Source organism: Cronobacter sp. 153480017-3, from assembly GCF_053627815.1.
In genome coordinates this window covers 283,464-339,421 of record NZ_JBSEYN010000001.1, presented here as the reverse complement: position 1 = coordinate 339,421, position 55,958 = coordinate 283,464, and the positions used below count along the sequence as shown (strand labels likewise).

The window sequence follows — 55,958 nt, the reverse complement described above, 5'->3', positions numbered from 1 at the left end:
ACGATGAAGAGGGAAATGAATTTGATGAGTTTTAACTTATGGCGACCTATCCGAACGTTAACGACGCGAATCGCTACGCGCGGGATGTTGTCGCTGGGAAGATTCTCGCCTGCCGTTATGTAAAGCTCGCGTGTCAGCGCCATCTTAATGACCTTGAGCGGGCCAAAGATCAGCGCTGGCCATACAGGTTCGACAGAGATAAAGCCGAGCGTTTTTGTCGCTTCTCGCAAAAAATGCCCCACACGTCCGGCGAATGGGCCCGTAAAAAGCTCCGGTTGACGCTGGAGGACTGGCAAAAGTTTTGTTTCTGCGTTTCGTTTGGCTGGGTTCGCAAATCAGATGGACTTCGCCGCTTCCAGGAAATTTACATCGAGGTTCCCCGTAAGAACGGGAAATCACTCATCGCTGCCAGCGTGGGCATTTATATGTTCTGCGCGGACGACGAGCACGGCGCTGAAGTTTACTGCGGAGCCACGACAGAAAAGCAGGCGTTTAAAGTCTTTGAACCTGCGCGCCAAATGGTGCAGAAACTCCCGGCGCTGCGTAAGCGCTTCTCAATAAAGCCGTGGGCAAAAAAAATGACCCGGCCAGATGGCTCGGTGTTTGCGCCGATTGTCGGCGATCCTGGTGATGGTGACTCGCCGAGCTGTGCGATTATCGACGAGTATCACGAACACGCCACAGATGCGCTTTACACGACAATGACGACCGGGCAAGGGGCGCGTGAACAGCCCCTGACGCTCATCATCACGACAGCGGGCTACGATATTGCCTCGCCCTGTTATGACAAGCGCTCACAGGTGGTAGAAATTCTTGAAGGCATTCGCTCTGACGGTGCAAATGAGACGATTTTCGGCATCATTTACACCCTTGATAAGGATGACGACTGGACCTCTGAGGAAGCCATTCGGAAAGCGAACCCTAACCTTGGCGTTTCGCTCAAGCCTGAATTTCTGCGCGCCAAGCAGGAGCTTGCAAAAACCACCCCGAGCCAGACTAACAAGATCCTCACAAAGCACTTTAATTTGTGGGTATCAAGTAAAGCCGCGTTTTACAACATGCAGCGCTGGCAGGAGGCCGCCGACCCGTCGCTGAAGCTGGCGGATTTTGAGGGGGAACCTTGTTACCTCGGAATAGACCTGGCTTCAAAGCTCGACCTCAACGCCGTGGTGCCTGTGTTCATGCGGGAAATCGACGGGCTTAAACACTTTTACTGCGTCGGCGCTCAGTTCTGGGTGCCAGAGGATACGGTCTACTCAACAGATCCGCAGCTAAAACGCACCGCCGAGCGCTATCAGTCGTTTGTAAATCAAGGTGTGCTGATCCCGACCGATGGCGCAGAGGTCGATTATCGGGTGATTTTCGAGTCGATTCTCAGGCTCCGTGACAAGGTGAAAATCGAGATATGCCCCATCGACCCTTACGGCGCGACGTCACTGGCGCATATGCTCAACGATGAAGGGCTAAATCCTGTCACCATTACGCAGAACTTTACGAACATGTCCGACCCGATGCGAGAAATCGAGGCCGCGCTCGCGGCTGGCCGTTTCCATCATGACGGGAATCCGATCCTGACCTGGTGCATCCAGAATGTTGTCGGCAAGTATTACGCAGGCTCTGACGACGTTGTCCGACCGACCAAAGAGGGCAACGAGAACAAAATCGACGGCGCAGTAGCAATGATGATGGGGGTTGGCCGGGCCATGCTCAACGAGCCAGGTGATTTCCTTTCAAATCTTGATGATGAGGATATTTTAACGCTATGAAATTACACGACGTTTTCGGCGTTGTGGGCTTCTGCCTGCTTATCTCCGCTTGTTATTTGCGGTGGGGAACGGCTCCGGCGATGGCTGTCGCGGGCGGTGGCCTGCTTTTAAACGGTCTCGCGATGGCCCGCAAAAGGGGGCGCTGATGTTCCTTGACGCGTTTTTCCGTTCAGACCCTAACGCGGAGCCGGGTAATCCAGAAAATCCTGCCACACCGCTGACAGGCGAGAACATCGCGACAACCTCCGGCATGATTTCTGACGTTTTTGTCTCTCCTGAGACGGCGATGAAACTGGCGGCGGTCTATTCCTGCATTTATGTGCTCTCGTCGAACCTGGCACAAATGCCGCTACACGTTTTGCGGCGCGAGGGGAAAACCGTTCGGCAGGCAACAGAACACCCGGTTTTCTATCTCGTTCATGACGAGCCTAACCCGTGGGAAACCTCGTATAAATGGCGCGAGCTGATGCAACGCCACGTTTTAGGGTGGGGCAATGCTTACACGGAGATTAAACGCAACCGGCGCGGCGAGGTTATCGAGCTGGCGCACCGGATGCCGTGGGAATCGTGCCTGATTAAATTTGATGGCCGCTGGCGTTACGGTATTTACACCGAGGAAGGAAGCTGGTCGGTTCACCCCGACGATATGGTTCACATTAAGGCGATTGGTAACTGCGACAAATGGGGACTCTCACCGATTATGCAGCACGCGCAAACCATCGGCCTGGGGCTCTCAGGGCAGAAGTACACAGAGAGCTTTTTTAACGGCAACGCGCGCCCGGCGGGGATAGTGTCCGTCAAGCAGGAGTTGAACGATAAATCGTGGGATCGGCTTAAAAAAATCTGGCAGAAAGCCGCTGCCGCGCTCCGTTCGCAGGAAAACAAAACGCTCTTGCTCCCTGCCGAACTGGATTACAAAGCCCTGACCATATCGCCGGTAGACGCGCAGCTCGTCGAAATGATGAAGCTAAACCGCAGCATGATAGCGGGGATTTTCAATGTGCCGGCGCACATGATTAACGACCTCGAAAAAGCGACGTTTTCCAACATTTCCGAGCAGTCGATTCAGTTCGTGCGATTCACGATTATGCCGTGGGTTGTTAACTGGGAGCAGGAGCTAAACCGCCGCCTTTTTACCCGGCAGGAGCTGGCCGCCGGTCATTACGTCAAATTCAATCTGGCCGGGTTGTTGCGTGGTACGCCGAAAGAGCGAGCCGAGTTCTACCACTACGCGATCACCGACGGCTGGTTAAGCCGTAACGAAGTGCGAGCGCTGGAAGATAAAAATCCGGTTCCGGGGCTTGATGAAATGCTCGTTTCGGTTAATGCCGCGCAGACAAGCGGAAGTAAAGACAAAACCCCGGAGGGAAACCCTGACAATGAGTGATATTGAAAAGCGCTGTTACGTTGGTGAAGTCCGCGCCGCTGAGGTTGAGGGCGAACCAACCAAAATTATTGGCTATGCGTCTGTATTTAACAGCCGTTCAGAGCTGATTTTCGGCTCGTTCCGCGAAGTGATTAAGCCGGGAGCGTTTGACGATGTCCTCGGCGACGATGTTCGCGCCCTGTTTAACCATGACCCGAATTTTATTTTAGGACGCAGCTCGGCGGGGACGTTGTCCCTCTCTGTCGACGACAGAGGCTTGCGTTACGAAATCACAGCGCCACAAACGCAGACAATCCGCGATCTGGTTCTCGCGCCGATGCAGCGCGGAGACATTTCACAAAGCTCCTTTGCGTTCCGTGTCGCCCGCGATGGCGAACGCTGGTATCAGGATGAAGACGGCGTCGTCGTTCGCGAAATTACTCGCTTTTCCCGCTTGCTGGACGTTTCGCCTGTCACCTATCCGGCTTATCAGGAGGCCGACAGCGCCGTCCGTTCGCTGGAGCAGTGGCGCAGCCAACAGGCAGAGCAGGATCAGCGCAGCGCTGAGGCGCGGCAAAAGCAGACGACAGAGAAAGCCGCTCGCGAGCGAGTTCTTGACCTGTTAGCGCGACCGTAACTAACCCTTTAATTAAACAACCTCGCTTCGGCGGGGTTTTTTTATATCTAAAAAAGAGTGATTGACCTTATGAAATTGCACGAAATGCAGCAAAAACGCGCCACTATCGCCGCTGAAATGCGCGCCCTGAACGAAAAAATCGGCGATGCATCTTGGACTGAGGAGCAGCGCAGCCAGTGGGACAATGCAAAACACGAATACGACAAGCTCGACGCGGCGATTAAGCGCGAGGAAGAACTCCGCGCGATGGATAATATCCTCGCAGCCGAAAACGAACCCGAACACCGCAACAACCCGGAGGGCTCCGAAGATGAACGTCGCGCCGCTGTTTTCGACAAGTTTGTCCGCCACGGCTTAGGGGAACTGTCAACGGAAGAAAAGCGCACTCTAAAAGAGTTTCGCGCCCAGGGTATCGACGACGGTGAGGGCGGCGGTTCTAAAGGCGGTTTCACCGTGCCGAAACAGTTCCGAAACCGTGTCGTTGAGGCAATGAAAGCCTACGGCGGGATCGCGGGTGTTTGCCAGATTCTGAGCACATCGAATGGTCAGGATATCGACTGGACTTATAGTGACGGCACCGCCGATATGGGCGTGATGCTCGGAGAGAACGAGGAAGCGAGCGAAGGCGATGTCACTTTCGAGCCGATCACTATCGGTGCCAAAAAAATGACGTCGAAAATTATCCGCGTTTCTAACGAGCTGTTACTCGATAGCGGCATCGACATTAACGGCTATCTGGCCGCACGTATCGCGCAGCGCCTGGGCCGTGGCGAAGCGGCGCAAATCGTTAACGGTGACGGCACCGGTAAAAACGTTAAAGGACTGGCTAAGTGGGTGACGAAAACCACATCCGCCGCAGCCGCTGACGCGTTTACTTGGGAGGAGTTGCTCGCGCTGAAACACAGCGTCGATCCGGCCTATCGCAATTCGCCGAAATTCCGCTTTGCATTTAACGACAATACCCTGCTGAAAATCTCCTCTATGAAAGATGCGCAGGGCCGTCCGCTCTGGCTCCCGGATGTGGTTGGTATGGCACCGGCGACCGTACTCAACGTGCCTTACGTTATCGATCAGGCGATTGCCGATATTGGGGCGGGTAAACAGTTCGTGTATTGCGGTGACTTTGACCGCTTCATCTTACGCCGTGTGGCGTACATGACCCTGATGCGACTCACTGAGCGTTACGCGGAATATGATCAGGTTGGTTTCCTGGCCTTCCATCGCTTCGACTGCGCTCTCGAAGATGCCGCAGCGGTTAAAGCGCTGGTCGGTAAAGACGAGGCAAAGTAACCGGGGTGACACTTGATCCGACCGCGCTTTCTGTCGCGGTCGGGGCGACCTCGCCAATTAAAGCAAGTGTTACCCCTGAAAACGCCACAAACAAGGCGCTTAACTGGACGTCAGGAGACGAAGCCATCGCAACCGTTGACGCCTCCGGCGTTGTGACTGGCGTCGCTGAGGGCGGCCCGGTAGACGTTACCGCGACAGCGGCGGACGGCTCCGGCGTTTCTGCTTCCTGCGCCGTCACTGTCGCAGCGGAAAAGCGAACTAAATCTAAATAACGCCCTCCGGGGCGTTTTTTATTGAGGCCGAGCCGTGATTCTTTCCCTTTCAGAAATTAAAGCGCAGTTGCGTATTGAGGAGGATTTCACCGAGGAGGACGCACTTTTAACCCTCCTCGGCGGGGCCGCTGAGGCCCGCACCTCGAATTACCTCAACCGCAGGTTATACGCGACGGAAGTCCCCGACACTGACGAGGACGGACTCGTCGTCTCTGACGATATCCGCCAGGCAATGCTGATGCTCTGTAGTCATTTTTATGAAAACCGATCATCAACGTCTGATGTGGAAATGACAGAGATGCCGCAGTCGTTTAAATGGCTTGTCGATGCATACAGGTTTATCCCGCTATGAAAAGAAGCCCGTCACAGACAGCGACGCGCTATTCGTTTCCCGATCCCGGAGAGCTTAACCGACGCGTTCAGTTCAGAAAGCGCGTTGATTCACCGGCGGCTGATTTCGGCACGGAAAGCGAGGAGATCGACACGTTCCGGGCGTGGGCGAGAGTCCAGCAAACCGGCGCAACGACTTATCAGTCGTCTGTTCAGACCGGCGAAGCCGTGACGCACCTCATCACGATCCGCTACCGGTCTGGCATGTCGAGCGAGTGGCAAATCGTGTTACCCGGAGGTGAGGTTTTACGCGTCCGGCGAATCCGCGATCTCAATTCCGAGCGCCGGTTCCTGCTTCTGGAGTGCGAGAGCCTCGGCGACGCGGATCACTACAGCGGGGCGGTGTATGGCTGATTCTCCTCTCTTTCACGTCGATTATGACGTCCCGGAGCAGATGGAATTTAAACGCCCCGTCATGCGCCGCGCGTTCGTCAAAATCGGTCAGGTTCACATGCGGGACGCCCGTCGGCTGGTAATGAAACGGGGGACGTCGAAACCCGGCGAAAACCCCGGATACAAAACCGGCAGGCTGGCGCGCTCAATCGGCTATTACGTTCCGCGCGCCTCGAAAAACCGTTCCGGGATGATGGTGCGAATCGCACCGAACCAGAAACGGGGAGAGGGAAACCACCGTATTGAGGGTGACTTTTACCCGGCTTTCCTGTTCTACGGCGTTCGCCGTGGCGCGAAGCGGCAGCGCTCGCACCACAAAGGCAAATCCGGCGGCTCCGGGTGGAAGGTGGCCCCACGTAATAACTACATGACCGAAGTGTTAGCGCGTCGCAAAGCCTGGACGCGCTACACACTGCAACGCGCGTTACGAAAAGCCTTGCGGCCGCCGAAGGTCAGGAGGGTAAGGGCATGAAATTATCGTTAATTATCGAGGCGTTGAGATCGCGGGCTCCGTCTTTTAAATCCCGAGTCGCGGGCGCGGCTGAGTTTCAGGCGCTGGAGTCTAATGCAAAGATGATGCTCCCCGCCGCTTACGTCATTCCGACCGGCGATACCGTCTCCCGCCAGGAGTCGCAAACCGACTACTACCAGGTTGTGAATGAGGGTTTTGCCGTGGTTGTCGTGCTTGATAACAGGCGGGATTTGCGCGGCCAAACCGCCGCGTTTGATGCCGTCGATTCAATCCGGGCGGAGATATTCGGCGCGATTCTTGGATGGGAGCCGGACGATTGCACACACCAGATCACCTATGACGGCGGGCAGGTCGTCGAAATGAACCGCGCCGCGCTTTATTACCAGTTCGATTTCACCGCTGAACGGGAAATAACCGACATAGACACGCGCCATCGCCGCGATCTGGACGAGCTTGTCCCGCTCGAAACGGTGGCTGTCGATGTGGACTTTATCGACCCCGGCAACGGGCCGGACGGCGACATCGAGCATCACGACGAAATCCACTTCACGGAGTAACTCTCATGTTTGTCATTCCAGTTAAAGGGCGGAAAGTCCCCGATCCGCTCCGGGGCGACGTTTTGCCCGAAAAGGGGAGAAATGTCGAAAAAAACTCCTACTGGCTCCGCCGTCTCCGGGACGGTGACGTAAAAGAAACCTCTCAAAAAAGGCGATTAAATGTCTGTTAGTTTTGATTCCATCCCCTCAAATATCCGCGTTCCGCTGTTTTATGCGGAAATGGATAACAGTAAGGCCAACACCGCGCAGACCTCCGCGCCCGCGCTTCTGATTGGGCAGGCGCTTGAAGATGCAGCCATCGAGCGTAATAAGCTGGTTCTGATGCCGACCGCCGATCAGGCGCGCAAGTTATGCGGACAGGGATCACCGCTGGCGCGCATGGTGGACGCCTATCGCAAAACCGATCCGTTTGGCGAGCTGTATGTTATCGCCGTTTCTGACCCGAAAGGGGCTCCGGCGGTTGGTGAGGTGACGTTCTCCGGCAGCGCTAACGCGTCGGGCGCGGTCTCGCTGTATATCGGAGCCAAACGTATCGCGGGCGCGGTAACGTCCGGCGATTCAGCGCTGGATGCGGCGCAATCCCTGGCCGATGCCATCAATGCCGATCCCGATCTGCCTGTTCTGGCGTCCGCGACTGCTGTTACCAGTGACGTAAAAATCACCGGGCTGACGGTCGCCCCGACGCTGACCATAAAAACCGGCGAAAGCGCAGGCATCGACGTGACCATCGTTCCCGACAATGCCACCAATAAAACCCTCTCCTGGGAATCCGACGACACCGCGATCGCCACGGTTGACGATGACGGCACCATTACCGGTGTTGCCGAAGGTGCCGCCAACGTTACCGCGACGACGACCGACGGTTCGGGGCTTTCTGGCGTGTGCGAAGTTACTGTCGAGAAAAACGAAACACGGTTAGCCAAACGAAGCCTCAAAAAAGCGACCTCCGCCCGCGCTGGCGATGAAGTTGTCGGGGCAAAAGTCACGCTGACTGCAAAATACAGCGGCGAGGCGGGCAATCAGATCCCGCTGATGCTGAACTATTACGGCGCGATCAGCGGCGAAGAAATCCCGGATGGCCTGACGGTTTCCCTGTCCGCGATGCAGGACGGCGCGGGCGTGGTCAGTCTCGACAATGTGATCGCCGCGATGGGTGACGAGCCGTTCGATTTTATTGGTCTGCCGTATAACGACGCGGCGACGTTAAAGCAGATGGGCGAGGAGATGAATGATTCCTCGGGCCGCTGGAGCTGGTCACGACAGCTCTACGGGCATGTTTACACCGCCAAAATTGGCCCACTGACGGAGCTTGTCGCGTTCGGTGAAGCGCTTAACGACCCGCACCTCACCATTGCGGGTTATGAGCCAAAAACGCAGACCGCGCCGGAGGAGCTTCTGGCGTCCCGCCTGGGCCGTCAGGCGGTGTTTATTCGCAATGATCCGGCCCGACCGACGCAGACCGGCGAGATCACCGGCGCGTTACCGGCTCCGGTCGGTGAGCGTTTCTCCATGACCGAGCGCCAGTCCCTGCTGACTCACGGGATCGCCAGCTCGACAGTTAACAGCGGGACGCTTCTTATCGAGCGTGATATCACGACCTATCAGAAGAACAAATTCGGCGTGGCGGATAACAGCTATCTCGACAGTGAAACCCTTCACACCTCCGCTTATGTTCTGCGCAAGCTGAAATCGGTCATCACGACCAAATATCCGCGACACAAGCTCGCGAATGACGGGACTCGCTTCGGGCCTGGTCAGGCGATTGTCACTCCGTCCGTGTTACGCGGCGAAATCTGCGCCGCTTATCGCGAAATGGAGCTTGCCGGTATCGTCGAGAATTTCGACGTGTTCAAAAAATACCTGATTGTTGAGCGTAACGCTGACGACCCGAACCGCGTTGATGTGCTGTTCCCGCCTGATTACGTGAATCAGCTCCGCGTGTTCGCGCTTAAAAATCAGTTCCGCCTCCAGTATTCGAATGAGGAAATGGCAAATGGGTAAGATTGCAGGCACCTGTTACATCAAAGTTGACGGACTCCAGCTCTCCGCAACCGGCGGCGTGGAGGTTCCCATGAACACGCGTCTTAAAGAGGACGTGATCGCTCTTGATGGCTCTGTCGACTACAAGGAAACGCACCGTGCGCCCTATACCAAACTCACCGCGAAAGTTCCGAAGGGGTTCCCGCGCGATAAGCTTATCAGCTCGGAAAATATGACGGTAACGAGCGAGCTTGCCAACGGGGACGTGTATGTCCTTTCTAACGCGTGGGTGAATGGCGAAATGAACCATAACCCCGAGGACGGCACGGTCGACATTGAGTTTCACGGTCAGGAGGGTTTTTACCAGTGATTAAAGAAATTACACTTTCACAGCCAGTCATGGCGCATGGCGAGAAACTTCATGTGCTGGAACTCCGCCCCCCGCGCTTCGATGAGGTCGAGGCGCTCGGCTTCCCATTCAATGTGGGCGCGGATGGTGCGATGAAAATCGACAGCGCCGTCGCCCTGAAATACATCCCCGCGCTGGCGGGGATTCCCCGCAGTTCCGCTGAAAAACTGGCGCTCCGTGATGTGTTCATGATCTCCATGCATATCATGGGTTTTTTTACGTCCTCGGAAACGGAAGCGGACTCCGCCGGCGACTCTACAACGTCGCGCATTTCTGGCGAGTAAACCCTTTAGAGCTGAAACGCGCCTCCATCACGGATTTCGCCGAGATGGAGGCCGAAGCCGTTCGCATTAATGAGGAGTTAAAAGGCAATGGCTGATTCATTCGAGCTGAAGGCGATTATCACCGCCGTTGATCGCCTTTCCGCTCCGCTAAAGGGGATGCAACGCCAGCTAAAGGGATTTCAGAAAGAGTTCTCGGGGCTAACAGTCGGTGCAGGCGTGGCAGGGAGCGCCATTCTCGGAGCAATAGCGGGAGCCTCAAAAGAGGCGATGGGCCTCGAAAACAACATGGCCGACGCCCGCAAGGCAATAGAGGAGCTTCACGACCCGAAAGCATTCCAGAAAATGACAAACGATATCGTCGATATGTCGACGCGGCTCCCGATGGCCGCCGAGGGTATCGCCGAGATCGTCGCTGAGGCGGGGAACGCAGGCATCCCGTTTAACGAGCTGACGCGCTTCGCCGAGGATGCCACAAAAGCCGCCGTCGGGTTTGGTATGACGGCAGCGGATGCCGGACATCAGTTAGCGGTGTGGAGGACGTCGTTTAAGCTGACGCAAGAGGAGGTCATGACACTGTCGGATCAGATGAACTACCTCGCCATGACCGGCCCGACGACCGAGAAAAAAATCGGCGCGGTGGTGACGTCTGTCGGCAACCTGGCGACGACGGCGGGCGTTTCAACGCGTGACCTTGCGGCGATTGCTGCAACGATTACCGGCGTTGGGGTGGATGCTGACGTCGCGGGAACCGGGGTTCAGAATTTCATGCTCGCACTGACCAATGCGAACACCGGTAATGCGAAAGCCGTGCTTAAAGCTATCGGCCTGACTTCTGAGGAAGTGGCCAAAGGGATGCAGAAAGACAGCCGGGGGATGATGCTCCGTGTTCTTGAAGGACTGAGCCATGTCTCTAAGGATAAGCAGGCCAAAGGGCTGGAATGGCTTTTCGGCAGGGAGTCAATCAAGGCGATAGCGCCGCTTCTGACTAACCTCGATCTTTTGCGGAAAAACTTTAATGCTGTCTCTGATGCGTCCAAATATGCCGGAGCCACACAACGGGAATACGACTCGCGCGTTCACACCACAGAGAAACAACTCCAGATCCTGAAAAACCAGTTTACGGCGATGGCGATTACTGTCGGGAATGAGTTTTTGCCGATGATAGTTAAGGCTGTTGATGCGCTTAAGCCGTTTATGAAGCAGGGACTTGAGTTTATCCGCCAGAATCCTGAAACAGTGAAATCTGTCGCTAAATTAGGGGCGGCTTTGCTGGGCGTTGCTGCGGCAACCGGTGCAGTGAGTCGGGCAATTAAAATAATGAATTTCGCCATGAACATGAGTCCCGCTAAAGCGGCGATAGGGCTTCTCGTTTTTGGCGCATACGAGATTATCGAACACTGGGACGAGGTCGGGCCGGTCATTAAAAAGGTATGGCAGGAAATCGACAACATTGTTCAAAAAATGGGGGGATGGGAGACAGCTATCAAGTCCATGGCCGCGCTTGCCGCGCTTTATATCGGCGTGAGATTTATCGCGAATATCAGGACGGCTATCGGGATGCAGGACGGTTTGACGGCGGCTGTCGGGCGAACAGCAACCGCTATGAAGGGCATCGGTACTATCAGCCTGATAGCGGGCCTGATAGAGCTTGGACAATACGCTCAAAAGCTCGAAAAAGAACACCCCTGGCTGATTAAAAATTTTGCGGCTGATTCGTTAAATAGCGGCTTTGGTCTGAATGACAAAATGGATAAATGGGGTAAACAGTTTCACGATTTTGTTTACGACAAAACAGGGTGGCAAATGCCGCGAGCTGATGGTTATTTCTCCGGGCAAGGATATTCGCCGTCCGTACCGTTAGATCGTCCGGTCGGAGGCCGCTCACAAAGCGAGTTAACCGTCACGTTTGAAAATGCACCGCCAGGGATGCGGGTTATCGACCCGAAATCCGGCGATCCGTTTATGTCGGTGAAAACCGATGTCGCATATTCCCCTTTCAGAAACCCACGTTAAACCCGCTCCGGCGGGTTTTTTTATGAGGGCCGATCATGGCATTTGAAACCGGCTGGCGCGCGCGTCTGCAAAGCGCCTCCTTTCGCGGCGTTCCCTTTGAGGTTGAAAGCGATGAGGGCATTTTTGGCCGCCGCGTTCAGGTTCACGAATATCCCAACCGCGACAAGCCGTTTACCGAGGATTTGGGGCGGGCCGCGCGACGTATAACCATCAATGCATACCTCATCGGCGACGATTACCCCGAGAAGCGCGACCGGCTTATTGCCGCCATCGAGACAGAGGGCGCGGCGACGCTGGTTCATCCGTATTACGGCGAAATGAAAGGGAATGTCGACGGTCAGGTACGCGTGACCCACAGCAATCAGGAGGGGCGAATGTGTCGCGTGTCGTTTCAGTTCGTTGAGTCCGGCGAGCTGACATTCCCGACATCCGGCACGGCAACCGACGCGAGCCTCGACAGCTCGGCGGGTTCTCTGGCCGATGCTATCTCCGGCGCTTTCTCGGCGTTCTCTCTGGACGGGTTAAGCGATTTTGTTCAGAGCGGCGTTCTGGCTGACGCGGCGGAGATGTTCGACGTTATCGCCGACGCGTTCACAATGGTGGATTCCGGTATCTCCGCCGCCATGCGACTTGTGCAGGGCGATTTGTCAGTGATCCTGATGCCGCCGAGTTCCGCTAATGATTTTGTTCGTAACCTGCAAAAAGCCTGGCGGGCCGGGACACGTCTTACCGGCGATGCCTCGGATCTGGTCACGATGGTTAAGACCATCAGTGGCGTAACGGTTGATTCCGGGTTAGCACCTCGCGGCGTCTGGAGTTCTGACAGCGGGACAACCGCCTCACGCAAGGCTCAAACGAACCTTGTCGCCTCGACGATGCGCGTCGTCTCGATATCTGAAGCAGCGCGCGCGGTCGCGCAAATCCCGTCGCCGCCGGGTAACAGCGCATTGCAGGGCGGCGCGAACTCTGTATCGGATATCGTCAATATCAGTCATCCCGCGCTGGATTCACAGTCCGCCACCACGGCGCGCGCCACTCCGGCAACCTGGGACGACTTAACGGATATCCGCACCGCGCTGAATGCGGCGATAGACAGCGAGCAGGCCCGCACAACGGACGATGCCGTTTTTATGGCGCTGACGAGGCTCCGGGCCGATCTCAACAAAGATATCTCGTCGCGTCTGGCGCAGGTTGAGAAAACGGTGTCCCGGATACCGTCCGAATCGCTCCCGGCGGTTGTGCTGGCGGCGCAGTGGTTCGACGACGCCAGTCGGGAAACTGACATCCTCTATCGCAATAACATAGCGCACCCCGGCTTTGTGCCGGTGGTGCCGCTGAGGGTTCCCGTCCGATGAATAACACCGTTTTTTTACGCGTGAACGGTCGCGAGTGGGGCGGGTGGACATCCGTTCGCATTTCCGCAGGTGTAGACCGCGCCGCGCGAGATTTTAACGTCGAAATCACCCGACAATGGCCCGGCGCGACAGAGTCCACGCCGCAGATAAAGAACGGCGACGCGGTCGAGGTCAGAATCGGTGACGACCTTGTTCTCACAGGCTGGATCGAGGCGACCCCCGTCCGCTACGACGCGCGGTCGTTAAGTATGGCGATTGTCGGGCGCAGCAAAACCGGCGATCTGATTGATTGCACCGCCACGCCCGCGCAGCACTCCGGGGCGACGCTTGCGGAGATTGCCGCCTCGCTGGCCGCGCCGTTTAAAGTGAATGTCATCGACGCAGGCGCGCCGACGACCGCGCTTATTGATGCGCAGCCGCAGCACGGCGAAACGGTCATTGACTGCCTTTACCGGCTTCTTGGTCAGGTTCAGGCGCTGGTTTATGACAACGAAAAGGGCGAACTCGTCCTCGGTGTCGTCGGTTCGGCGAAAGCCGCGACGGCGCTCGTTCTCGGTGAAAATATCCTGTCGTGTGATACCGAGCGAAGCATCAAAGACCGTTTCTCTGAGTATCTCGTTACCGGGCAGCGACCGGGAACGGACGACGATTTCGGCGAGGCAACCATCGCCGCTATTAAACAAAAAAGCGGTGACAGCGCGATCACCCGTTACCGTCCCTACACAATCCAGCAAAGCGGCGCGGCGACATCGGCGACCTGTAAAGCCCGGTGTGAGTTTGAGCAGGCGCAGCGCGCCGCGAAAACGCGCGAAACGACTTACACCGTTCAGGGTTGGCGCCAGGGTAACGGCGCGTTATGGGCACCAAATATGAAAGTTATCGTCTACGACCCGTTTTGCGGCTTCGATAACGAGGAGTTGATTATCGGTGAGGTGACATTCATTAAAGGCGATCAGGGAACGACGACGGAGCTTCGCGTCGCGCCCGCTGATGCGTATCTCCCGGAGCCCGCCGCAGCAAAAACCAAAAAGGTGAAAAAGGAGATCGTGTTCTGATGGGTATTAAGCAGGCGATTTCTAATCTCGCAGCGCGTGCCGTTCTGGCGGCGCTGGACTCCTCCAGAAAATGCCAGGCCGCAGGGTTAAAACTGATTGCCGGGGATACGAAAGAGAACGTCGAATACATCGAGCCTTACGGCTTTACGTCAACCGCACACGCAGGCGCGGAGGCGGTTGTCCTGTTCCCGTCGGGTGACCGTTCTCACGGCGTTGTTATCTCTGTTTCTGACCGGCGTTACCGGCTGAAAGGGCTCAAGTCTGGCGAGGTGGCCGTCTACACGGACGAGGGAGATTCGATTGTTCTCAAACGCGGGCGCGTCACCGAGATAACGACATCCGAGCTTGTGATTAATGCTGAGTCGAAAATTTCGCTCAACGCCCCGCAGCTCGTCGTTAATGCATCCTCCGGCGTCTCATTCACGACGCCGACCATCACAACAAGTGGGGACTTTTCAGCGGCGGGCGAGGTATCCGACGGCGTCGGCACCTTGTCGGCAATCCGCACCACATATAACGGACACAAGCACACCGCCCAGGGTGAAACCGCAGAAACGACCGGCCCTTCTGCTTCAATGGGGTAACGCATGATCATCTTTGTAAATGGCTTACTGAAAGAGTCGACCGACTATTTCGACGACCTTACCCGCTCCGTGATCATTTCGCTTTTTTCCTGGCGACGCGCGGAGGCGGACGACGATACCGAAATACCTTTCGGATGGTGGGGCGACACTTTCCCGAGTGTCGGGAACGACCGGATCGGCTCCCGCCTGTACCTGCTGCAACGAAGCAAACTGACCAACGCAACCGCGACGCGCGCGAAGGATTACGCACGCCAGGCGCTCGCCTGGATGGAGGAGGACGGCGTCGCCGCGCGCGTCGACGTGGCAGCCACCCGAACCGGGATTAACTCGCTTCAACTGGAGGTCACTATCTGGCAGCAGGACGGCAGCAAACACGCAATTATTTTCGATGACATATGGCAAGAGGTGTTAAATGGCTGACTCCGGTTTCTCGCGTCCAGATTTGCCCAATCTGATCGCCACAATCAGAAGTGATTTACTCACGCGATTTGAGACGGACGTCGTTCTCCGTCGCCTTGATGCGGAAGTCTATTCACGCGTGATGGCCGCTGCCGTTCACACGCTTTATGGTTATCTCGACTATCTGGCGCGAAACATGCTTCCTGACCTTGCGGATGAGGAGTGGCTTTCGCGACACGGGAACCTGAAACAAGTCCCGCGCAAACAACCAACCACGGCGGGCGGCTATGCGCGATGGGAGAGCGTGTCGTCGGGGATCACGCTGCCCGCCGGGACAGAAATGCAGACTGACGAGCAAAAGCAGTATGTAACGACCGCAGACGCGACCGTTAACGATGAGGGAGTTCTTCGCGCACCGATTGAAGCGGTTGACGCTGGCACGGGCGGGAACCTTGATGACAAAACGCCGCTTCGCCTGATGACTCCAGTCGCGGGACTCTCTTCAACATGCTATGCGGAGTCGGTTGAAGGTGGAACGGATTTAGAAACGCTGGAGGACTGGCGTTCACGAATCATGGCGCGCTGGTACTACACACCGCAGGGCGGGGCGGATGCCGATTACCGGATATGGGCGACCGACGTCGCGGGGATCACCCGCGCCTGGGTGTTCCGCCATCATGCCGGACGCGGCACGGTTGGCGTGATGCCTGCTAACAGCGACTTAGATAATCCGGTGCCGGATGAGACGTTAATTGACGCGGTTAAACAGTACATTCTTCCGCTTGCGCCGGTGGCCGGTTCAGGCTTGTTTGTGTTCCCGCCGACGCTGAGAAAAATCGACTTCGAAATCGCGCTTGCGAAAGATACTCCGGCAATCAGGGCAGCGGTAACGAAAGAGATTAAATCGGCGCTGTTCAGGGACGGCGAGCCATCGGGGAAGATTTATCTTTCGCGTATCAGTGAGGCGATCAGCCTGGCGACTGACCAGTTCGCGCACCGCCTGATTTCGCCAGCGAAAGACGTAGAGCTCGGCACCTATGAATTACCGGTTATCGGGGAGATAACGTGGTCGAACTACAACGAATCTGACGTTGAAATAGATGTCGCCCTGAGTTCGTTCTCACCGAACCCCGTCACGCTGCCGGACAGCCCGGACGCATTAGCGACCGCCACCTTCACGCCTGAGAATCTGCCGTCGCTGGATGGGGTTAACATCACCTGGGACTTTGTCCCGGCAGGCGAGGGCGAGCCTGACCCGTCGACCCTTTGCGTCATTACCCCGAGTGCAGATAACAGCGGCGTGAAAGCAACCGGCCTTGCTCCGGGGACAGTTCATGTCCGGGTTACTGTCGAGTACAAAGGCAAGACCGCGACGGATAACTCCTATCTCGATATTGAGGAGGTTACGTGGCTGTAGAGGACGAATATACCCGCCTGTTAAAACGGCTTTTACCGCCTGGCCCCGCCTGGGAGGGGAATAATCCCCTCCTCGAAGGGCTCGCGCCGTCTCTGGCGCGGGTACATGCGCAGTCGTCGGCATTAATGCGCGAGATTGATCCGGGGGCAGCGGTGCAGCTCCTCGACCGTTACGAGGCGTTATGCGGGCTGCCTGATGAATGCACCATTGAAGAGACGCAAACCCTCTCGCAGCGACAGCGGCGACTGGCGGCAAAGGTCAACGGTTACGGCGGCATTAACGAGGCGTTTTACCGGCGACAGCTCGATGCGCTCGGCTATCGGTCTGTTTCAATCACACAGTATCAAAACGAGGCGGAGAATCCTCGCCCGGATATCGCCACGGACGACGACTACCGCTATTTGTGGCAGGTGAATATTCCCACGCTCGCGACGATTGACGTCATGACATGCGCATCAAGTTGCGTGGACAGCCTCCGCACCTGGGGCGATACGGTCATTGAATGCGTGATTAACAAGGTCGCCCCCTCTCATACCGAAGTCGTGTTCGCGTACATGGAATAAAGCGCTTCTTTTCCAGTTAACCCCGCTTCGGCGGGGTTTTTTATGAGGTAATTACTTTGCATCGTATAGACACCCCCACTGCACAGCAGGGCAAATTCGGCGCAGGCAAAAACGGCTTTACGGCGGGCGACCCGACGCTCGGCGTTCCGGCGACGCAGCTCGACGAGGCCTTTTTCGATTCGGTTCAGGAGGAGATTTGCGCCGTTATCGAGGGAGCTGGGATTCAGCTTAAAAAAAGCGACCGCGCGCAGCTCTCCGCCGCCATCGACAAAATGATTCAGGCAAAGCATGAGCTGGCGCTCCTGATTAAGAACAATCTTTCAGACGTCGACGACGTTGAGCAGGCGCGGAAAAACCTCGGACTCGGCAGACTGGCGCTAAAAGACAGCGTAACAGCCATTGACGTTAGCGCCATTCCTAATGGTGGGCAGTTGGGAACTACCCACCTGAACACGCTGACTGGCTCAAAATACGGGCGCTATTATCAGCAGTACACGGCAAACGCGACGGCAGCGAATGGTTATCCGACAAACGTTGCCGGAGCGCTTGACGTTATTCAGAATGGCGCTGGCAGTTCCGAAGGGTGTACACAGGAATACCGTCCTTACACCTCGAATGTCTGTTATCGACGGTATTACAGAGGAGACAGCAAAGCTTGGTCGTCGTGGGAATATGACCTTACGAGCGCGGGCGGCGTCATCAACGGGTTCGTAGAAATTACCGGAGATGCGCGATCAGTGACTATTAAGCCTAAAACGGCTAACAACGGTTACTATTTCTTTGGTCGTAAGTCAGACAACACCAATCATTTCTATCTCGGGCAGGGTTCCAATAATTCCAACAACGTAACTTGGGGTAACTATCTTACCAATTCCTCTATTTCTCTTGTTGCTGGTGGTGTGGCTGTCTCGGGAACAATAACCCCCTCTAACTGGAGTAACTTTGACGCTCGTTATCAGGCTAAAAACACTGCAAACAGGGCTTCTAGTGGCTGGTTTAAGGATGGTTCGACAGGGCTGATCTTTCAGTGGGGAGTTGCTCGTCGTTCTGGAGATTCTACAAAGATTGCTTTTCCTATAGCTTTCCCTAACGCGTGTCTTAACGTTCAGCTTACTCTTGCATGGGCGGGAAGTTTCCATGATCAGAATATATACGCGCAGCTAATCGACCGCACCGCCTTTAACTATATTGCTGGTGGTGGCGAGACTACGGCTTACTTCTTCGCAGTGGGTTATTAATCATTAGCGCATATTTTTATGGGCTTAATGCTTTTTACGGTAGCGCTGGAGATTTATTATCGAGCTTCCGGTGCACTGTCCAATGATGCCCCCATAAGGGACGATCTTTATAACTCTTTAAATGAATGGCAGGCAGACGGGAGAATCATTATTTCGTATGAAACGGGACAACCTAAGTTGATTCAACCGACAATCGACTGGCGGGCACAAGCTGAAACACGGCGTCAGATGCTGCTATCACAAGCTCATAGCGTAACTTCGGACTGGGTATTGAGTTGATGCTTGGTGCACTTCCTGATGCAGACAAGGCCAGCCTGTCACGGTGGATGGAGTACATTCGCAAAGTGAAGGCGTTGAGCTTTATCTGCGTTAGTGATGAGCAAAGTTTTAAGGCAATCACTTGGCCTGTAAAGCCTGTCTAACCCGTTGGGGCTAAAGCTGAGTTGCGCACCGCCTTCGGGCGGTGTCTTCTTGTACTGGTCTCGCATCATATTGATCGGTGAAAGCGATCAATATTGTCTTATTGATCTACAGTACCAATTTCAAAAGTTGCCGCCATGCTGGTAGTGTGCCCACAAAAACTAAGTGGGTATTTTTATGTTTCCCAGGCTTACTGCCGGCGCAAAATTATTCTTAATTATTCTGTTTGGCGGCGGATTTATGCTTATTGCATTGATCGCGTACATGCTTACACCATCGGCTTCCAGCACACAGCATTTCAGAAGGGCTTTACCAGTCAAACTCAACTGTGATCAGCACGATTTCATTTTTGAAGGAAATGGAGAAGAGGCGAAAGAGCGCATTCAGCAACTCCGGACACAGCGTTACGATCACTACTGTCTGAAGCGGGTTGGGGAGCGTCAATGGGACGTTTACGCGAAGTAGCAGTCTTACTGGTCGTATGACGATAACGTGCTTTAAGCACTTGTATGGCATCATTTAATGTCCGCTTTTAGCGAAAAATGGGCATTGAGCCATTTAAATAATCTGTGCAAGCATTTGTCGTTGAGGATGACACTTACGAATAGATCCATTTCCCGCCTGTACTCTTAATTTCATCCTGCTGAATTTTCCCTACGGGATTATAAAAACCCGCCGAAGCGGGTTTAGTAATTTGGATTTTTTCTCAGGCGGCCATCTTTCGGCATTGTTCGGCGCAGTGATGACAAGCTCTGGAGCATTCCTGGCAATGGTCATGTTCATGCTTTCCACACTCATCGCCGCACTTCTGACAAACATCAGCGCAAAGACGGCAGAGCGCCTGAGCTGAATCGCTATTTAGCGCCATGAACTGAGCTGCAAGACGGCAGATATTTGCACACTGCATATCCAGTTTTATGCACTCGCGCATCATCTCCAGGTTCTCTTCTTCGAGACACGAAGCAGCACAGTTATCACATGCAGTTGCGCATAGATAACAGGCTTCGATGCATTTTTTGTATTCGTCTAACATAATTTCTCCTCAGTTAAAGTTACGTATTAAGCATGGAAGAGATAACTGATTATGCAATATTGGAATTAGTTAATAACCTTTTCAATATTTCACCTCTATGATTTTAAATGCAAAAGTTCCAATGTCCGCTCCTGGCACAAAGCTGACAACAGGATTAGGCACATGTAATAGCTTTGTACCACTTGCTATAGCCGAGAATGATAGGTCAAACCGTGGGGCATATATGGGACACATGAGTATCATAAATGTCCCAAATATGAACATAAAACGAACCGGTTAAGCGCTTAACAAGGCCCATTCAGCACAGAAAATACGGTAAATTTCCGAAACTCCGCCCCATCCCTCCCTTATCGCCGACAATCATCGCTACCAGCCGGGCAGCGGGGCGATTAATTTTCACAGCGCGTTCGATCAACTGCGCACTGACGGCTATGACGGCTATATCGTCTATGAATGCCGCATCCGGGCCGACGACCCGGCGCAGGCCTACCGGCAGTCGCTTGACTTCCTGCGTCAGTGTTAAGAGGTGGCGTGCGAAATGAGTGCTCATCAAACCTCGCCGCTGAAGGTGGCCATTATTGGTGCCGGTCAGGTGGCGGATAACGTTCATGCCTCGTTTTACCGCACGCGTGAAGAGGTGCAACTGGTGGCTGTCTGCGACAGCCGCCCTGAACAGGCGCAGGCGTTCGCAGAACGCCACGCCATCAGGCACGTTTTCACGGATGTCGCCACGCTGCTGGCAGAGGTGCGCCCGGATGTGGTCAGCGTCTGCTCGCCGAACCGTTTTCATCATGAACATGTGATGCAGGCGCTGGCGGCGGGGTGTCACGTCATGTGTGAAAAGCCGCCCGCCATGACGGCCGAGCAGGCGGACGAGATGCGCCAGGCCGCCCGGCGGTCCGGTAAAGTGCTGGCTTACGATTTCCACCATCGCTTCGCCCGCGACACGCAACTGCTGCGCGAACAGGTAGCGCGCGGCACCCTCGGTGATGTGTACGTCACCAACGCGCGGGCGCTGCGGCGCTGCGGCGTGCCGGGCTGGGGCGTGTTTACCAACAAAGCGCTACAGGGCGGCGGGCCGCTTATCGACATCGGCATTCATATGCTGGATGCGGCGCTGTTTGTGCTCGGCTTTCCGCGGGTAGCGTGCGTGACCGCGCATACGTTCCAGAAGCTTGGCACGACCAAAAGCAGCGGTCAGTTTGGCCGCTGGGATCCGCAACAATACACGGTAGAAGACGCGCTGTTCGCCACAGTGGAGTTTGCCAGCGGCAACATCCTGCGGCTCGAAACCTCGTTTGCGCTCAACATCGCCCCGCAGTCGCAGATGAACGTTGAGTTTTGCGGCGACAAAGCGGGGGCGATGCTCTTTCCGGCGCACATTTATCAGGACTGCGACGGCGAGCTGCTGACGTTAATGCAGCGCGAAAAGGCAGACGATCGACGTCACCAGCGCAGCATGGAAGCGTTTCTTGACTGTGTGCAGGGAAAACCTGCACCAATTGCCGACGGCGAGCAGGGCTGGCAGATCCAGCGGCTGGTGGCGGCCATCTATCAGGCGGCAGAAACAGGGAAATGTGTTGAGCTATGAATTCAATAACCACGCTGGTCGAAGCGCGCTTCGATCCGCATTACCACAATAAATACGCCACGCTGATGGCCGCCGGCAACGGCGCGCTGGGCGTGCGCGCCACCCATGAAGAAGCCTATACCACCCAGACGCGCGGTATGTTTTTAGCCGGGCTTTACCACCGGGCAGGCGAGGGCGAAACCACAGAGCTGGTCAATCTGCCGGATCTGGTGGGTATGGAGATTGAACTTAACGGCGACATTTTTAGCCTGCTCAGCGGCGAAATACTGAGCTATCGCCGCGAGCTCTGCTTTGCAAGCGGGGAACTGACACGCACCGTCGAGTGGCGTTCACCACGCGGGCAGCGTTTTACGCTCAAAAGCGAGCGCTTTGTCTCCGCCACGCGGCTTGGGCTGTTCTGCCTGCGGCTTGTCATTACGCCTGTTGATAGCGCGGCCACCGTGCGCGTGGCGACGGGCATCGACGCCACGCAGACCAATAGCGGGCGTCAGCACCTGGCAGAGCGTGAACTGCGCGTTTTTGAAAACAGCTACCTTCAGGCGCGCTACCGCACGCTCGATAACGTCTCGGATGTGACGCTGGGCTGCGTCTGTCGTGTGAATGCTCAGGCGCAGGTGAGTTTTTCGGCGAAAAACCGCCGGCTGTTGCAGCACAGTCAGCAGACGCTCGCTGCGGGCGAAAGCTTCACGCTTGAGAAATGCGCCTGGGTCAGCGCGTCGCTTGACGCGCCGGATGATAGCGCGGCAACGGCGGCGCTGGCAGCGCTGCGTGAATGCGCCACAATGGGTTATGACGCACTGCTGGCGGAATCCTCCGCGGCCCGTCGCGTCTGGTGGCAACAGGCGCGCGTCGAGGTTGACAGTGAATGCAGTCAGGATCAACAAGCGCTCGATTTCGCGCTTTATCACCTGCATGCCATGACGCCGCGCCACGACGAGCGCAGTAGCATCGCCGCCAAAGGTCTGACCGGCGAAGGCTATAAAGGGCACGTCTTCTGGGATACGGAAGTGTTTTTGCTGCCGTTTCACCTGCATACCGCACCCGTAGTCGCGCGCCAGCTTCTGCGCTATCGCTGGCTGAACCTGGCCGGTGCGAAGCGTAAGGCCGCACGCGGCGGCTGGCAGGGAGCGCTCTTCCCGTGGGAGAGTGCGCGCACCGGCGAGGAAGAGACGCCCGAATTCGCGGCGATTAACATCCGCACCGGCCTGCGCCAGAAGGTGGCCTCTGCGCTTGCCGAGCATCATCTGGTGGCCGATATCGCCTGGGCGGTGGCGGCGTACTGGCAGGCGACGGGTGACGATGTGTTTATGGCGCACGAAGGCCGCGAACTGCTTGAAGAGACCGCGCGCTTCTGGCTGAGTCGCGCACAGACGGTGAACGGGCGGCTGGAGCTGCACGATGTCATCGGCCCCGATGAATACACCGAGCACATTAACAACAACGCTTACACCAGCTATCTGGCACACCACAATGTCGCGCTGGCGCGGGATATCCGCCGCCGGTTCGGTATACCGGACGACGCGTTGACGGCGCAGTGCGACGATTTTCTCGCGCGGCTGTATCTGCCTGTGGCGCGCAAAGATGGCGTTATTCCGCAGGACGATACGTTCTTTGGTAAACCCACTATCGATCTTACGCGCTACCGTGCGAATGCGGGCAGCCAGTCGGTGCTGCTTGATTATTCGCGGGCGGAAGTCAACGAGATGCAGATCCTCAAGCAGGCGGATGTGGTGATGCTGCTCTATATGCTGCCGTGGCGGTTTGATAGCGCGACGGTGGCGGCGAATCTCGACTACTACGAGCCGCGTACCATTCATGATTCTTCACTCAGCAAAGCCATTCACGGCATCGTCGCGGCCCGCTGCGGGCGGCGCGATGAGGCGTATGGCTTCTGGCGCGCCGGCTGTGAGATCGATCTCGGCGGTGCGCCGCACAGCAGCGATGACGGTATTCATGCGGCCGCGACCGGTGCCATCTGGCTTGGCGCAGTCGTGGGGTTCGCAGGCGTCAGCGTCAAAGAGGGGGAACTTTTCGTGACGCCGTCACTTCCGGCGCAGTGGCGTCGTCTGGCGTTTCCCTTCTGCTGGCAGGGGCAGCAGCTTCATTTTGAGATAACGCAGGCGTCTCTGACGGTCAGAAGTGCTCACGCCGTCAGGATGTTCATTAATGATACGGAGCAGGAAATTCACGGCGAGCGTGTTTTCCCTCTGCCGGACAGCGCGCGCAGGGAGGCGAAATGAAACCGGACGCCGTGATTTTCGATCTTGATGGCGTGATTACCGACACCGCCCACCTGCACTTTGTCGCCTGGCGGCAGGTGGCGGCAGACGTAGGGATCGCTATCGACGAGCAGTTTAACCAGCAGCTCAAAGGCATCAGCCGGATGGGCTCGCTGGAGCGTATTCTCGCCTGGGGCGGGAAAGCGAACGTGTTCAGCGAGGCGGAAAAAGCGTCACTCGCCAGCCGTAAAAACGCGCTTTACGTTGAATCGTTACGCACGCTGACGCCGCAGGCGGTGCTGCCCGGCATTGCGTCACTGCTGGCGGCGCTGCGTCAGGAGGGTATCGGTATCGGGCTCGCCTCGGTGTCGCTCAACGCGCCCGCGATTTTGCAGGCGCTCGGCCTTGCCGCACAGTTTGACTTCTGCGCCGACGCCGCAAGGCTTATGCACTCCAAGCCCGACCCGGAGATTTTTCTCGCCGCCTGCGCCGGGCTTGGCGTGGCGGCGGCGCGTTGTATCGGCGTGGAGGATGCGCAGGCAGGCATCGATGCTATCAACGCCTGTGGCATGACGTCCGTAGGCATCGGCGCAGAGCTGCGCGGCGCGCAGCTGCGGCTGGATAACACCGCAGAGCTCACCTGGCCGCGACTGCACGCGCTCTGGAATCAACAACGGTGCGCCACGGCGCGCTGATAACAAGGACAGATTATGGCTCAACTCTCTCTACAACATATTCAGAAGATTTATGACAACCAGGTTCACGTCGTTAAAGACTTCAATCTGGAGATTGCCGATAAAGAGTTTATCGTTTTTGTCGGGCCGTCAGGCTGCGGGAAATCCACCACGCTGCGCATGATCGCAGGGCTTGAGGCCATCAGCGGTGGCGATCTGCTGATTGATGGCGTGCGGATGAACGACGTGCCCGCCAAAGCGCGTAATATTGCGATGGTATTCCAGAACTACGCGCTGTACCCGCATATGACGGTCTATGACAACATGGCGTTCGGCCTGAAAATGCAGAAGGTGGCGCCTGCGATTATTGAAGAGCGCGTCGCCTGGGCGGCGCAAATTCTCGGGCTGAAAGAGTACCTGAAGCGCAAACCGGGTGCGCTTTCCGGCGGCCAGCGCCAGCGCGTGGCGCTGGGGCGCGCGATTGTTCGCGAGGCGGGCGTCTTTCTGATGGATGAACCGCTCTCGAATCTCGACGCCAAACTGCGTGTCCAGATGCGTGCAGAGATAACCCGGCTGCACCAGAAGCTCAACACCACCATGATCTATGTGACCCACGATCAGACCGAAGCGATGACGATGGCCACAAGAATTGTCATCATGAAAGACGGTATCGTGCAGCAGGTCGGCGCGCCGAAAGAAGTTTATAACCATCCGGCGAATCTGTTTGTGGCCGGTTTTATTGGCTCGCCCGCCATGAATTTTATTCGCGGGGCGATCGACGGCGACTATTTCGTGACGGAAACGCTGAAGCTGCCGCTGCCGGTAAATAAACTTGCGCGGCTCAATGACAGCGGTTATCAGCGTAAAGCCGTTATATTAGGGATTCGCCCGGAAGATATTTTCCCCGGCGCGACCAGCGATGATGCAGTTGAAGCGAAAATTACCGTTGCAGAATTAACCGGCGCGGAATTTATGCTTTATGCGACCGTCGGCGGGCATGAAATGGTGGTGCGCGCAAACGCGGATAAAGATTATCAGGCCGACCAGCGTATTAATATCGCCTTTGATATGAATAAATGCCACGTCTTCGACAGCGAGACGGAAATCGCAATCGCCTGAGTCTCATACCGACGAAAAATAAGCTCCGATTCAGGCGGAGCTTATTTTTTCAGATAATCGTTGTAGGAATTAACGTACGGGCCGGAACAGGCTCACCGGCGATACGGGAGAAAAGTAGCGCGCTGCTGACGTCGCCTAACTGACGGATGGGAACATTAATTCCGCCGGGCGGTGGGGCGAGCAGGAAAGAGAGCGTTTCGTTGCTGTAACCGACCACCGTCAGCGCATCCGGGATGGAGATGCCGCGCTCGGCGGCGGCGCGATAGACGCTCATCAGTTTCAGGCTGTCGGTGGCGAAGATGGCGTCAGGCGGTTCAGGGAGTGTTAGCAGGCGGTGCGCCGCATCCAGCGCGCTTTGCTGGGTGTAGCCGCCATCAACGATAAGCGTGCTGTCATCAGGCCGCTGATGCCTGGCGAGGCTTGCGCGAAACCCGGCCAGGCGGTCAACAGAGACATGATAATCCAGCGGCGCGTGCAGGCAGGCGATACGCTGACAACCTCTCGCGACAAGCGTATCGGTCAGCGCAATGCTGTCGTGATAATTATCGGTATCGACGGAGGCGATATGCTGATAATTCCCCGCGACTTTACCGATGACCACCACCGGAACGGCGCATTCATCGAGCTTTTCGTAAAAGGTTTCATCTGCTGGCGCGCTCAGCATAATAATGCCTTTAATCATTTTCTGGCGAATGCGTGTCAGGCATTTCTGTAAGTCATCGTCGCTATTGCGGGACGTTTGCAGAATAACGTCAAAGCCGGTTTCTTCCGCGCGAGCCATTATCGCGTGCAGCACTTCAGAGAAAAAAGGATTACCGGCCGTCGTTTTAGTGGAGCGCGCGGAAATCACCATAATCGCATCAAACCCGGAGGAGGTGAGCGCGCGCGCCATTTTATTCGGCTGATAATGTAATTCTTCAATCGCTTTTAATACCCGCTCGCGCGCGGCGTCGGAAATATTAGTCTGATTATTCAGAACGCGCGACACCGTTGATTTAGACACGTTTGCCACGCGGGCAATATCGTAAATGGTCGGGGACATTCGTCCGTGCTCCATCACATCGCATAAACAAAATTATCTTACTGAAGCCACAGAGCAGTGTCCATTCGCCACGGTTTTGTAAATCGGCGTCAGCGGGGCTTGAATCGCCGCGCCTTAGCCTTACTGTTATGATCAGAGGAAATAAACGCATCGGGCAGGGATATGATTAAACAACTTCAGAGTGAAATGCAGGCGCTGATGAACCGCAGCGTCGACAGACATTTACGCCTGGCGGTCACGGGGCTTAGCCGCAGCGGGAAAACCGCGTTTATCACCGCGCTGGTGAATCAATTGCTGTCTGTCAACAGCGGGGCGCGGCTGCCGCTCTTTTCGCCGGTACGCGAGGAGCGACTGCTCGGTGTGCGCCGGGTGCCGCAGCAGGATATGGGCGTCGCGCGCTTTACCTATGACGAAGGGCTGGCGCAACTTTTTGGTACGCCGCCCGCGTGGCCGACGCCGACGCGCGGCGTGAGCGAAATACGGCTCGCGCTGCGCTATCGTTCGCGTGAATCGCTGCTGCGCCATTTCAAAGATACCTCCACGCTCTATCTCGATATCGTCGATTACCCCGGTGAATGGTTGCTCGACCTGCCCATGCTGGCGCAGGACTATCTCACCTGGTCGCGCCAGATGACGGGCCTGCTGCAGGGCGACAGGGCTGTCTGGGCGCAGCGCTGGCGCAGGCTGTGCGAAGGGCTCGATCCGCTGGCGCCGGGCGATGAAAAGCGTCTGGCGGAGATAGCGGAAGCCTGGACTGAGTACCTGATGCAGTGCAAACGCGAAGGGCTGCACTTTATCCAGCCGGGGCGTTTTGTGTTGCCGGGCGATCTGGCGGGCGCGCCGGTGTTGCAGTTCTTCCCGTGGCCAGGTGTGGATGAGGTTGGCGAGACAAAACTGGCGCAGGCGGGCAAACATACCAACATTGGCATGCTGCGCGAGCGCTACCACTACTACTGCGAAAAGGTGGTTAAAGGTTTTTACCGGGAGCACTTTGTGCGTTTCGACCGCCAGATAGTGCTGGTGGATTGTCTTCAGCCGCTCAACAGCGGGCCGCAGGCATTTAATGATATGCGCCTGGCGCTGACGCAACTCATGCAAAGCTTTCATTACGGCCAGCGCACGCTGTTCCGGCGTCTCTTTTCGCCGGTGATCGACAAACTGCTTTTCGCCGCCACCAAAGCGGATCACGTCACGCACGATCAGCATGCGAATCTGGTATCGCTGCTCTCGCAACTGGTGCAGGAAGCGTGGCAGAACGCCGCGTTTGAAGGTATCGAAATGGACTGCATGGGCATCGCCTCGATACAGGCAACGGAAAGCGGCATGGTGGAGAGCCACGGCGAAAGCGTGCCGGCGCTGCGTGGCAACCGCTTAAGCGACGGCGCGCCGCTGACCATTTACCCAGGCGATGTGCCCGCGCGGCTGCCGGGCAGCGCGTTCTGGCAGCAGCAGGGTTTTCAGTTCGAAGCCTTTCGCCCGCGCGTGATGGACGTTGACCGGCCGCTGCCGCATATCCGCCTGGACGCGGTGCTGGAATTTTTAACAGGAGATAAGCTGCGATGAGCGAGATTAAACCGCGCCGTGAGTTTGACGAGCCGCTGCGCCCGGAAGAAGGGCCGACGCTTCGCGCCACTCAGGCGTTTGACGAGGCGCAGGCGTTTGTACCGGCCGTTGAGGATGAGACGCTTGCCGCAGACGCGCCCGAGCGCGTGGTAGAAAACGCGCTCAAACCCCGGCGCAGCCTGTGGCGGCGCATGGTGGTGGCCGGGCTTGGCCTGTTTGGCGTAAGCGTCGTGGCGCAGGGCGTCCAGTGGGCGGCAAATGCGTGGTACACGCGCGACTGGATAGCGCTCGGCGGCTGCGTCGCAGGCGGGCTGATTGTGGCGGCAAGCGTCGGCGCGCTCGCGAGCGAATGGCGGCGGCTGTATCGCCTGCGCGAACGCGCAGAGGAGCGCGATGAGGCGCGCGAGCTGCTGGCGAGCCACGGCAGCGGCAAGGCGCGCGCGTTTTGCGAAAAGCTGGCGAGCCAGGCGGGACTGACGCAGGGGCATCCGGCGCTGGCGCGCTGGCATGCCGCAATACATGAAACCCACAGCGATCGCGAAGTGGTGACGCTTTACGCGCATATCGTCCAGCCGGTGCTGGACAGCCAGGCCCGCAGCGCCATCAGCCGCTCGGCGGCGGAATCGACACTGCTGATTGCGGTGAGCCCGCTGGCGCTGGTGGATATGGCGTTTATCGCCTGGCGCAACCTGCGCCTGGTGAATCGTATCGCGACCATTTACGGCATCGAGCTTGGCTATTACAGCCGCATTCGTCTGTTTCGTCTGGTGCTGCTGAATATGGCTTTCGCGGGCGCGAGTGAGATGGTGCGCGAAGTCGGGCTTGACTGGATGTCACAGGATCTTGCCGCGCGCGTCTCCGCCCGCGTGGCGCAGGGGCTGGGAGCCGGGCTGCTCACCGCGCGTCTCGGCGTGAAGGCGATGGAGCTGTGCCGCCCGCTGCCCTGGACGGAAGATGACAAGCCGCGCCTCGGCGATTTCCGCCGCCAGCTGTTAAGTGAAGTTAAAGTCACGCTTCTGAAACAAAAGCGCGAAGAGTAACCCCAACGGCGTCCTGCCTGTTCAGGTTTACAGCATGACGCCGCATTTTTCCGCACTCTGTCAATTTTTGTTGACAGAGCACTCCCCCGGTAGCGGCAACTGAAGTATTATCTCGCCATTCGTTGGATCAATGCGTGAAGGTGCTGCCATGCGTCTTGAAGTGTTTTGTGAGGACCGCCTCGGTCTGACCCGTGAGTTGCTCGATCTCCTGGTGCTGCGCAGTATCGATTTACGCGGCATCGAAATTGACCCTGTCGGGCGAATTTATCTCAATTTTTCCACGCTGGAATTTAACGCCTTCAGCAGCCTGATGGCGGAGATCCGCCGTATTCCCGGCGTTACCGATGTGCGTACCGTGCCGTGGATGCCCTCCGAGCGCGAGCACCGCTCGCTGAGCGCGTTGCTGGAGGCGCTGCCGGAACCGGTGTTTTCGGTGGATATGAAATGCAAAATCGAGCTGGCGAACCCGGCGAGCTGCGCGCTGTTCGGCCAGAACGAGGCGCGCCTGCGCAACCATAACGCTGCGAGCCTTATCAGCGGTTTTAACTTTCAGCGCTGGCTGGAGAGCAGCCCGGTGGAATCACACACCGAACACGTGGTGATTAACGGCCAGGATTTTGTACTGGAAATCACACCGGTACATCTGGAAGAAGAGAGCGGCACCAGCGTGCTGACTGGCGCGGTCGCGATGCTGCGCTCAACCGTGCGTATGGGCCGCCAGTTGCAGAATCTGACCAGCCTCGATCTCCATGCGTTCAGCCATATCATCGCGGTCAGTCCGCGCATGAAACAGGTAGTGGATCAGGCGCGCAAACTGGCGATGCTGAACGCGCCTCTGCTTATCACCGGCGACACCGGCACCGGTAAAGATTTGCTGGCGCATGCCTGCCATCTGGCAAGCCCGCGCGCCGATAAGCCTTATCTGGCGCTGAACTGCGCGTCTATACCGGAAGATGTGGTGGAGAGCGAGCTGTTCGGTCACGCGCCGGGCGCTTACGCCAATGCCCATGAAGGGAAAAAAGGCTTCTTCGAACAGGCCAACGGCGGCTCGGTGCTGCTCGATGAAATCGGCGAGATGTCGCCGCGTATGCAGGCCAAGCTGCTGCGCTTTCTCAATGACGGCACGTTCCGTCGGGTGGGCGAAGAGCACGAAGTGCATGTGGATGTGCGCGTGATCTGCGCGACGCAAAAAAATCTCGTGGAGCTGGTGCAAAAAGGGGCGTTTCGCGAAGATCTTTACTATCGCCTCAACGTGCTGACGCTGAATCTGCCGCCGCTGCGCGACCGCCCTCAGGACATCATGCCGCTCACGGAGATGTTCGTGGCGCGCTTCGCCGATGAACAGGGCGTGCCGCGCCCGAAACTGGCAGGCGATCTCGGCCAGGTGCTGACCCGCTACGGCTGGCCGGGCAACGTGCGCCAGTTGAAAAACGCGATCTACCGCGCGCTCACGCAGCTTGAAGGCTATGAACTGCGCCCGCAGGATATCCTGCTGCCGGATTTCGACGCTGCCGCGCTGCCGGTAGGCGAAGAGGCGATGGAAGGCTCGCTTGACGACATCACCCGTCGTTTCGAGCGCTCGGTACTGACGCAGCTTTATCGCAGCTATCCGAGTACCCGTAAGCTCGCGAAACGGCTTGGCGTCTCGCATACGGCAATTGCGAATAAGCTTCGCGAATATGGCTTAAGCCAGCGTAAGGGCGAAGAGTAACGCCGCCAACAAAAAAGCCTCCGCATGCGGAGGCTTTTTTTATCGGGCAATTTACGCTTTCAGTGCGTTAAGCGCCGCGTCGTAGTTCGGCTCGTGGGTGATTTCATTCACCAGCTCGCTAAATACGATTTCATCGTTCTCATTCAGGACCAGCACCGCGCGAGCGGTCAGGCCTTTCAGCGCGCCTTCTTCAATGCCCACGCCATATTCTTTGGCAAATTCCGGGTTACGCAGCGTAGAGAGCGTGATGACATTGCTCAGGCCTTCCGCGCCGCAGAAGCGGGACTGCGCAAACGGCAGGTCGGCGGAAACGCACAGTACAACGGTGTTTTCCATGCCGGTTGCCAGCTGGTTAAATTTGCGCACGGACGCGGCGCAAACGCCGGTGTCGATGCTCGGGAAAATGTTCAGTACTTTACGCTTACCGGCAAACTGGCTCAGTGAAACGTCAGACAGATCTTTTGCCACCAGGCTGAACGGCGCCGCTTTGCTGCCTGCCTGCGGGATCTGACCCACTACGGAAACCGGATTGCCCTGGAAATAGACGATTTGTGACATAGTTATCTTCCTGTTTACATATAGTTAACGTCGCCGCTAGTGTATGTGATCCCGCGGGGGATGAATATAAAAAACTGTCCCAGCAGGCTAACTTTCCAGTCGCTATACTGAGGCAAAGCCCGTTGCGAGGAAAATAATGAGAAGCGTAAAAGTGTATCAGGAAGCCTGGCCGCTCCATTCGCCGTTTGTGATTGCCCGCGGCAGCCGCAACGAAGCGGTGGTGGTTGTGGTGGAGCTGGAAGAGGACGGCGTGAGGGCGGTGGGCGAATGTACGCCGTATCCGCGCTACGGCGAGAGCGCAGCCTCGGTGATGGCGCAAATCATGACTGTGGTGCCGCAGCTCGAAGCGGGGCTGGATCGGGCCGGGCTACAGAAATTACTGCCCGCGGGTGCCGCGCGCAACGCTGTCGACTGCGCGCTCTGGGATCTCGACGCGCGCCGCGCGGGCGACACGCTGGAAGCGTATTTACAGGTCACGCTGCCGGAGCAGCACACCACCGCCCAGACGGTGGTGCTGGGCGCGCCGGAACAGATGGCGAGCAACGCCGCGCTGCTGTGGGAGAAGGGCGCGCGGCTTTTGAAAATCAAACTCGACGACACCTTTATTACCGAGCGGATGGTCGCCATTCGCGGCGCGGTGCCGGAGGCGACGCTGATTGTCGATGCCAACGAATCCTGGCATGCGGAAGGGCTGGCGGCGCGCTGTCAGCTGCTGGCGGATCTCGGCGTGCAGATGCTGGAGCAGCCGCTACCGGCGTCCGATGACCGCGCGCTGGAAAACTTTATTCATCCGCTGCCCATCTGTGCCGATGAAAGCTGCCACACGCGCAGCAGCCTGAAGACGCTCGCCGGGCGCTACGAGATGATCAACATTAAGCTCGATAAAACCGGCGGTCTGACGGAGGCGCTGGCGCTCGCGCGTCAGGCGACGGAGGAAGGATTCGGGCTGATGCTCGGCTGTATGCTCTGCACCTCGCGTGCCATCGGTGCCGCGCTGCCGCTGATCCCACAAATGCGCTTTACCGATCTCGACGGCCCGACCTGGCTTGCGGTGGATGTCGAGCCTCCCTTACGCTTTACGCCCGGTCAGCTCTATCTACATTCTGACGTCGGGCCTCAGCTTTCATCGTCGTAGTGCAGCAATGCGGTCATCGCCGCCAGATAACGCTCGGTGGCGTCGTCGGCGGAGATGGCCGGAAACTCGGCGGTGATACAGGTTAAGCCCAGATCCGCGCACCAGCTGCCAAACGAACCCGGCGTTTCATAACCGACGCTGGTGACGTGCGGCAGGCCAAACGCGTCTGCGAGCCAGTGGCCCAGCGGCGTCTGCTGAGGATCTTCTATACAGCCTAACGGGTCGTGAAACGACACCACCCAGGCGGGCTTTAATTGATGAATTAACTGGCACAGCGCGGCGGTTTCCGGCTCCGAGCCCGGCTTTTCGCCGGTGGAAAGGGTCACGTCGCGCGCCTCGGCCGCACTGTTCCAGCGATAAACCGTTTCGCCCGGCTGCCAGTTGGCCGCCGGAAAATTGCGGTTGAGATCGACCCCGCGGGCATTGGCGCGCAGGCCGAGCTGACAGCCGTCCGGATTGACCGCCAGCACCACGTGATGCCGCCGGTGCGCGGGCTCCAGCGTGCGCAGCGCGCAGGAGAGCGTCACCAGCGCCGCGTTTTCATCACCGTGCGTGCCGGCGATGATAAGGCCCGGCGCGTGCTGCGCTTCGGTTGCCGGGAACCAGAGCAGCGGCGCGCCGAGCGCCGATTCGCCATAACGCCTGGCATCGTCAGGTAAAGCGCCGCGCCGGGCGCGCGGTCGAAGCGGAGTCAGCGTGTTCATAGTGTGTCGCCATCAAAAGGTGATAACAGGAGTGTTGACGACATTTGACCGAAATTCAACAGCCTGACGGTGGTTTGCCCATTGCGCGTTATTTAAGCGTACAGGCTTTAACGCTTTGATCTGACGCGGGGTGAGCGCGCAAAATCGCGGTCTGTGGTTTGCAATTTATATTCATCCAACAAATAATTCCCCGACAGCGCCCGGAGAGAGCGGTTCGGCGCGGGACCACGAGAACGAGGACCTCATGAAAATTCCTGTAAGCTTTACCCTGAGCGCATTATGGGTCGCGAGCGCGCTGACCGGCGCGTTTGCCGCCGACGTGCCGCCCGGCACGGCGCTTGCCGAACGCCAGACGCTGGTACGCCACCTGAAAGACGAACCCGCCTCGCTGGATCCGGCGAAAGCGGTGGGGCTGCCGGAGATCCAGGTGCTGCGCGATCTCTTTGAAGGGCTGGTGAACCAGAACGACAACGGCGAGCTGGTGCCGGGTGTGGCCACGCAGTGGCAAACCAACGACAACCGCATCTGGACGTTTACGCTTCGCGACAACGCGAAATGGTCTGACGGTACGCCGGTGACGGCCCAGGATTTCGTCTACAGCTGGCAGCGCATGGTCGACCCGAAAACCACCTCGCCGTTCGCCTGGTTCTTCGCGCTGGCGGGTATTGAGAACGCGCAGGCGATTATCGACGGTAAACAGGCACCCGCGCAGCTTGGCGTGAGCGCGCCGGATGCGCATACGCTGAAGGTCACGCTCGATAAACCGCTGCCGTGGTTCCCGTCGCTTGCCGCCAACGCGGCGCTCTATCCGGTGCAAAAAGCGAATGTGGAGCAGGGCGGCGACTGGACGCGCCCCGGTAAGCTGGTCGGCAACGGCGCGTTCGTACTTAAAGACCGCGTAGTCAACGAAAAGCTGGTGCTGACGCCCAATACCCACTACTGGGATAACGCGAAAACGGTGCTGACGCAGGTGACGTTTTTACCGGTCAATCAGGAATCTGCCGCCACCAAGCGCTATCTCGCGAATGATATCGACATCACCGAATCCTTCCCGAAAAACCTCTATCAGAAGCTGAAAAAAGAGATCCCGGACCAGGTCTTTACGCCGCCGCAGCTTGGCACCTATTACTATGCGTTTAACACGCAGAAAGGCCCGACGGCGGACCCGCGCGTGCGTCTGGCGCTCAGCATGACCATCGACCGTCGACTGATGGCTGAAAAAGTGCTCGGCACCGGCGAGAAACCGGCCTGGCGTTTTACGCCGGACGTGACCGCAGGCTTTACGCCCGCGCCGTCAGAGTGGGAACAGATGAGCCAGCAGGAGTTAAACGCGCAGGCGAAAACGCTGCTTCAGGCCGCAGGTTACGGCCCGGCGCGTCCGCTTAACCTGACGCTGCTCTATAACACCTCTGAAAACCACCAGAAAATCGCCATCGCCGTGGCCTCGATGTGGAAAAAGAATCTGGGCGTGGACGTGAAGCTGAAAAATCAGGAGTGGAAAACCTATATCGACAGCCGTAATACCGGGAATTTCGATGTGATCCGCGCGTCCTGGGTGGGGGATTATAACGAGCCGTCCACGTTTCTTTCGCTGCTGACTTCCACGCACAGCGGGAATATTTCGCGCTTTAAAAACCCGGATTACGACAAAGTCTTGCAACAGGCCGCGCAGGAGAATTCGGCGAAAGCGCGCAATGACGATTACAATAACGCCGAGAGAATTATCTCAACGCAGGCACCGATTGCGCCGATTTATCAGTACACCAATGGCCGATTAATTAAACCGTGGCTGAAAGGTTATCCAATTAATAACCCGGAAGATGTGGCCTACAGCCGCACCATGTATATCCTTAAGCATTAACGCATGTCCGGCGTCTCCATTGTGGCAGACGCCGGACACATTTTCTGCCTCTGTCCGCTGTTATTTTTCCGCTTCAGGATGAATGAGCGCGAGCTCCTCCACGCGGCGCTGGTTCATATTGATGACGCAGCTTAACGCATGGGCGGCAAGCCAGGGCGTACCCGCGGCCGAGGCGCTTGCTGCCGTACAGAACGCGTCTCTGGCGTCCGTCCACTGCTGCTGACTTATCTTTAACGCCTCGACCATCTGGGTGCGCCGTGCCTCATCGCCCTGCGGCCAGCGGGTATAGTCGAAGTTTTGCAGCTCCGTGACTTTGGCATTAAACGCCTGCTTAAGGGCATTATCTGAGGTCAGTCCCGCCGCTTCGAGACACTCACCGCTGTTTTCGCCCGCCTGTTGAGAGCAGGCCTCCGCCGCCGCGCTACGTGTGATCTCAACGGCCAGCGCGCACAGCGGATTTAACGCCAGCACCAGCAGCGCACTATTTATCAGGTTTTTCACAAGAGTGAATTCCAGTCTGAGGGAAGATATAGACGCGTCACGTCGTCACCAGGCGGCGTGTTTGTTGAGTATTTTTCCATGCCTGACAGGAAAATACTATGCGAAATGCCTTACTGGTCAGTGCTTTTGAAACGGGCAATAAAGCAGTTTGCATTTACGGCGATAACCACACCGGCCCACGCTTTGCCGGTGATTACCCGCGCAATGCGTATTACTGTTCACGATAGTTTGCCAGAACCGTGCGTTATAAACGGTGGTGCGGTACAGAGTAAGCTCGACGGGGTGATTATTAACGGTAATGGATGCGCCATTAATAGACAATGTGTCGCCAGATGATAAATAAAACGTCGCCTTATACCAGAGAATAAGTTTAAAAGATTGTTGCGATGAAATTAAGGTAAATACAGAATTGGTGTCGGTGCTTACTACTGAATCAACCACCCGCCAGTTCATTCGACTCTCCATATGATTTCACGTGCTTAATTGGCGTGCGCATCGGTTAATGATGCAGGTAGTTCAATTGTAACGTGTGAAAAGTAAATTTTTGCGAGGAAACGACGGGGAGTGAATGAGAGAGTAAAGAAACATCATATATGCTGAACAATTATTGCTGTTTTTCACGTCTTTATAATTTAATGGCGTAATTGTCACGCGTCATTCAAATTGATATGCAAATAGTTTCAGTGTGGCAATAATTAAAATTAGAAGCGAATTTCGGATGGCCTTTCTGAAAAACCGAAGTGAGTTATCAATTGCATACCAACTGGTCAAATTCTGCATAGAAATTCATTTTTGTTAGTGTAACGCTATTGTGAAAAAAATTTAACTTAAGGATAGTGTTCGTTTGATCAAAAAGTGATCACCCGAGGCGCTTCAGGTGCAGCATAAAGTCATCCATGCGCCTGATGACGGCTCAGGCGCTACCGGACTGCCCGTTATTCAAAGTGCGCTTAACTGGCGATAAAGCAGGCCCGCGTTTTTATCCAGTTCGGGAAAAAGACTTTGCGGCCAGAGGTCGGGAAGGGTGTCGCTGTAAGCCAGCGCGACAAATTTTTCAGGCTCGCTGACGCTGTAGCTGAAACTCGAAAAGGTGGTGGCGGTTTTAACTTCCACATCCGCAAGTTGCGGCGTAGCGCCGTCGCTGATGCGCCAGACATACAGCAGTTCTACATCACGAATGCTCATTTCACTCATCACGCGGGCCACATCGTCACGATGCGCTTTGCGCCAGCGTAAAGTCGTGTTTTGTTCGACCATCTCATTACTGTGCGCGCGAAATTTGTCGGTCAGTTTGGCGAGTTCCGGCGCGGGGAGTTTACAGGAATAGAGCACGACATCACGTCCGCGTGCATCTTCAAAGCTACGCCAGGCGCCCTGCACGCAGTCGGTACGTGACTCAAAAGCCTGGCCGAGAGATTGCTCCCCCGCGCTGAGGGATTTCACCTGGTCAATGCTGTCCGCATGACACCCTTGCAACAAAAACACTGCCCCGACGACTGCCAGAAGGCCGGACCGCTTCATCTCACTCTCCCTTTGCCTGTAAGCGCGATGGCACGCACCCTCGCTTCAGGTGTGATCGTTGGCTGGTGTGGCGTAGCTGGGGCCAGCCGCAGGTTACTGCTTTCATGCATATCAGTTATCGGCCGCGTTTCGTATCGCTTTAATTTTATTAATGAAGTCACAATGGCCAGGCCAGCGACGCCGCCGCAGAGAGCAGGTGTGGACTACACTTGACATATCACAGTCACTTGGGGAGTCGATATGCCTTCTGTTCAGTTGCATCTGAAAGACCGCCCGGAGGTGGATTTTACCGCCACCTACAGCGTGAGTGAACCCAGTGCGGTAAACGGGGAGACGATAAAAACGTTTGAGATCGATAAATCCCAGCAGATAAGCGCATTCGCCGGGTTGCGTCAGGGCGAACGTCTCTTTTTTGTTTTGCCAAGCGGAGAAGCGCAGGAGGTCTTTTTAACCGCTGAAACGCCGGAAACGCTGGTGTTTAGCAGTGAACGCTGACGCCAGAGCGGGCAGGGATGCCGGGCGAGAAACGTAAAAAAGGAGAGCATAACGCTCTCCTTTCTCTATTTAATGCTTCCTGTTTCATGCATCACAGGTGCCCTGTTAGACCTCTCCGGGCACGCTGTTTAGCGTCAACCGCTGTATCAGGAGCGACCGCCGCCGTGGCTGTGCTCGCCACCTTTACGCCCCGCTTCAGAGGCGCGTTCACGGTCATTTTTAAAATTCCCCCCGCTCTGCTGGCCACCTTTATGACCTGCTTCAGATGCGCGTTCCGGGTCGTTTTTAAAATTACCGCTGCTGTGCTGACCGCCTTTCTGGCCTGCTTCAGACGCGCGCTGACGATCCTCTGCGAAATTACCTGAACCACCACGATGCTGAGTCATATCATTCTCCTCATGTTGTTGGTCGTACTTATTACAGCAGTGCGTGACTGCTATCGAAAAGGTATTGATAACTGTAGGTCAGGGTATTTTATTCCGCAAGTTTTGAAGGCGAAAAATATAACGTTATGCAGAAAAGTGGCTGAATTTTAGTGAAATTTTATCTACTCTCGTATTTATATTTTTGGTGCTTCATCGGTCCGCTTGATTTTATTTTGTCATTAAAATACGAAGCGGTGGTATAAATAATAATCACAATGTTTCGAAAGTAAGATAATTAATATTATGAATGGGATCGTCATATTTTGACGTATTTATAGGGAGACGATTCACGTGCACTCAAGGCCAGCAGACACCGATGCGCAGGCGGCGCACGGCAGGGCGGAAGTGACAGGACGGAACGGGCGGCAAGGGCAGTGCGGCAGAAATGGGGGTTCATCCCTGAACCCGGTTCCCTGGTGATGGCAAAGCGTGTCTCAGCGGATACTGAGGTATGAAATAAGCGTAGACGGGAAATTTATAGTAACAACATTATTTTTCGGTTCAGGCATTTTTTGATGCATATAACCGGTAATGCGGCTTTTAGAATGTCTATTAATACACATTCTAATGAATTGAACATGTAAAAATAATAATCCACGAAGTTACAGTGGTTATTTTGCAAGGCGTTGTACACCTTGCAGTATCCGTCATTTTCTCTTTTACGCGCCATTTCCAACGGCGATTATATCCACTGCGCGATATATTCCGGCTCCACCGGACGTGAGAAGAAATAGCCCTGCGCCTCATCACAGCCAAACTCCAGCAGCAGACGGGCGGTTTCAGCATCCTCCACGCCTTCGGCAAGCACCACGTAATCCAGCTCCTTAAGCATCTGGATAACGTTACGCACGATGATCTGACTGCTGCGCTCCTGCGCGATGCTTGAGGTGAGCGAGCGGTCGAGCTTAATGATGTCGATAGGGATGCGGCGCAGATAGTTGATGTTGCTGTAACCCGCGCCGAAGTCGTCCAGCAGGATCTTAAAGCCGCGCAGTTTGAGCATATCCATTTCACTGAGCGCGGTTTCGCTCTCCAGCGCCTTTTCAGTCTCCAGACATTCAATACGAATATCGTTTGTTGAAAGCCCGGCGCGCAGCACGCGCTCTTCCAGCGCATCGGCAAAACCGCGGCGGGAGAGATCGCTGACGCTGATATTGACTGAGAGCGGCAGGGTGACGCCCTCTTTGCGCCATTTCTGGAGCTGTTGCAGCGCCGCGCCAATCACCCATTGCGTTATCTCTTCCATCAGGCTGGTATTTTGCGCGAGCGGAATAAACACGCCCGGCGGGATATCGCCGCGGGTCGGGTGACGCCAGCGGAGCAGCGCTTCCGCGCCGACCGCCCGGTTGGTGCTGAGCTTGATTTTGGGCTGATACATCAAATAGAGTCCGCGGTTTTTGGCGATGCTCTCACTGAGATCGTGCAGCAGCTGGAAATCAACGTTGCGCTTCTCATCGCGCTCAGCGTCAAAGGCCATATGGCGCTTGTTAAGCCAGATAGCTTCATGCACGGCGCTGATGGCGCGACGCAGCGCCTCATTGGGCGTGGTTTTCTCCGGCTGCCAGGCCACTTCACCTGCAAAGATATTGAGCCGGATATTGATGCCCTGCAGCATGCGCGCGTTCACCAGCGGCAGCACCGCGGCGTTGCGGCGAATGGCTTTTTGATTGCGCGTTTTTAAAAGCAGCGCAAAGCGGCCTGTCGCCACGTTATAGAGCACGGTGTCGCTTTTCAGCCGTAACTTCATGCGCAGTAACGGGCCGAGATCGTTAAGTAGCGTCTCAAGCGCCGGCATGCCAAGCGAGCGCGCCAGTTCATAGGCGGTCGGCATGTCGATGCAGTCGAAAATCATTAGCGTGTAGCGCTCAGTACTGCCGCTCTCACACAGCCGCTCCATATCGGCCAGCAGTTTCTGACGGTTCGGCAGGCGGGTGACGGGATCTAAAAATCCGACCGCGTTTAAGGTTTCAAGCCAGGCGCCGGTCAGCCCGGCAATCAGCGAGAGCGTGCGGGCGCGCTCGTCGTTAAACGGCTGCGCCACGGTATCCGTCATGCCGATAATGCCGGTCAGGCTGCCGTCACGCGTGCGCAGCGGTGCCAGCGCGTAGAACCGTACGTCAGGCGAGGCGATGACCAGCGGGTGCTGATGCGCCTGCGCGTCAAGTGTGGTATCGCTGCACCACACCGGCTCATTTTGGGGGCATAACGGCTGCGTTAAGACTGCCGCATCGACCTGGAGCGGCTCAGGATGTGCCAGATGTACGGGCAGGCCCGCTTTATCCACCACGGCGATAAAACAGCCCGGAATGCCGAGCGCGAGGCTGGCAAGCCTTGCAAATTGCAGCAGAACCGGGTCCTGATGTCCGTGCTTTCCCCGGAGCATATCCAGGGCTGCCATGCGTCTGGCATCTTTTCTGTCGATGTGGCTAAACATAGGGTGCTACCTTCAAGCACGGCTTCTTTTAGGGCGCTAACGCCTCGGGGCTCTGACGGTCAACGCGGGCGTTGGGTTATCTGCATCATCGGCAAGGGGACGCGGAGCTTTAACGCTATGTGCGCGTTTTCTCCACGCGTTAAACCGGCGCAGCCTCGCGGAGCCTCCAGCAGACGCTGACAACGCCTGCGGCCGTCAGGCTCAGAAATAGCGGCGCGCTGGCCACTTCATACAGGCAAAACACCACCAGGCGATGATATTCAGGCCCGGCAGCGTCAGTAACAGCGCCATCGACCAGCCGAAGCCCGCGCGCGTGGCGATTTTGTAAGAAGGGATAAAAATCAGCAGCCAGACCATAAAGGCCAGCGCCAGCGTGGGTATTCCAGGCAGCATAACGTTCTTCCCCGTCCATTTTCAGAAGGTTATCGGCAGGCGAGGGGAGAAGTTGAGAATTTTCTGAAAGCTATCAGCGAACGGCAAGCACCGTCAGCGGCGCGCGCAGCATGGTAAAGAGCTGAAACTGACTGGCGTCGGAGACATCGCGCAGCACATCGCCGTTGCGGTAGACCAGATTTTTGATATGGCCGAGCTGACGCCACACCACTATCGCTGAGGCAATAAGCGAACAGTTCTGTTCCGTCTGAATACACTCAAGCGTGGCGTACTGAGTTTCATCCAGTTGATTAATAAAGACCTGTAGCGCATCGGCAGGAATAATGGCTTTGATGTCATCGAGCATAACGTCGCTGACGGCATGGGAAAGACGTAACGTAACGCGCGTGGTTCTCATTGCGACAGACTGGCCCTGAGTTGTAAAATTTATGGGTAGGCTGACGTTAACACATCGCGCGCAGATTTGATTCATCCATGTTTACAGCAGGGATACAGTGAAGCAGATCAAGTTTTTCTGCGCGACGGCCCGTACGGACACTTGATCTGCGTCATAAAAAATCGCATATTGCGACCGCCTTCTCAGTATGGATACGCAATCATGACGCTCTATCAACATATGCTCGTGTTTTACGCCGTCATGGCGGCAATCGCGGCGCTCATTACCTTTTTTATCGCCAAAGACAAAACCAGCATTAAGCTGCTTTGCGCGACGCTTATCGGCGCGACCTGGCCGATGAGTTTCCCTGTCGCCCTGCTGGTGGCGCTGTTTTAATCCTCAACGGCATCGCTTCGGCTTGAAATTCCTGCGCAATGTATCACCATAAAGCCAGTTGAATCACCGGAGCGAATTATGCTGCCTGAAAATTATCCCTCCCGTAGCGATGCGGAAAAACGCCTGCTGGCGGTAAACGCCGCCCTTGAACTGATCAAAGCCTCTGTGGCGGCCCCGAATGGTTATGAAGGGCGCGATAAGCTTGCCAAAGATATCGAATATACCCGTCACCACCTGGCTGAACTGGCGGACGCCATTCAGGCCGCGCTGGAAAGCCGTTGAGCGCACGCGGCGACGTTGAACTGACATCAGGAGATACGATGGAGGCCATTAAAGGCTCGGAAGTCAATGTGCCGGACGCGGTCATCGCCTGGCTGCTGGACGGCCACGGTGGCGTGAAACCATTGCAGGATGACGCTGTTATCGATAAAGACCATCCCTGCTGGCTGCATCTGAACTATGCCAACCCGGAAAGCGCGCAGTGGCTCACTGAGACGCCGCTGCTGCCGAATCTGGTGCGCGACGCGCTGGCGGGCGAAAGCCTGCGCCCGCGCGTCACCCGCATGGGCGACGGCACACTGATTACGCTGCGCTGCATCAACGGCAGCACCGATGAACGGCCAGACCAGCTGGTGGCGATGCGGCTTTACATCGACGAGCGGCTTATCGTCTCCACGCGCCAGCGTAAGGTGCTGGCGCTCGACGACATTATTCACGACCTCAACGAGGGCAGCGGCCCCGCGGATGTCGGCGGCTGGCTGGTTGACGCCTGCGATGCGCTGACCGACCACGCCAGCGAATTCATCGAAGAGCTGCACGATAAAATCATCGATCTTGAAGACAACCTGCTCGAAGAGATCGTGCCGCCGCGCGGCGTGCTGGCGCTGCTGCGCAAGCAACTGATTGTGATGCGCCGTTATATGTCGCCGCAGCGCGATGTTTTTTCCCGCCTCGCCAGCGAGCGTTTTAGCTGGATGACGGACGATCACCGCCGCCGCATGCAGGATATCGCCGACCGTCTTGGCCGCGGCCTGGATGAAATCGATGCCTGCATCGCGCGTACCGCGGTCATGGCCGATGAGATTTCCCAGACGATGCAGGAGTCGCTGTCGCGGCGCAGTTACACGATGTCGCTGATGGCAATGGTCTTTTTGCCCAGCACGTTTCTCACCGGCCTGTTTGGCGTCAACCTCGGCGGTATTCCCGGCGGCGGCTGGCATCTTGGGTTTAGCGTGTTTTGCGTGGCGCTGGTGCTGCTGATCGGCGGTGTTACGTGGTGGTTACATCGAAGTAAATGGTTGTAAAAAAACGTATTTCGAGCGAGAACTGAACGAAAAATCCTCACGACTTTGAGCGATATCAAGAAATGGCACGTCGTTTCACGGCATCATTCTTGTCGCAGGTGAATGCAACGTCAAGCGATGGGCGTTGCGCTCCATATTGTCTTACTTCCTTTTTTGAATTACTGCATAGCACAATTGATTCGTACGATGCCGACTTGTTTAAGTCGGCTTTTTTTTGCCTGCGTTTTACTCTCTGCATTCTGGCACACCCGCGCCGCGCTTTTCCCTTCTGTGACGCATCTTCTACGCTTAGGGTATCTGCCATGTAAAGAGGAAGCGACTATGCAGCATCTGTATCAGACCCGCATGAGCGATCCGGTGCCCATCGATCCCGTACCGGTGCCGGACCCGATCCCAACGCCGCAGCCCGTGCCCGATCCCCCATCACCCGACCCGCGTCCTATCGACGACCCACCGCCGCATATGCGTTAAGCGCGCAAAAAAAAGCCCTCCGCGGGGAGGGCATCAGCCTTATTTGATTTCCAGCACGTCGAGGCGCTGCATCGGTGGCGCCGCGTCATCTTCCGGTGCCCAGCCCGCAGGCATCATCGGGATCTCTTCGCGATCGAACGCCAGATCGCCGCCGTTCACCACCTCAGAGCCGTGATGAATACCTTTGAAATCGAACAGTTCGGTGTCGCAGAGGTGCGACGGCACCACGTTCTGCATCGCGCTGAACATGGTTTCGATACGGCCCGGATAGCGTTTATCCCAGTCGCGCAGCATATCGGCGATCACCTGGCGCTGCAGATTGGGCTGTGAGCCGCACAGGTTGCACGGGATAATCGGGAAGCCTTTCGCCTGCGAGAAACGCTCAATATCTTTTTCACGGCAGTAGGCGAGCGGGCGAATCACAATGTGCTTACCGTCATCGCTCATCAGCTTCGGCGGCATGCCTTTCATTTTGCCGCCGTAGAACATGTTCAGGAACAGCGTTTGCAGAATGTCGTCACGGTGATGGCCGAGCGCGATTTTCGTCGCGCCAAGCTCGGTGGCGGTGCGGTAAAGAATGCCGCGGCGCAGGCGTGAGCAGAGCGAGCAGGTAGTTTTCCCCTCCGGGATCTTCTCTTTGACGATCCCATAGGTATTTTCCTCAACGATTTTATATTCCACGCCAAGCGATGACAGATACTCCGGCAGGATATGCTCCGGAAAGCCCGGCTGTTTCTGGTCGAGGTTTACCGCCACCAGTGAGAAATTGACCGGTGCGCTCTGCTGCAAATTGCGCAGAATTTCCAGCATTGTGTAGCTGTCTTTACCGCCGGAGAGGCAGACCATAATCCGGTCGCCTTCTTCAATCATGTTGTAATCGGCGATGGCCTCTCCGACATTGCGGCGCAGGCGCTTCTGCAACTTGTTGAGGTTGTACTGCTCTTTTTTGCTAATTTCTTGAATTTCAGACATTTAAAAGTGGCTCAGTTCTGCGTTGCGGCGCGCCCTGGCGGATTGCCCGGCGCGCGAATTCACCGTTGGCTTGCCCGCGCCCGGCGGATATCGCCGCTTGCGCCAGCAGGCCCGAATATTGTTCCTGTGCGTGGCGTGTATGGTACGGATTACCGCGACGAATACCAGCGCGTTTTGCACCGCACACCCCTGTTTTGAAGCCGTAACATTTTGCTGCCACACTGAGAAAGACCGCATGCCGGGCTGTGGAGCCAGCGGCAGGGGAAAACCATCACGGGAGGGGCTATGCGTCTGGCGTCTTATAACGTAGAAAACCTGTTCGATCGCGCGCGCGTCATGTCGCAGAGTAGCTGGTCGCAGGGGCGGCCGGTGCTGGAAAAGTTCGCACGGCTGAATGAACTGCTCGGCGAAATCACCTACAGCGAGGCCAGTAAAAAAGAGATGGTAAAGCTGATGGTGGCGCTCGGGCTTGAGAAATCAGACACCGGGCCGTTTGTCATTTTGCGTCGCAACCGTGGCAACCTGCTGAAACGCCCGCGCGACGGCGGTATCGAGATTATCGCCAGCGGCCGCGCCGACTGGGTCGGCTCGCTTGAACTTATCGAATCGCCGGTCGATGAAGTCGCCATGCGCATCACCGCGAAAGTGATGAGCGATCTTAACGCCGATGTCCTGGCGGTGGTAGAGGCGGAGAGCCGTCCGGCGCTGGCGGCGTTTAACCAGGAGATTATCGCGGCGCTCGGCGGCGAGCCGTTTCGTCACGTCATGGTCATCGACGGCAACGACACCCGCGGTATTGACGTTGGCCTGCTTACTGGCGCGAACTATCCCATCGGCCTGATGCGCAGCCACGTGGACGATCGCGACGCGCGCGGCCAGCTGATTTTTTCGCGCGACTGCCCGGAATATTCGGTGCCGCTGAAAAGCGGCGACACGCTGTGGGTGATGGTGAACCACCTGAAAAGTAAAGGCTACGGCGGCAAAGCGGAGTCCGACGCCAGGCGTAAAGCGCAGGCGCAGCGGGTGGCGGAAATCTACAAGGCGCGCCGCGATGCCGGCGAGCAGTTTATTGCGATTGCGGGCGATTTCAACGACACGCCAGAGAGCGACGCCCTGGCACCGCTGCTCAAAGAGACCGATTTGCGCGACGCTTTCACGCACCCGGCGTTCGATAACGGCGGATACCCCGGCACCTGGGGCAACAGCGCCAAAAACAACAAGCTCGATTACATTTTGCTGTCGCCCGCGCTCTGGGAGCGCGTCACCGCAGGCGGCGTTATCCGCAAAGGCATGTGGCCCGGCGAGCGGCCGGTAAAATGGGAGGTTTACCCGGAGCTGAAAAAGCCGCAGCAGGCTGGCTCCGATCACGCAGCACTGTGGGTGGATCTTAATATCTGAACGCGACGAATTTATAGCCGGGCCTGCACAATGACGCGCTGGCCCGGATTTATCCGCGTTTTCTCATCGGGTGAAAGAATAATAAAAGCCAGCACGCCACGCGTTATATTTTTCTCTTTTTATAGTCGAATTATTTGCCGCTAAGATACTGTTATATAAAACGTTATTGGTGTTCCTCTCCGCCTCGTTAATAACGCGCCTGGCGTGCTTTCAATCCGCAAAAATAACCCCCCGCAGCGGATAAAAATTACCCGTCTGGTTTCCCGCTTCGCTTGCATAAATATCTCGTCAACTATACTGAAACCTGATTTCATCGTTGGCGCTGATAAGCGTCAGGTTCCTGAAACCCGGATGTCTTTCGCGTTTTAAAGGCGCGAAATGAAAAGAAACAGGAGAACAAACCATGACGACACGTCCACAACCGCCATTCCCGGAACAGCAGCAGAATGTCCCTGGCAGCACCACCAAAATGCAGCCGCAGCCCGATCACGGCGAAACCAGCTACAAGGGTTCAGGCCGTCTCACCGGTAAAGCCGCCATCATCACCGGCGGTGACTCCGGTATTGGCCGCGCGGTCGCCATCGCGTATGCCCGCGAAGGGGCCGATGTGCTTATTTCGTATCTCGATGAGCATGACGACGCCAAAGATACCGCGCGACTCGTGGAAGAGGCGGGCCGCAAAGCGGTCCTGGTGCCCGGCGATATCACCGACGCCGCCCACTGCCGCGCGCTGGTACAAAAAGCGGCCGATGCGTTCGGCAAAATCGACATCGTGGTCAACAACGCCGCGTTCCAGATGACCCGCGATTCGCTGGATGAAATCAGCGATGAAGAGTTCGACCGCACCATGAAAACCAACCTGTACGGTATGTTCTGGATCTGCAAAGCGGCCGTGCCGCATATGCCCGCGGGCGGCTCAATCATCAATACCGCCTCGGTCAACGCCGACCAGCCGAAGCCGAAGCTCATCGCGTATTCCGCCACCAAAGCGGCTATCGTGAACTTCTCCGGCAGCCTGGCCGCATTGCTTGCCGAAAAAGGCATTCGCGCGAACGCCGTCGCACCCGGCCCCATCTGGACGCCGCTGATTCCGTCCACCATGCCGCCGGAACAGGTCAAGGAATTCGGCAGCCAGGTGCCGCTGGCGCGTGCTGGTCAGCCTGCTGAGCTGGCACCGGTTTATGTCATGCTGGCAAGCGACGAGGCAAGCTACGTCTCCGGCGCGACCGTCGCCGTCACGGGCGGCCAGGCGGTTATCTGATAAAAAAGGAGAGAGGGATGCTCAACTATCCGCTGACGCTGACGACGCCGCTTGCAACCCACATTTTTGGCGGCACGCGCATCAAAACGCAGCTCGGTAAGGCGGAACTGCCGGAATCGCGCATCGCGGAAACCTGGGAGGTGAGCGACGTCGACGGCATGATAGCGACCATCACCAATGGCGAATACGCTGGCATGTCGTTGCGTGAGCTTGCGATCCGTTATCCTGATGAACTGGTCGCGCCAGGCTGGCGCGGCCCGTACTTTCCGCTTCTGAGCAAATTTATCGATGGCAGCGGCATGCTGCCGGTGCATTTGCACGCTAACGACGACATCGCGCAGCGCCTGGAAAACCAGCCGAATGGCAAAACCGAGGCCTGGCATATTCTCTGGGCCGCACCCGGCGCGACCTGCCTTGTTGGTATCAAAACCGGCGTCAAAAAAGAGGCGATCCGCGAAGCGTTACTGGCGGGCGATTATGACCGCGTCATGTACCGCCTGCCGCTCAAAACCGGCGATACGATCTATGTGCCGGGCGGGCAGTTGCACTCCTTCGGGCCGGATACGCTTATCTATGAGATCGAGCAGACGTCTGATATTCAGCAGCATGCGATGCCGTGGAATATGGAAGATGGCTCGCCAGTGCCGCCTGACGAGCAGGCGCGTAACATCGATAAACTGCTGGAAGAATTGCGCCCCGAATTGCTGACCCAGCCGCAGCGCGGGCTGGTGCTGGAGGAGTGCGAGGCCGTCCAGCGTCTGCTGTGCTGCGCAGGTCCTTATTTCGCGCTGGAGCGCTGGCGCTTCGATACCTGCTACGACTACCACTTCTCCTCGGTGCGCATTGTCACCAATATCGGCGCGCCGGTGACGATTCACACGCCTGGTAACGCGGTGATGACGCTTGAGCGCGCGCAGAGCGTGATTCTGCCCGCTGCACTCGGCGAGGCGGAGTTTTGCGGCAAAGGGGAGTTGCTAGTGAGTTACGTGCCGGATCTGGCGCAGGAGATTGTCGCGCCGCTGCGCGCGGCAGGCTACCCGCAGACAGCCATCGACGCGCTTGGCGATATCAGCGGACGCCTGCGCTAGCGCGCTGTTTCTCAAGCCGCCGGTAGAGCGTACTGCGCGAGACGCCAAGCTTACGCGCCGCAAGGCTCATGTTACCGTTCACGCTCTGCAAGATGGCGTCCACATCCGGCGTAGTTTTCTCTGAAGGCTGCGCCGGTTCTTTATGGCCGGCCACAGAACAATAGGGGGGCGGCAGGTCGCTTAACGTGACAACGTCACCATCGTCCGCCAGCGCCAGCAACACTTTCAGCAGGCTCGCAAGCTGGCGCACGTTTCCCGGCCACGGCAGACGCGCGATATGGTCAACCAGATCGGCAGACAGCGTGACGCCGCGGCGCGCCCCGCCCAGCTCCTGCCACAGCCGCTGGACAAAACGCGGCAGCGCGGGCCACTCGCGCAGCGGCGGAATGCGCAGCCGGTACTCTTCAATCCGGTAAAAGAGATCTTCGCGAAACGCCCCGCGCGCCACCATCTCGTCCAGTGGACGGTGAGTGGCGCAGATAAGGGTAAAGGTCACCGGTACGGCGCGGGTGCCGCCGAGCGGCACCACTTTTTTCTCCTGCAACACCCGCAACAGGCGGGTCTGCATGGCAAGCGGCATATCGCCAATTTCATCCAGAAACAGCACGCCGCCGTCGGCTTCGCGGATTTTACCGATATAGCCGCGGCTGCTGGCACCGGTAAATGCGCCGGGCTGATAGCCGAAAAGCTCCGACTCAATCAGTTGCTCGGGCAGCGCAGCACAGTTAATGGCGACGAACGGGCCGTCGCGCCACTGGCTCTGCTGATGCAGGCGGCGGCTCAGATGTTCTTTGCCGCAGCCGGTTTCGCCGGTAATGCACAGCGCGATGCCCGCGTTCAGCAGGCGCAGCGCTTTGGCGGTTTCAACGCCGCTCTCTTCTTCCTGCGAAATCGCGGGATACGCGGCCCAGACGCGCCGCGCCGGAAGCTGACGGCGGGTGTGGTAGCGGCGCTGGTTAATGGCGGTAAGGGCGGTGTCATCACTTGCAGGCAACGCCAGCGGGAACAGCGCGTCAAGCGAAAGCGTGCCGATATGCGCGGTGGAAAGCTTGAATTCGTCCATCGCCAGTTTATTGGCGGCCACCAGCCGGTTATCGCGGAACGCCAGCAGCAACTCCTGTGCCGAGCCGAGCGCGGCAGGATCGGTGTGCAGGCGCAGCAGCCACTGCTGGGCGTCGAGCTGCGCGATAACCCAGTCGTGCTCCAGCTGGCGCACGGCCTGGCGCATCAGGCGGCCTGCCTCGGCCACGGGCTGCCGTGCAGGCGTGGAGAGATCCAGCACGCCCGCGATTTGCCCGTCCGGACGGAACACCGGCACGCCGTAGCAGTAAAGCCCGGCGTTCTGATTGAGGAAATGCTGGCTGCCGTGGACCTCGCACGGCGCGTGCAGCGCCAGCGCGGTGCCGATGGCGTTAGTGCCGCGCGCGTGTTCGCCCCACAGATTACCGGGCGCGAGCGCCACGCGCTGCGCCTTATGCAGAAACTGATTATTGCCGAAGGTATCCAGCACGAGACCGGTATCGTCCGTGGCGACCACAACAGACGGCGCGCGGCTCAGACTCTCACCGAGCCGCTGCATCAGCGGGCGGGCGAGCGTTTTCAGCCAGCCGTGTTGCGATCGCGCCTCTTCAAGCAGGGCGCGGCTGACAAACGAAGTGGCGTCATCGTCGCGGGTCAGCCCGTAGCGCTGGCTGCGCTGCCAGGAGTCATTCAGCAGACACGGAAAAGACAGGTCGTCGCAGTACGGCGTTAAGCCTGCGGAGGTCAACGAGGCGCTGTGCGGCATGGCATTCTCCGGGTGGGTATATATGTTTCAAATATGTAGCATTTTGGTGTCGCATGTGTTGCGACACATGACACAGTTCCGCGACATTTTCCGTGTCCCGTGTCTGCCCTGCGCGCCGACGATTCAAAAACCTCGATCTTAACCGATTGTTTATAAAGGTTTAATGGAGATTTTTCACCCAGCTCACCACTCTGGCATAAGACCTGCTTATCTCTGTGCGCCGCACAGATAACTGTGCTTAACCGATTGTCGCTACACTGAGGAATCTGCCATGAAATATGCTCACCCCGGTCAGCCTGGTGCTCTCGTTAGCTTTAAACAGCGTTATGGAAACTTTATTGGCGGTCAGTTTGTCGAGCCTGTCGAAGGTCAATATTTCACTAACACCACGCCGGTGACGGGCGCGGTGGTGGCGGAGTTCCCGCGTTCGGGCGCAGCCGATATTGAGCGCGCGCTGGACGCGGCCCATGCCGCAGCGCCCGCGTGGGGCAAAACCAGCGTACAGGAGCGCTCGAACCTGTTGCTGGCCATCGCCGATCGCATGGCGGGCCATATCGAACAATTAGCGCTCACCGAGAGCTGGGATAACGGTAAACCGATTCGCGAAACGCTGAACGCCGATATTCCGCTGGCGGTCGACCACTTCCGCTACTTCGCCGGTTGTCTGCGCGCCCAGGAGGGCAGCGTCGCGGAAATCGATCAGTACACCGTCGCGTATCACATTTATGAACCGCTCGGCGTGGTCGGGCAGATAATCCCGTGGAACTTCCCGATCCTGATGGCGGCGTGGAAGCTTGCGCCCGCGCTGGCGGCGGGCAACTGCGTGGTGCTAAAGCCTGCGGAACAGACGCCGCTTGGCATTTCCGTGCTGATGGAGCTGATTGGCGATCTGCTGCCGCCGGGCGTGGTGAACGTGGTGCACGGCTTCGGGCAGGAGGCAGGCGAGGCGCTCGCGCGCAGCAAACGCATCGAGAAAATCGCGTTTACCGGCTCGACGCCGGTCGGGCGGCATATTCTGGCCTGCGCGGCGGAAAATATTATCCCCAGCACCGTCGAGCTTGGCGGAAAGTCGCCTAATATTTACTTTGCCGACATTATGCAGGCAGAGCCTGAATTTATCGAAAAAGCGGCCGAAGGGCTGATTCTGGGCTTCTTTAACCAGGGGGAAGTGTGTACCTGTCCGTCCCGCGCCCTGATTCAGGAATCGATTTACGAACCCTTTATGGAACGTGTGCTGGCGCGTATGGCCAATATTCGTAAAGGCGACCCCTATGACACTGACACCATGATTGGCGCGCAGGCCTCTCAGGAGCAGTTCGACAAAATTCTCTCTTACATCGATATCGCGCGCGGCGAGGGCGGCCAGATCCTCGCGGGCGGCTCGCGTGTGAACCACGGCGCGGCGCTCGAGAAGGGCTTCTATATTGAGCCAACGCTGATTAAAGGCGAAAACGAGATGCGCTTCTTCCAGGAAGAGATCTTCGGGCCGGTTATCGGCATCACCACCTTTAAAGACGCTGACGAGGCGCTGAAACTGGCTAACGCCACGGAATTTGGTCTTGGCGCGGGCGTCTGGACGCGTGATACCAATCTCGCGTGGCGCATGGGTCGCGAAATCAAAGCGGGCCGCGTCTGGACTAACTGCTACCACCTCTATCCGGCGCATGCCGCGTTCGGCGGCTACAAGAATTCCGGCATTGGCCGCGAAACCCATAAAAAAGCGCTGGAGCATTACCAGCAGGTGAAAAATGTGCTGGTCAGCTATGACATTCAGCCTCTGAACCTTTTCTGATCCATCCGAACGACCCGTTAACGAGGTAACTGATGAAAGTGATGAAAATGAAAGCGGCCGTGGTCAAGGCCTTCGGGCAGCCGCTGGAGATCCAGGAAGTGCTGGTGCCGGAAGTCACACCAGGTAAAGTGCTGGTAAAAATCGCGGCGACCGGCGTGTGTCATACCGATCTCCACGCGGCGGAAGGTGACTGGCCGGTGAAACCGAACCCGCCATTTATTCCGGGCCATGAAGGCGTGGGGCATGTCGTGGCGGTCGGCCAGGGCGTGACGCACATTAAAGAGGGGGATCGCGTGGGCGTGCCGTGGCTCTATTCCGCCTGCGGGCACTGCGAACACTGTCTCGGGGGCTGGGAAACGCTTTGTCACAGCCAGCAAAACTCAGGCTATTCGGTTAACGGCAGCTTTGCCGAGTATTGTCTGGCAGATGCCAATTATGTGGGCATCCTGCCGGATAACGTCGAGTTTACCCATATCGCGCCGATCCTTTGTGCGGGGGTGACGGTTTATAAAGGGCTGAAAATGACCGACACCAAACCGGGCGACTGGGTGGTGATTTCCGGCATCGGCGGGTTAGGGCATCTGGCGATTCAGTACGCCAACGCGATGGGGCTGAACGTGGCGGCGGTGGATATTGATAACGATAAGCTGGAGTTTGCGAAACGCCTCGGCGCGCAGGTGACGGCCAACGCGCTGGAGGTCGATCCGGGCAGCTATTTCTATGACACTTTCGGCGGCGCGCACGGCGTGCTGGTAACGGCGGTGTCGCCAAAAGCGTTCGCCCAGGCGACCACCATGATGCGCCGCGGCGGTACGATGGTGCTGAACGGCCTGCCGCCGGGTAAATTCGATCTCTCTATCTTTGATATGGTGTTGGACGGCACCACGGTGCGCGGCTCGATTGTCGGTACGCGTAAGGATCTCCAGGAGGCGCTTGATTTCGCGGGTCATAATAAAGTAGCGGCGGAAATTGCAGTCGAGCCGCTGGAGAATATCAACGATATTTTCGACCGCATGCGCAACGGGAAAATTACCGGCCGCATCGTGGTGGATATGTCGCTGTAAAAATAAGCGCCGCAGGGAGGCGGCGCTTATTACATCTCATTCTGATGAGTATCATCTGTCATTGTACTTTCATAAATAATCACGTTGCGTCATTGCATCCATATGGTCAGGTTGCAGGCCAAAATATTTCTCATTAAGGTGTGGGTTTTGTGACTTAAGGAAAGGTCATGTTTGGCTTACTGCATAAATTCTCGCGCCAGTTGCCCGCGCTTATTCTCTTCTGGTGTATTAACTGGTTTATTACGATTTTTCTTCTGGCCGTGGCGAATAAAACCCATCACCCGTCGCTTAACGGCGCAGCCATCTGGTTTAATATGCTGTGGGTGTGTGCGTATATTATCGATTATTACGGACGCACGGCGTTTCATACTCAGGAGCGCAAACGTCTGAAGGGTTTCCTGCCGCGCAAGCAGAACAGCAAAGTGAAAGCCTCGGTGTCGTTGTCTCGTACCGCCATGCTTACTATCTCCGTAAGCTTTTTACTGGCGGTCGCGCATGCCCCTGGCATTATCGTCTGGTCTCTGGTGGCTGCCTCTTGCTTTTTCGGCGCGGGCAGCCTGACGCTCTCTTATCTGTTTTGCCTTTCGGTCCTCTCCCCGCGCGCCGCGTCGTTACTGAGCAAAGCACTGACGCTGCTGCTGGCGCTGGTGCTGTTTTTTGCCAGAATGATCGCCAGCGGCACGTTGCTTGAATCCTGGGATATTTCTGCGGCACTACTCCCGTATACCACCTGGTCAATGACGTTATTTTTTGCAGCATTCATTGTGGTGAATATTGCCTATTTAATTGTGATTGCGATTGCAGGCGTGATGGAGGCGAACCTTAAAAGGCGCAAGAAACGGGCCAAACTCTCTCTGGACAGTCAGTATATATTTGTCGTGGTATTTACCTGTATTCTGTCGGGATTAATGATAGCGAATCTCCGCACGCTGGGCGGCGCGTTATTAAATTCCTTTTATCAGTTTGATACCCGTACTACGTTTCGCTGCGGCGATCGCTACCAGACGATTTATGAACTTGGCGAAAAGGCGCGTTATTTAGCGGTGGGGGAAAATCAGTACCGTGGGTTTTTCCTGAAAGACGGGGATTTACACGGCGTGGCGGTGAAATGCACGACCGGCGATAAATTTACCTGGTATCGGGTATTAAGCCGCGAGGAGCTTGGCGAAAACGCCCCTGCCAAAAACAGGGGCGATGAAAAAGATAAGCGCTAAATTACTCGCTGACTTTCTCGGCTTTGCCGGCGAGCTGCGCCAGGAAGTCGTAGCGTTTTTGCAGGTCGGCGGCGGCGTCTTTCCAGAGCTGTTCGGCCACCTCCGGCTGCTGCGCGTTGAGGCGACGGAAGCGCTGCTCGGCGAGCAGGGTTTCCGCCAGCGCGTCTGACGGCGGGCGCGAATCGAGGGCCAGCGGCAGTTTGCCTTCGTCGGCGCGGCGCGGGTCGAAGCGATAGAGCGGCCAGAAGCCCGTCGCGGTAAGCTGGCGCATCTGATCGTGGCTCAGCGCCAGATCGTAGCCGTGCTCCTCACAAGGGCTGTAGGCGATGATCAGCGACGGGCCGGGGTAGGCTTCCGCCTCCTGAATCGCTTTCACCGTCTGGTTAAGCTGCGCGCCCAGCGAAATCTGCGCCACGTAAACATGCCCGTACATCATCATGCTCACGCCGAGATCTTTACGCGCCTTGCGCTTGCCGTGTTCGCCGAATTTCGTCACCGCGCCAAGCGGCGTGGCTTTCGACGCCTGTCCGCCGGTGTTGGAATAGCACTGCGTATCGAGCACCAGAATATTGACGTTCTCGGTCAGGCTCAGCACGTGATCGAGGCCGCCGAAACCGATGTCATATGCCCAGCCGTCGCCGCCAATTAGCCAGATGGATTTTTCCACCAGCGCGTCGGCGTCGGTCAGCAACTGCTGCGCGCCTTCCACGCCCTGTAACTGCTGGCGCAGCTCTGCGACCTGTTCGCGACGCACCTCCGGCGTGGCGTCAGTTTGCAGCGCCTCATACAGCGCAGGCGTGAGTTTATCGGCAAACTGTGTGAGCAGGCGCTGCACGCGTGCCTTATGCTGATCGACCGTTAAGCGAAAGCCGAGGCCAAACTCTGCGTTATCCTCAAACAGCGAGTTTGCCCACGCCGGGCCGCGGCCATTGGCGTCGGTGGTGTACGGCGTCGAGGGCAGGTTGCCGCCATAAATCGACGAGCAGCCGGTGGCGTTGGCAATCAGCAGTCGATCGCCGTAAAGCTGGGTCAGCAGCTTGATATAGGGCGTTTCTCCACAGCCGGAGCATGCGCCGGAATATTCAAACAGCGGCGTGATGAGCTGCGAGGTGCGAATGTCGATACGCTCAAGCGAGCTGCGATCGATTTCCGGCAGGTTCAGGAAGAAGTCATAGTTGCGTTTCTCTTCCTCCACGTGCTCCAGACGCGACATCATATTAATCGCCTTGATCTCGGGGTTCTGGCGGTCTTTCGCCGGGCAGACCTCGACGCACAGGTTGCAGCCGGTGCAGTCTTCCGGCGCGACCTGCAGCACATATTTCTGGCCGCGCATATCGCGGGATTTCACATCCAGCGCGGCGAGCGAGGCGGGCGCGTCAGCCAGTGCTTCCGGGGCCACCACTTTGGCGCGGATCGCCGAGTGCGGGCAGGCGGCGACGCAGTGGTTGCACTGGGTGCAAAGCGCCTCTTTCCAGATGGGGATCTCTTCCGCGATATTGCGTTTCTCCCACTGAGTGGTGCCGAGCGGCCAGGTCCCGTCCGGCGGCAGCGCGGAAACCGGCAACGCGTCGCCAAGCCCTGCCAGCATCGCGGCGGTCACCGTTTTGACAAAATCGGGCGCGGCGTCGGAAACCACGGGCGGGCGCAGATGGCTGGTCTCATCCACCGGCTGGCGCGCCACTTCGAAGAGCGATTCGCGGGCCAGCGCCAGCGCCTGCCAGTTGCGCTCCACCAGCTCCTGGCCTTTGCTGCTGTAGCTTTTGGCGATGGCACCCTGGAGCGCCTCCAGCGCGCTGTCGCCCGGCAGGATCTGCGTGAGATGGAAAAACGCCATCTGCATCACAGTGTTGATGCGCGCGCCGAGCTGGCATTCGCGGGCGATTTTCGCGGCGTTCACCACAAAGACGCGCGCGTTTTTGTTATTCAGCACCGCCTGGACTTCCTGCGGCAGCTGATG

General features: G+C 57.1%; 56 protein-coding genes and 2 pseudogenes (2 of these 58 cut by a window edge). 44 read left to right on the top strand and 14 right to left on the bottom strand.

Annotation, left to right across the window (positions count from 1 at the left end):
* The 23 genes and pseudogenes from ACUW6V_RS01610 to ACUW6V_RS01500 all read left to right on the top strand — a co-directional run.
* On the top strand, positions 1-35 hold the 3' portion of the coding sequence (locus ACUW6V_RS01610; protein ID WP_015386663.1) for a phage terminase small subunit P27 family. The gene continues 394 nt to the left of window position 1, outside the view; only the last 35 of its 429 coding nucleotides appear in the window; its start codon lies off the left edge, out of view; its stop codon occupies positions 33-35.
* Positions 36-38: 3 nt separating this feature from the next.
* A complete protein-coding gene (locus ACUW6V_RS01605; RefSeq protein WP_105607856.1) occupies positions 39-1,766 on the top strand; it encodes a terminase large subunit in 1,728 nt (575 codons plus the stop codon).
* 145 nt (positions 1,767-1,911) lie between these two features.
* The gene (locus ACUW6V_RS01600) at positions 1,912-3,153 is read left to right on the top strand and encodes a phage portal protein (protein WP_007793902.1); all 1,242 of its coding nucleotides are present in this window, start codon (positions 1,912-1,914) and stop codon (positions 3,151-3,153) included.
* Positions 3,146-3,769: an HK97 family phage prohead protease gene (locus tag ACUW6V_RS01595; RefSeq protein ID WP_012124620.1), complete on the top strand. Its 624-nt coding sequence runs from the start codon at positions 3,146-3,148 to the stop codon at positions 3,767-3,769. Before ACUW6V_RS01600 ends, ACUW6V_RS01595 begins: the two co-directional genes overlap by 8 nt.
* Before the next feature lie 69 nt (positions 3,770-3,838).
* A complete protein-coding gene (locus tag ACUW6V_RS01590; RefSeq protein ID WP_105607855.1) occupies positions 3,839-5,059 on the top strand; it encodes a phage major capsid protein in 1,221 nt (406 codons plus the stop codon).
* A gap of 5 nt (positions 5,060-5,064) precedes the next feature.
* Positions 5,065-5,331, top strand: coding sequence for an Ig-like domain-containing protein (locus tag ACUW6V_RS01585; protein ID WP_085105343.1), 267 nt, complete (start codon positions 5,065-5,067; stop codon positions 5,329-5,331).
* A gap of 34 nt (positions 5,332-5,365) precedes the next feature.
* The gene (locus tag ACUW6V_RS01580; protein WP_012124623.1) at positions 5,366-5,683 is read left to right on the top strand and encodes a head-tail connector protein; all 318 of its coding nucleotides are present in this window, start codon (positions 5,366-5,368) and stop codon (positions 5,681-5,683) included.
* Positions 5,680-6,075, top strand: a complete 396-nt coding sequence (locus ACUW6V_RS01575) for a phage head closure protein (protein WP_012124624.1) — start codon at positions 5,680-5,682, stop codon at positions 6,073-6,075. The genes ACUW6V_RS01580 and ACUW6V_RS01575 overlap by 4 nt, the downstream gene beginning before the upstream one ends.
* Positions 6,068-6,586 carry a hypothetical protein gene (locus ACUW6V_RS01570; RefSeq protein ID WP_105607854.1) on the top strand — a complete coding sequence of 173 codons (519 nt, stop codon included), beginning with the start codon at positions 6,068-6,070 and terminating at the stop codon, positions 6,584-6,586. Before ACUW6V_RS01575 ends, ACUW6V_RS01570 begins: the two co-directional genes overlap by 8 nt.
* Entirely contained in the window at positions 6,583-7,143 is a 561-nt protein-coding gene (locus ACUW6V_RS01565; RefSeq protein WP_105607853.1) for a Gp37 family protein, read from the top strand. The genes ACUW6V_RS01570 and ACUW6V_RS01565 overlap by 4 nt, the downstream gene beginning before the upstream one ends.
* A 5-nt stretch (positions 7,144-7,148) precedes the next feature.
* On the top strand, positions 7,149-7,313 hold the full coding sequence (locus ACUW6V_RS01560; protein ID WP_015386668.1) for a DUF2635 domain-containing protein: 165 nt from the start codon (positions 7,149-7,151) through the stop codon (positions 7,311-7,313).
* Complete coding sequence (locus ACUW6V_RS01555; RefSeq protein ID WP_015386669.1) at positions 7,303-9,144, top strand: phage tail sheath subtilisin-like domain-containing protein; 1,842 nt, start codon at positions 7,303-7,305, stop codon at positions 9,142-9,144. The genes ACUW6V_RS01560 and ACUW6V_RS01555 overlap by 11 nt, the downstream gene beginning before the upstream one ends.
* Positions 9,137-9,493, top strand: a complete 357-nt coding sequence (locus ACUW6V_RS01550; protein ID WP_007668785.1) for a phage tail tube protein — start codon at positions 9,137-9,139, stop codon at positions 9,491-9,493. The genes ACUW6V_RS01555 and ACUW6V_RS01550 overlap by 8 nt, the downstream gene beginning before the upstream one ends.
* On the top strand, positions 9,490-9,816 hold the full coding sequence (locus ACUW6V_RS01545; RefSeq protein WP_007793886.1) for a phage tail assembly protein: 327 nt from the start codon (positions 9,490-9,492) through the stop codon (positions 9,814-9,816). The genes ACUW6V_RS01550 and ACUW6V_RS01545 overlap by 4 nt, the downstream gene beginning before the upstream one ends.
* An 87-nt stretch (positions 9,817-9,903) precedes the next feature.
* Entirely contained in the window at positions 9,904-11,829 is a 1,926-nt protein-coding gene (locus ACUW6V_RS01540; RefSeq protein WP_105607852.1) for a phage tail tape measure protein, read from the top strand.
* Positions 11,830-11,864: 35 nt separating this feature from the next.
* Positions 11,865-13,184: a DNA circularization protein gene (locus ACUW6V_RS01535; RefSeq protein ID WP_085105349.1), complete on the top strand. Its 1,320-nt coding sequence runs from the start codon at positions 11,865-11,867 to the stop codon at positions 13,182-13,184.
* A complete protein-coding gene (locus ACUW6V_RS01530; RefSeq protein WP_109996039.1) occupies positions 13,181-14,239 on the top strand; it encodes a phage baseplate assembly protein in 1,059 nt (352 codons plus the stop codon). Before ACUW6V_RS01535 ends, ACUW6V_RS01530 begins: the two co-directional genes overlap by 4 nt.
* Entirely contained in the window at positions 14,239-14,823 is a 585-nt protein-coding gene (locus ACUW6V_RS01525; RefSeq protein ID WP_085013519.1) for a phage baseplate assembly protein V, read from the top strand. The genes ACUW6V_RS01530 and ACUW6V_RS01525 overlap by 1 nt, the downstream gene beginning before the upstream one ends.
* Before the next feature lie 3 nt (positions 14,824-14,826).
* The gene (locus tag ACUW6V_RS01520; protein ID WP_085013520.1) at positions 14,827-15,243 is read left to right on the top strand and encodes a phage GP46 family protein; all 417 of its coding nucleotides are present in this window, start codon (positions 14,827-14,829) and stop codon (positions 15,241-15,243) included.
* A pseudogene (locus ACUW6V_RS01515) lies at positions 15,236-16,300 on the top strand (baseplate J/gp47 family protein); the annotation flags it as partial. The gene ACUW6V_RS01520 and the pseudogene ACUW6V_RS01515, both read left to right, overlap by 8 nt.
* 329 nt (positions 16,301-16,629) lie before the next feature.
* Entirely contained in the window at positions 16,630-17,202 is a 573-nt protein-coding gene (locus ACUW6V_RS01510) for a YmfQ family protein (RefSeq protein WP_075183792.1), read from the top strand.
* A gap of 56 nt (positions 17,203-17,258) precedes the next feature.
* On the top strand, positions 17,259-18,440 hold the full coding sequence (locus tag ACUW6V_RS01505; RefSeq protein ID WP_085013522.1) for a gp53-like domain-containing protein: 1,182 nt from the start codon (positions 17,259-17,261) through the stop codon (positions 18,438-18,440).
* A gap of 278 nt (positions 18,441-18,718) precedes the next feature.
* Positions 18,719-18,862, top strand: a complete 144-nt coding sequence (locus tag ACUW6V_RS01500) for a tail fiber assembly protein (protein ID WP_109996041.1) — start codon at positions 18,719-18,721, stop codon at positions 18,860-18,862.
* 704 nt (positions 18,863-19,566) lie between these two features.
* Here the strand turns inward: ACUW6V_RS01500 and ACUW6V_RS01495 are convergent.
* On the bottom strand, positions 19,567-19,893 hold the full coding sequence (locus tag ACUW6V_RS01495) for a four-helix bundle copper-binding protein (protein ID WP_015386679.1): 327 nt from the start codon (positions 19,891-19,893) through the stop codon (positions 19,567-19,569).
* A gap of 349 nt (positions 19,894-20,242) precedes the next feature.
* On the opposite strand from ACUW6V_RS01495, the pseudogene ACUW6V_RS01490 reads away from it, so the two are divergent.
* From ACUW6V_RS01490 to ACUW6V_RS01470, 5 genes and pseudogenes are all read left to right on the top strand, one after another.
* A pseudogene (locus ACUW6V_RS01490) lies at positions 20,243-20,416 on the top strand (TIM barrel protein); the annotation flags it as partial.
* A 15-nt stretch (positions 20,417-20,431) separates the two neighbouring features.
* Positions 20,432-21,484, top strand: coding sequence for a Gfo/Idh/MocA family protein (locus ACUW6V_RS01485; protein WP_454037913.1), 1,053 nt, complete (start codon positions 20,432-20,434; stop codon positions 21,482-21,484).
* Positions 21,481-23,724: a glycoside hydrolase family 65 protein gene (locus ACUW6V_RS01480; protein WP_454037912.1), complete on the top strand. Its 2,244-nt coding sequence runs from the start codon at positions 21,481-21,483 to the stop codon at positions 23,722-23,724. Before ACUW6V_RS01485 ends, ACUW6V_RS01480 begins: the two co-directional genes overlap by 4 nt.
* A complete protein-coding gene (gene pgmB, locus ACUW6V_RS01475) occupies positions 23,721-24,398 on the top strand; it encodes a beta-phosphoglucomutase (protein ID WP_097649456.1) in 678 nt (225 codons plus the stop codon). The genes ACUW6V_RS01480 and pgmB overlap by 4 nt, the downstream gene beginning before the upstream one ends.
* Positions 24,399-24,413: 15 nt before the next feature.
* Positions 24,414-25,496, top strand: a complete 1,083-nt coding sequence (locus ACUW6V_RS01470) for an ABC transporter ATP-binding protein (protein WP_087599733.1) — start codon at positions 24,414-24,416, stop codon at positions 25,494-25,496.
* A gap of 49 nt (positions 25,497-25,545) precedes the next feature.
* Here ACUW6V_RS01470 and ACUW6V_RS01465 read toward each other — a convergent pair whose 3' ends face one another.
* Complete coding sequence (locus ACUW6V_RS01465) at positions 25,546-26,538, bottom strand: LacI family DNA-binding transcriptional regulator (RefSeq protein ID WP_454037911.1); 993 nt, start codon at positions 26,536-26,538, stop codon at positions 25,546-25,548.
* 162 nt (positions 26,539-26,700) lie between these two features.
* On the opposite strand from ACUW6V_RS01465, the gene ACUW6V_RS01460 reads away from it, so the two are divergent.
* The 3 genes from ACUW6V_RS01460 to tyrR all read left to right on the top strand — a co-directional run bounded on the left by ACUW6V_RS01460 (position 26,701) and on the right by tyrR (position 30,852).
* Complete coding sequence (locus tag ACUW6V_RS01460; protein ID WP_454037910.1) at positions 26,701-28,101, top strand: YcjX family protein; 1,401 nt, start codon at positions 26,701-26,703, stop codon at positions 28,099-28,101.
* Positions 28,098-29,141 carry a TIGR01620 family protein gene (locus tag ACUW6V_RS01455; RefSeq protein WP_454037909.1) on the top strand — a complete coding sequence of 348 codons (1,044 nt, stop codon included), beginning with the start codon at positions 28,098-28,100 and terminating at the stop codon, positions 29,139-29,141. The genes ACUW6V_RS01460 and ACUW6V_RS01455 overlap by 4 nt, the downstream gene beginning before the upstream one ends.
* A 148-nt stretch (positions 29,142-29,289) precedes the next feature.
* Positions 29,290-30,852, top strand: a complete 1,563-nt coding sequence (gene tyrR / locus ACUW6V_RS01450; RefSeq protein ID WP_007868158.1) for a transcriptional regulator TyrR — start codon at positions 29,290-29,292, stop codon at positions 30,850-30,852.
* Between the two features lie 51 nt (positions 30,853-30,903).
* Here tyrR and tpx read toward each other — a convergent pair whose 3' ends face one another.
* A complete protein-coding gene (gene tpx, locus ACUW6V_RS01445; protein WP_004387306.1) occupies positions 30,904-31,410 on the bottom strand; it encodes a thiol peroxidase in 507 nt (168 codons plus the stop codon).
* 136 nt (positions 31,411-31,546) lie between these two features.
* Between tpx and ycjG the strand changes: the two genes are divergently transcribed.
* Positions 31,547-32,545 (top strand): L-Ala-D/L-Glu epimerase, encoded by a 999-nt coding sequence (gene ycjG, locus ACUW6V_RS01440; protein ID WP_104658144.1) that lies wholly within the window; start codon positions 31,547-31,549, stop codon positions 32,543-32,545.
* Here the strand turns inward: ycjG and mpaA are convergent.
* Positions 32,527-33,249 carry a murein tripeptide amidase MpaA gene (mpaA, locus tag ACUW6V_RS01435; RefSeq protein WP_454037908.1) on the bottom strand — a complete coding sequence of 241 codons (723 nt, stop codon included), beginning with the start codon at positions 33,247-33,249 and terminating at the stop codon, positions 32,527-32,529. The genes ycjG and mpaA overlap by 19 nt on opposite strands.
* A gap of 244 nt (positions 33,250-33,493) precedes the next feature.
* Here mpaA and ACUW6V_RS01430 point away from each other — a divergent pair, with 244 nt between their 5' ends.
* Complete coding sequence (locus ACUW6V_RS01430) at positions 33,494-35,110, top strand: peptide ABC transporter substrate-binding protein (RefSeq protein ID WP_012124640.1); 1,617 nt, start codon at positions 33,494-33,496, stop codon at positions 35,108-35,110.
* A gap of 60 nt (positions 35,111-35,170) precedes the next feature.
* Here ACUW6V_RS01430 and ACUW6V_RS01425 read toward each other — a convergent pair whose 3' ends face one another.
* From ACUW6V_RS01425 to ACUW6V_RS01415, 3 genes are all read right to left on the bottom strand, one after another.
* Entirely contained in the window at positions 35,171-35,611 is a 441-nt protein-coding gene (locus tag ACUW6V_RS01425) for a lysozyme inhibitor LprI family protein (RefSeq protein WP_454037907.1), read from the bottom strand.
* 117 nt (positions 35,612-35,728) lie between these two features.
* The gene (locus ACUW6V_RS01420) at positions 35,729-36,064 is read right to left on the bottom strand and encodes an anti-adapter protein IraM (protein ID WP_170921726.1); all 336 of its coding nucleotides are present in this window, start codon (positions 36,062-36,064) and stop codon (positions 35,729-35,731) included.
* 486 nt (positions 36,065-36,550) lie between these two features.
* Positions 36,551-37,132, bottom strand: a complete 582-nt coding sequence (locus ACUW6V_RS01415) for a hypothetical protein (RefSeq protein ID WP_080818413.1) — start codon at positions 37,130-37,132, stop codon at positions 36,551-36,553.
* Positions 37,133-37,372: 240 nt separating this feature from the next.
* On the opposite strand from ACUW6V_RS01415, the gene ACUW6V_RS01410 reads away from it, so the two are divergent.
* Positions 37,373-37,627 carry a hypothetical protein gene (locus ACUW6V_RS01410; RefSeq protein WP_004387314.1) on the top strand — a complete coding sequence of 85 codons (255 nt, stop codon included), beginning with the start codon at positions 37,373-37,375 and terminating at the stop codon, positions 37,625-37,627.
* Between the two features lie 146 nt (positions 37,628-37,773).
* Here ACUW6V_RS01410 and ACUW6V_RS01405 read toward each other — a convergent pair whose 3' ends face one another.
* The 4 genes from ACUW6V_RS01405 to ACUW6V_RS01390 form a co-directional block, all read right to left on the bottom strand.
* Positions 37,774-38,013 carry a con-10 family general stress protein gene (locus tag ACUW6V_RS01405; RefSeq protein WP_004387315.1) on the bottom strand — a complete coding sequence of 80 codons (240 nt, stop codon included), beginning with the start codon at positions 38,011-38,013 and terminating at the stop codon, positions 37,774-37,776.
* 721 nt (positions 38,014-38,734) lie between these two features.
* Positions 38,735-40,486, bottom strand: a complete 1,752-nt coding sequence (locus ACUW6V_RS01400) for an EAL domain-containing protein (RefSeq protein WP_454037906.1) — start codon at positions 40,484-40,486, stop codon at positions 38,735-38,737.
* 201 nt (positions 40,487-40,687) lie between these two features.
* On the bottom strand, positions 40,688-40,879 hold the full coding sequence (locus tag ACUW6V_RS01395) for a hypothetical protein (RefSeq protein ID WP_004387317.1): 192 nt from the start codon (positions 40,877-40,879) through the stop codon (positions 40,688-40,690).
* A 73-nt stretch (positions 40,880-40,952) separates the two neighbouring features.
* The gene (locus ACUW6V_RS01390) at positions 40,953-41,276 is read right to left on the bottom strand and encodes a hypothetical protein (protein WP_014728783.1); all 324 of its coding nucleotides are present in this window, start codon (positions 41,274-41,276) and stop codon (positions 40,953-40,955) included.
* 201 nt (positions 41,277-41,477) lie between these two features.
* On the opposite strand from ACUW6V_RS01390, the gene ACUW6V_RS01385 reads away from it, so the two are divergent.
* The 4 genes from ACUW6V_RS01385 to ACUW6V_RS01370 all read left to right on the top strand — a co-directional run bounded on the left by ACUW6V_RS01385 (position 41,478) and on the right by ACUW6V_RS01370 (position 43,426).
* Positions 41,478-41,651 (top strand): GhoT/OrtT family toxin, encoded by a 174-nt coding sequence (locus ACUW6V_RS01385; protein ID WP_004387319.1) that lies wholly within the window; start codon positions 41,478-41,480, stop codon positions 41,649-41,651.
* Between the two features lie 78 nt (positions 41,652-41,729).
* Positions 41,730-41,933, top strand: a complete 204-nt coding sequence (locus tag ACUW6V_RS01380; RefSeq protein ID WP_004387320.1) for a hypothetical protein — start codon at positions 41,730-41,732, stop codon at positions 41,931-41,933.
* Positions 41,934-41,971: 38 nt separating this feature from the next.
* A complete protein-coding gene (zntB, locus tag ACUW6V_RS01375) occupies positions 41,972-42,955 on the top strand; it encodes a zinc transporter ZntB (protein WP_004387321.1) in 984 nt (327 codons plus the stop codon).
* Between the two features lie 321 nt (positions 42,956-43,276).
* Positions 43,277-43,426, top strand: a complete 150-nt coding sequence (locus tag ACUW6V_RS01370) for a hypothetical protein (RefSeq protein WP_004387322.1) — start codon at positions 43,277-43,279, stop codon at positions 43,424-43,426.
* Between the two features lie 39 nt (positions 43,427-43,465).
* On the opposite strand, the gene ttcA is transcribed toward ACUW6V_RS01370, so the two are convergent.
* A complete protein-coding gene (gene ttcA, locus ACUW6V_RS01365; RefSeq protein WP_007868124.1) occupies positions 43,466-44,398 on the bottom strand; it encodes a tRNA 2-thiocytidine(32) synthetase TtcA in 933 nt (310 codons plus the stop codon).
* A gap of 285 nt (positions 44,399-44,683) precedes the next feature.
* Between ttcA and ACUW6V_RS01360 the strand changes: the two genes are divergently transcribed.
* The 3 genes from ACUW6V_RS01360 (at position 44,684) to ACUW6V_RS01350 (ending at position 48,145) form a co-directional block, all read left to right on the top strand.
* The gene (locus ACUW6V_RS01360; RefSeq protein ID WP_097565659.1) at positions 44,684-45,796 is read left to right on the top strand and encodes an endonuclease/exonuclease/phosphatase family protein; all 1,113 of its coding nucleotides are present in this window, start codon (positions 44,684-44,686) and stop codon (positions 45,794-45,796) included.
* Between the two features lie 403 nt (positions 45,797-46,199).
* Complete coding sequence (locus ACUW6V_RS01355; protein ID WP_054624747.1) at positions 46,200-47,057, top strand: SDR family oxidoreductase; 858 nt, start codon at positions 46,200-46,202, stop codon at positions 47,055-47,057.
* A 17-nt stretch (positions 47,058-47,074) separates the two neighbouring features.
* Positions 47,075-48,145, top strand: coding sequence for a class I mannose-6-phosphate isomerase (locus ACUW6V_RS01350; RefSeq protein WP_076729092.1), 1,071 nt, complete (start codon positions 47,075-47,077; stop codon positions 48,143-48,145).
* Here the strand turns inward: ACUW6V_RS01350 and ACUW6V_RS01345 are convergent.
* A complete protein-coding gene (locus ACUW6V_RS01345; protein WP_454037905.1) occupies positions 48,126-49,931 on the bottom strand; it encodes a sigma-54-dependent Fis family transcriptional regulator in 1,806 nt (601 codons plus the stop codon). The genes ACUW6V_RS01350 and ACUW6V_RS01345 overlap by 20 nt on opposite strands.
* A 271-nt stretch (positions 49,932-50,202) precedes the next feature.
* Between ACUW6V_RS01345 and exaC the strand changes: the two genes are divergently transcribed.
* From exaC to ACUW6V_RS01330, 3 genes are all read left to right on the top strand, one after another.
* Positions 50,203-51,723 carry an acetaldehyde dehydrogenase ExaC gene (exaC, locus tag ACUW6V_RS01340; RefSeq protein WP_007850080.1) on the top strand — a complete coding sequence of 507 codons (1,521 nt, stop codon included), beginning with the start codon at positions 50,203-50,205 and terminating at the stop codon, positions 51,721-51,723.
* Between the two features lie 32 nt (positions 51,724-51,755).
* Positions 51,756-52,787 carry an alcohol dehydrogenase AdhP gene (gene adhP / locus ACUW6V_RS01335; protein WP_454037904.1) on the top strand — a complete coding sequence of 344 codons (1,032 nt, stop codon included), beginning with the start codon at positions 51,756-51,758 and terminating at the stop codon, positions 52,785-52,787.
* A gap of 167 nt (positions 52,788-52,954) precedes the next feature.
* Positions 52,955-54,001 carry a hypothetical protein gene (locus tag ACUW6V_RS01330; RefSeq protein ID WP_454037903.1) on the top strand — a complete coding sequence of 349 codons (1,047 nt, stop codon included), beginning with the start codon at positions 52,955-52,957 and terminating at the stop codon, positions 53,999-54,001.
* A 1-nt stretch (position 54,002) separates the two neighbouring features.
* On the opposite strand, the gene nifJ is transcribed toward ACUW6V_RS01330, so the two are convergent.
* A protein-coding gene (gene nifJ / locus ACUW6V_RS01325) for a pyruvate:ferredoxin (flavodoxin) oxidoreductase (protein ID WP_454037902.1) crosses the window boundary here: on the bottom strand, positions 54,003-55,958 show its 3' portion. 1,566 nt of this gene lie beyond the right edge of the window; 1,956 of the gene's 3,522 nt are visible here — the last part of the coding sequence; its start codon lies beyond the right edge, outside the window; it ends in the stop codon at positions 54,003-54,005.

Excerpts from the sequence above, each read along its gene's own strand:
- ACUW6V_RS01605 (WP_105607856.1), top strand. The coding sequence starts at position 39 with ATGGCGACCTATCCGAACGTTAACGACGCGAATCGCTACGCGCGGGAT.
- ACUW6V_RS01600 (WP_007793902.1), top strand. The coding sequence starts at position 1,912 with ATGTTCCTTGACGCGTTTTTCCGTTCAGACCCTAACGCGGAGCCGGGT.
- ACUW6V_RS01595 (WP_012124620.1), top strand. The coding sequence starts at position 3,146 with ATGAGTGATATTGAAAAGCGCTGTTACGTTGGTGAAGTCCGCGCCGCT.
- ACUW6V_RS01590 (WP_105607855.1), top strand. The coding sequence starts at position 3,839 with ATGAAATTGCACGAAATGCAGCAAAAACGCGCCACTATCGCCGCTGAA.
- ACUW6V_RS01575 (WP_012124624.1), top strand. The coding sequence starts at position 5,680 with ATGAAAAGAAGCCCGTCACAGACAGCGACGCGCTATTCGTTTCCCGAT.
- ACUW6V_RS01570 (WP_105607854.1), top strand. The coding sequence starts at position 6,068 with ATGGCTGATTCTCCTCTCTTTCACGTCGATTATGACGTCCCGGAGCAG.
- ACUW6V_RS01565 (WP_105607853.1), top strand. The coding sequence starts at position 6,583 with ATGAAATTATCGTTAATTATCGAGGCGTTGAGATCGCGGGCTCCGTCT.
- ACUW6V_RS01560 (WP_015386668.1), top strand. The coding sequence starts at position 7,149 with ATGTTTGTCATTCCAGTTAAAGGGCGGAAAGTCCCCGATCCGCTCCGG.
- ACUW6V_RS01555 (WP_015386669.1), top strand. The coding sequence starts at position 7,303 with ATGTCTGTTAGTTTTGATTCCATCCCCTCAAATATCCGCGTTCCGCTG.
- ACUW6V_RS01550 (WP_007668785.1), top strand. The coding sequence starts at position 9,137 with ATGGGTAAGATTGCAGGCACCTGTTACATCAAAGTTGACGGACTCCAG.
- ACUW6V_RS01540 (WP_105607852.1), top strand. The coding sequence starts at position 9,904 with ATGGCTGATTCATTCGAGCTGAAGGCGATTATCACCGCCGTTGATCGC.
- ACUW6V_RS01535 (WP_085105349.1), top strand. The coding sequence starts at position 11,865 with ATGGCATTTGAAACCGGCTGGCGCGCGCGTCTGCAAAGCGCCTCCTTT.
- ACUW6V_RS01530 (WP_109996039.1), top strand. The coding sequence starts at position 13,181 with ATGAATAACACCGTTTTTTTACGCGTGAACGGTCGCGAGTGGGGCGGG.
- ACUW6V_RS01525 (WP_085013519.1), top strand. The coding sequence starts at position 14,239 with ATGGGTATTAAGCAGGCGATTTCTAATCTCGCAGCGCGTGCCGTTCTG.
- ACUW6V_RS01520 (WP_085013520.1), top strand. The coding sequence starts at position 14,827 with ATGATCATCTTTGTAAATGGCTTACTGAAAGAGTCGACCGACTATTTC.
- ACUW6V_RS01500 (WP_109996041.1), top strand. The coding sequence starts at position 18,719 with ATGCTTGGTGCACTTCCTGATGCAGACAAGGCCAGCCTGTCACGGTGG.
- ACUW6V_RS01495 (WP_015386679.1), bottom strand. The coding sequence starts at position 19,893 with ATGTTAGACGAATACAAAAAATGCATCGAAGCCTGTTATCTATGCGCA.
- ACUW6V_RS01485 (WP_454037913.1), top strand. The coding sequence starts at position 20,432 with ATGAGTGCTCATCAAACCTCGCCGCTGAAGGTGGCCATTATTGGTGCC.
- ACUW6V_RS01480 (WP_454037912.1), top strand. The coding sequence starts at position 21,481 with ATGAATTCAATAACCACGCTGGTCGAAGCGCGCTTCGATCCGCATTAC.
- pgmB (WP_097649456.1), top strand. The coding sequence starts at position 23,721 with ATGAAACCGGACGCCGTGATTTTCGATCTTGATGGCGTGATTACCGAC.
- ACUW6V_RS01470 (WP_087599733.1), top strand. The coding sequence starts at position 24,414 with ATGGCTCAACTCTCTCTACAACATATTCAGAAGATTTATGACAACCAG.
- ACUW6V_RS01465 (WP_454037911.1), bottom strand. The coding sequence starts at position 26,538 with ATGTCCCCGACCATTTACGATATTGCCCGCGTGGCAAACGTGTCTAAA.
- ACUW6V_RS01460 (WP_454037910.1), top strand. The coding sequence starts at position 26,701 with ATGATTAAACAACTTCAGAGTGAAATGCAGGCGCTGATGAACCGCAGC.
- ACUW6V_RS01455 (WP_454037909.1), top strand. The coding sequence starts at position 28,098 with ATGAGCGAGATTAAACCGCGCCGTGAGTTTGACGAGCCGCTGCGCCCG.
- tyrR (WP_007868158.1), top strand. The coding sequence starts at position 29,290 with ATGCGTCTTGAAGTGTTTTGTGAGGACCGCCTCGGTCTGACCCGTGAG.
- tpx (WP_004387306.1), bottom strand. The coding sequence starts at position 31,410 with ATGTCACAAATCGTCTATTTCCAGGGCAATCCGGTTTCCGTAGTGGGT.
- ycjG (WP_104658144.1), top strand. The coding sequence starts at position 31,547 with ATGAGAAGCGTAAAAGTGTATCAGGAAGCCTGGCCGCTCCATTCGCCG.
- mpaA (WP_454037908.1), bottom strand. The coding sequence starts at position 33,249 with ATGAACACGCTGACTCCGCTTCGACCGCGCGCCCGGCGCGGCGCTTTA.
- ACUW6V_RS01430 (WP_012124640.1), top strand. The coding sequence starts at position 33,494 with ATGAAAATTCCTGTAAGCTTTACCCTGAGCGCATTATGGGTCGCGAGC.
- ACUW6V_RS01420 (WP_170921726.1), bottom strand. The coding sequence starts at position 36,064 with ATGAACTGGCGGGTGGTTGATTCAGTAGTAAGCACCGACACCAATTCT.
- ACUW6V_RS01415 (WP_080818413.1), bottom strand. The coding sequence starts at position 37,132 with ATGAAGCGGTCCGGCCTTCTGGCAGTCGTCGGGGCAGTGTTTTTGTTG.
- ACUW6V_RS01410 (WP_004387314.1), top strand. The coding sequence starts at position 37,373 with ATGCCTTCTGTTCAGTTGCATCTGAAAGACCGCCCGGAGGTGGATTTT.
- ACUW6V_RS01405 (WP_004387315.1), bottom strand. The coding sequence starts at position 38,013 with ATGACTCAGCATCGTGGTGGTTCAGGTAATTTCGCAGAGGATCGTCAG.
- ACUW6V_RS01400 (WP_454037906.1), bottom strand. The coding sequence starts at position 40,486 with ATGTTTAGCCACATCGACAGAAAAGATGCCAGACGCATGGCAGCCCTG.
- ACUW6V_RS01395 (WP_004387317.1), bottom strand. The coding sequence starts at position 40,879 with ATGCTGCCTGGAATACCCACGCTGGCGCTGGCCTTTATGGTCTGGCTG.
- ACUW6V_RS01390 (WP_014728783.1), bottom strand. The coding sequence starts at position 41,276 with ATGAGAACCACGCGCGTTACGTTACGTCTTTCCCATGCCGTCAGCGAC.
- ACUW6V_RS01385 (WP_004387319.1), top strand. The coding sequence starts at position 41,478 with ATGACGCTCTATCAACATATGCTCGTGTTTTACGCCGTCATGGCGGCA.
- ACUW6V_RS01380 (WP_004387320.1), top strand. The coding sequence starts at position 41,730 with ATGCTGCCTGAAAATTATCCCTCCCGTAGCGATGCGGAAAAACGCCTG.
- zntB (WP_004387321.1), top strand. The coding sequence starts at position 41,972 with ATGGAGGCCATTAAAGGCTCGGAAGTCAATGTGCCGGACGCGGTCATC.
- ACUW6V_RS01370 (WP_004387322.1), top strand. The coding sequence starts at position 43,277 with ATGCAGCATCTGTATCAGACCCGCATGAGCGATCCGGTGCCCATCGAT.
- ttcA (WP_007868124.1), bottom strand. The coding sequence starts at position 44,398 with ATGTCTGAAATTCAAGAAATTAGCAAAAAAGAGCAGTACAACCTCAAC.
- ACUW6V_RS01360 (WP_097565659.1), top strand. The coding sequence starts at position 44,684 with ATGCGTCTGGCGTCTTATAACGTAGAAAACCTGTTCGATCGCGCGCGC.
- ACUW6V_RS01355 (WP_054624747.1), top strand. The coding sequence starts at position 46,200 with ATGACGACACGTCCACAACCGCCATTCCCGGAACAGCAGCAGAATGTC.
- ACUW6V_RS01350 (WP_076729092.1), top strand. The coding sequence starts at position 47,075 with ATGCTCAACTATCCGCTGACGCTGACGACGCCGCTTGCAACCCACATT.
- ACUW6V_RS01345 (WP_454037905.1), bottom strand. The coding sequence starts at position 49,931 with ATGCCGCACAGCGCCTCGTTGACCTCCGCAGGCTTAACGCCGTACTGC.
- exaC (WP_007850080.1), top strand. The coding sequence starts at position 50,203 with ATGAAATATGCTCACCCCGGTCAGCCTGGTGCTCTCGTTAGCTTTAAA.
- adhP (WP_454037904.1), top strand. The coding sequence starts at position 51,756 with ATGAAAGTGATGAAAATGAAAGCGGCCGTGGTCAAGGCCTTCGGGCAG.
- ACUW6V_RS01330 (WP_454037903.1), top strand. The coding sequence starts at position 52,955 with ATGTTTGGCTTACTGCATAAATTCTCGCGCCAGTTGCCCGCGCTTATT.